The sequence below is a fragment of the Streptomyces sp. NPDC001890 genome, from assembly GCF_042891445.1.
Lineage (GTDB): Bacteria > Actinomycetota > Actinomycetes > Streptomycetales > Streptomycetaceae > Streptomyces.
In genome coordinates this window covers 57,672-114,250 of the sequence record NZ_JBIATE010000020.1, presented here as the reverse complement: position 1 = coordinate 114,250, position 56,579 = coordinate 57,672, and the positions used below count along the sequence as shown (strand labels likewise).

Sequence of the window (56,579 nt, the reverse complement as noted above, 5' to 3'; positions counted from 1 at the left end):
CCCGGCGCTGCGGCGGGCGTCGAACGCGGGGTTGCGGTCCGGCCGGTCGTCGATCGGGGTGTAGCCGTCGGAGGCGAACGGGTTGGTGTCGTCGCCGGTCGACAGGTACAGGTTGCCCTGCGCGTCGAAGTCGATGTCGCCCCCGACGTGGCAGCAGATGCCGCGCGAGGCCGGGATGTCGAGGACCTTCTTCTCGCTGGCGGTGTCGAGCGTGCCGTCCTCCTTGAGGACGAAGCGCGAGAGCCGGTTCACTCCGTCGAACTTGGCGAAGTCGGCGGCGGTGCCGTTCTCGGGGGCGTCGCCCGACGGGGTGTCCAGCGGGGGCGCGTAGTAGAGATAGATCGCCCGGTTCCTGCTGAAGTCGGGGTCGACGCCGACGCCCTGGAGGCCCTCCTCGTCGTGGGAGTAGACGGGCAGGACACCGGCGAGCGTGGTGTCGCCGCCGCTGTCGGTGAGCCAGAGCTCGCCGCCGCGCGCGGTGTGCAGGACGCTGCGGTCGGGGAGCACCGCGAGCGTCATGGGCTCGCCGGTCTCCGCTACTCCCTTGGCGAGGGTGACCTGCTGGAATTCCTCGGCCGCGGCGTCGGCGGCGGCCGGCGAGGCCGGCCCTGTCGCGGCTGCTCCGGGCGTGGCGCCCAGTGCCAGGGTGGCGGCGGCGAGCAGGCCGCCGGTGAACAGGGCGAGGGACTTGCGGACGCGGAGCCGGGCTCTGCTCCTGTTTCTGGTGGTGGTTCGGTGCACGAGTGTCCTCCGGAGTGTGCCGGTTGTACGGGCGGGGTGCTGCCGTGCCGTTCTGCGCGGGGACTGCCGCGCGGGTCGTTGGGGGTGTGCGGGACACCGGCGACCCGAGTCATGTCATGTACACGCTGTTCCGTGCACGCTGTGGACCGTAGACCTGTTCGTCCGGGACGGAAAGCCCTTGCGCGGCGATCCGGTCGAACTTTTTCCTGCGCCAGGACAAAGCGGGGTGAGGGCAGGGGTGGGCGCGGGACGGCCTCGGAGCTCTCCCCGGCCCGTCCCCGCCCAGGGGCCCTCGCCCCGACGGAAGCCGGTCAGTCGCCGCCCCCGAAGGCCGCGTCGAACGACGCCGCCGGCGGATCGAAGTCGTACCGCTTCAGCGTGGCCAGCGCTTCCGGCGCACCGGCCAGCCGGTCCATCCCGGCGTCCTCCCACTCCACGGAGACCGGCCCGTCGTAGTCGATGGACCGGAGCATCCGGAAGACGTCCTCCCAGGGCACGTCGCCGTGTCCGGCCGAGACGAAGTCCCAGCCGCGCCGGGGATCGCCCCAGGGCAGATGCGAGCCGAGCCTGCCGTTGCGGCCGTCGAGGCGCTTGCGCGCCTCCTTGCAGTCCACGTGGTAGATCCGGTCCCGGAAGTCGTACAGGAAGTTGACCGGGTCCAGGTCCTGCCAGACGAAGTGGCTGGGATCGAAGTTCAGCCCGAACGCCGCCCGGTGGCCGACGGCCTCCAGCGCGCGGTGCGTGGTCCAGTAGTCGTAAGCGATCTCACTGGGGTGCACCTCGTGGGCGAACCGCACGCCCTCCGCGTCGAAGACGTCCAGGATCGGGTTCCACCGCTCGGCGAAGTCCTCGTACCCCCGCTCGATCATGTGTGGCGGAACGGGCGGGAACATCGCGACCAGGTGCCAGATCGACGAGCCGGTGAAGCCGACGACGGTACGCACTCCGAAGGCGGCGGCCGCCCGAGCGGTGTCCTTGATCTCCTCGGCGGCCCGGCGGCGAACCCCTTCGGGCTCGCCGTCGCCCCAGATCCTCGCGGGCAGGATCCCCCGGTGCCGCTCGTCGATCGGGTCGTCGCAGACGGCCTGGCCGACCAGGTGGTTGGAGATCGCCCAGCACTTCAGTCCGTACTTGTCGAGCAGCTGCCGCCGGCCGTCCAGATAGCCGGGGTCGGTCAGCGCCTTGTCGACCTCGAAGTGGTCGCCCCAGCAGGCGAGTTCGAGGCCGTCGTAGCCGAAGTCCCGGGCGTGCCGGCAGACCTCCTCCAGCGGCAGGTCGGCCCACTGGCCGGTGAAGAGTGTGAAGGGTCGGGGCATGGGCAGGGCCTCCTAGAGAACCACGGGTGTGTGTACGGAGTTCTTCTCGGCGCTCTCCTCGACGGCTGCGAGCACCCGCTGCACCTGGAGTCCGTCCGCGAACGACGGTGCGGGGGCGGTCCCTTCGGCGATCGTGCGCACCAGGTCGCGGGCCTGGTGGACGAAGGTGTGCTCGTAGCCGAGGGCGTGGCCCGGCGGCCACCAAGCCTCCAGGTAGGGGTGTTGGGGTTCGGTGACCAGGATGCGCCGGAACCCCGCCGTGGCGGCGGGTTCGGTGTGGTCGTGGAAGGACAGCTCGTTGAGCCGTTCCAGATCGAAGGCGAGCGAGCCGCGCTCCCCGTTGAGCTCCAGCCGCAGTGCGTTCTTCCGCCCGGCCGCCATCCGGGTCGCCTCGAAGGAGGCCAGCGCCCCGGAGGCGAGCCGGCCGGTGAACAGCGCCGCGTCGTCGACGGTCACCGCCCCCAGCGCGCCGGTGTCCGCCGTCCCGGAGAGCCCGGCCGACGGTCCCGCGAGCCTGGGCCGTTGGCGTACGAAGGTCTCGCTGACCGCCGACACCCCGACCAGCGGCTCCCCCGCCAGATACTGGGCCAGGTCGACGATGTGGGCGCCCAGGTCGCCGAGCGCGCCCGAGCCGGCGCGTTCCCGCTCCAGCCGCCAGGTGAGCGGTGACGCGGGGTCGACGAGCCAGTCCTGGAGGTAGGCGGCGCGGACGTGCCGCAGGGTGCCGAGGCGTCCCTCGGCGATCAGCTGCCGGGCGTACGTGATCGCGGGCACCCGGCGGTAGTTGAAGCCCACCATCGCGACCTGGCCGCGGGCGGCGGCGCGCTCCGCGGCCGCGGTCATCGCCTCGGCCTCGGCGACCGTGTTGGCGAGCGGCTTCTCGCACAGTACGTGTTTGCCCGCCTCCAGGGCGGCGATGGCGATCTCGGCGTGGCTGTCGCCGGGGGTGCAGATGTCGACGAGTTGCACATCGTCCCGGGCGATGAGGGCGCGCCAGTCGGTCTCCGCCGCCGCCCAGCCGTGGCGGGCGGCGGCCGCGTCGACCGCGGTCCGGTCGCGTCCGCAGATCGCGGCGAGAGCCGGTCTCATCGGCAGGTCGAAGACGTGTCCCGCGGTGCGCCAGCCCTGTGAGTGGGCGGCGCCCATGAACGCGTATCCCACCATGCCGACGCCGAGCACCGGCGCACTCGTCGCCGGCCGCCGCGTCGGTGGCGCTGCGGCCTCCTGATCCGTCTCTTCCCTGCGGGCCATCGGGGCTCCTCCTCGTCGCTCGTTCGATGAATACGGCAGGAGGGCCGGTCAACGCCCTCCCGCGGGGTGGATCAGCTGAAGCCCGTCGGCAGGTACTGGTCGATGTTCTCCTTGGTGACCACGGCCGAGTAGAGGGTGAGGCTGGTCGGGATCTCCAGCTCGGCCAGGCCGCCGACGCCCTTGCCCTGGGCCAGCGCACGGGCCAGGTCGATGGCGGACGCGGCCATCGTCGGCGGGTAGAGCACCGTGGCCTTCAGGACGCTGTCTCCGGCCTTGATGGCGTCCATCGCGGACTTGGCCCCGGCGCCGCCGACCATCAGGAACTCGTCGCGGCCCGCCTGCTGGATGGCGCGCAGCGCGCCCACGCCCTGGTCGTCGTCGTGGTTCCACAGCGCGTCGAACTTCTTCTGCGCCTGGAGGAGCTGCGCCATCTTCGCCTGGCCCGACTCGACGGTGAAGTCGGCTGCCTGACGGGCCACCAGCTTGATGTTGGGGTAGTTCTTCAGCGCGTCGGCGAAGCCCTGGCTGCGCTGCTTGGTGAGCTCCAGGTTGTCGATCCCGGCCAGCTCGACGACCTTGGCGTCCGCCTTGTCCTTGAGCTGTTCGCCGATGTACGTGCCGGCGTTGAGGCCCATGCCGTAGTTGTCGCCGCCGACCCAGCAGCGGTAGGCCTGCGGGGAGGCGAAGATCCGGTCCAGGTTGACGACGGGGATGCCCGCCCGCATGGCTTCCAGGCCGACCTGGGTGAGCGCCTTGCCGTCGGCGGGGAGGATGACGAGGACGTCGACCTTCTTGTTGATGAGGGTCTTGACCTGGCCGATCTGGGCGGCGGTGTCGTTGGAGCCCTCGGTGGACTCCAAGGTCACCTCGGAGTACTTGGCCGCCCGCGACTTGGCGTTCTCGTTGATGGCGTTGAGCCAGCCGTGGTCGGCCTGCGGACCGGCGAAACCGATGGTGACGGGCTTGCCGGGCTTGTCGTCGGCAGCGGGGCCGGTGTTCTTGGCGGTGTCGGTGTCCTCGGGCTTGGGGTCGTTGCTGGTGCAGGCGGTGAGCAGGGCGCCCGCGGAGACGGCCGCGGTGCCGAGGAGCAGTCGTCTGCGGCTGGTTTCTGGCATGGCTGTCGAACCCTTCATCCGGTGCGTGGCGTGGGGCGTGGGGCGAACAGGAGGGACGGCGGGTCAGGTCTCGCCGTGCGCCGAAGTGCGGCGCTGGACCAGGACGGCGGCGACGATGATCGCGCCCTTGGCGATCTGCTGGACGTCGCTCTGCAGGTTGTTGAGCGCGAAGATGTTGGTGATGGTGGTGAAGACCAGGACACCGAGCACGGAGCCGACGATGGTGCCGCGCCCGCCGCTGAGCAGGGTGCCGCCGATGATCGCGGCCGCGATGGCGTCGAGCTCGTACAGATTGCCGTTGGTGTTCTGGCCCGAGCCGGACAGGATGATCAGCATGAAGGCGGCGATGCCGCAGCACAGCCCGGAGAGCAGGTAGAGCAGGAGCCGCTGGCGCCGTACGTCGATGCCGGCCAGCCTGGCGGCCTCCGCGTTGCCGCCGACCGCGACCGTGCGCCGTCCGAAGGTCGTACGGTTCAGTACCAGCCAGCCGACGACGGTCACCGCGGCGAACATCATCACCAGCGGCGGGATACCGAGGACGTAGGAGCCGGGCAGGCCCAGGTCGAGGACCGATTTGACGGTGACGATCTGGGTCTTCCCGTCGGTGATCTGGAGGGCGAGCCCACGGGCCGAGGCGAGCATGGCCAGCGTCGCGATGAACGGCACCATCCGCCCGTACGCGATGAGCAGCCCGTTCACCAGCCCGGCACCGAGGCCGACGACCACCGCGGTGAACAGGATCCCCGCGAAGCCGTACTCCTGGGTGGCGACCGTGGTCGCCCAGACGGAGGCGAGCGCGACCATCGCGCCGACCGACAGATCGATGCCCCCGCTGGTGATGACGAAGGTCATCCCGACGGTCACGACACCGATGACGGACGACTGGGTCAGGATCAGCTGGAGGTTCCCGGTGTCCAGGAAGGCGTCGGGCTCGGTGAACCCGCCGACGACGACCAGTGCGGCGAGGACGCCGAGGAGCGAGAGGTTGCGGACGTCCAGGCGCAGGCCACTGGAGCGTGCGGGGCCGTCCTTCTCGCGGGGTCCGGGGACCGGGGCGGCGGCCCCCTTGTCCGGCCCGCCCTGCTGCGTCGGGGAAACGGGCTGCGTCATGACGTCGGGCTCCCTTCCATCACTAGGTCGAGTACGCGGTGCTCGTCGAGCTCCCGGGCATCGGCCGTGTGCACGACGCGGCCCTCGCGGAGCACCAGCACCCGGTCGGCGAGGCCCAGCACTTCGGGCACCTCGCTGGAGACGAGCAGGACGGCGAGGCCCTCGTCGGCCAGCCGGCGGATCACGGCATACAGCTCGGCGCGGGCGCCGACGTCGACACCGCGGGTCGGTTCGTCGAGCAGCAGCACCCGGCAGCCGCGCAGCAGCCAGCGGGCCAGGACCGCCTTCTGCTGGTTGCCCCCGGAGAGCGTGCGGACGGGGGTGTCCGGGTTGTCGGGGCGCAGCGAGAGTTCGCGGGTGGCCGCGCGGGCCGCCCGGCGTTCGGCCCCGCGATCGAGCCAGCCCGCCCTGGAGAAGCGGGACATCGCGGAGACGGAGACGTTGCGGGTGACGGATTCGAGCATCAGCAGGGCCTGCGCCTTGCGTTCCTCGGGGGCGAGGCCGATTCCGGCGGCGACGGCCGCGCGGACGCTGCCGGGCCTCAGCTGCTTGCCGGCCACGGTCACCCGTCCGGCGCTCGGCCTGCGGGCGCCGTAGACGGTCTCCAGGATCTCGGAGCGCCCCGAACCGACGAGTCCGGCCAGGCCCACAATCTCGCCCGGCATCAACTCCAGGTCCACCGGGGCGAATTCCCCCTTCCTGGTCAGCCCCTCGACCTTCAGCACGGGCTCCGTCCCGGCCGTGCCCGCCCGGTCCGTGGTGCGCGGCGGGAAGACGTACTCGACATTGCGGCCGGTCATCATGGCGACGATGTCGCGTGTCGGGGTGGAATCGGCGGGCAGTCCGACGGCCACGGCCCGGCCGTCCTTGAGCACGGTCACCCGGTCGCCGATCCGGCGGATCTCCTCCAGGCGGTGCGAGATGTAGACGACCGCGACCTTGTCGGCGGTGAGCGAGGCGACGGTGCGGAAGAGGTTGTCGACCTCGTCCGGGTCGAGTGCGGCGGACGGCTCGTCCATGACGATGAGCCGTACGTCGTGCGAGAGCGCCCTGGCCATGGAGACGATCTGCTGCTGGGCGGCGGACAGTTCGCCGACCGGGCGGGCCGGGTCGATCTCCGGGTGGCCGAGCCGCTTCAGCAGCGCGGCGGCGGCCGTGCGGCCCTCGCGGGTGCGGACGACGAAGCGGGCGGTGGTGGGTTCATGGCCGAGGAAGACGTTCTCGGCCACGGACAGCCCTTCGACCAGGTCGAGTTCCTGGTAGATGGTGGCGATGCCCAGCCGCATGGCGGCGATGGGCGACTTCAGCGCGACCGGTTCGCCGCGCCAGGTGATCTCGCCGTCGTCGGGCTGGTGGGCCCCGGCGAGCACCTTGATGAGGGTGGATTTGCCGGCGCCGTTCTGCCCGAGGAGACAGTGGACTTCGCCGGCCCGGACCTCCAGGTCCACACCGTCGAGGGCGCGCACTCCGGGGAACGACTTGGTGATGCCGGACATGGTGAGCAGGGGTGGTTCTGGTGCCATGACGAATCCCCTCGGCGAATGGGGTCTCCCCTGTCCGGACGTGCCTGTCGGGACGCGGCCGGGGCTCGGGGAAGGCCGATGAGCGGGCAGGGCTGTACCAGGTGCGGTGGTGCGGGTGTTGCGGCGCTCCCGGTGTTCCCGGGGTGCGCCCGTGTGTGGCCGGCCCGGGGTCAGGCCGGTGAGAAGAGGTGGTCGCTGATGAGCCGGGCGGCGCCGATCACTCCGGCGGCCGGCCCCAACTCGCCCAGCACGATGGGGAGATTGCCGGTGGCCAGCGGCAGCGACTGCCGGTAGACCTGGGTCCGGACGCTGGCGAGGAGGGTGTGGCCGAGGCCGGTCACACCGCCGCCGATCACCACCAGGCCGGGGTTGAAGAAGCTGACGAGTCCCGCGATGACCTGGCCGACCCGGTTGCCGCCTTCGCGGATCAGGTCGAGCGAGGTGGCGTCACCGGCGGCCGCGGCGGCCGCCACATCTGCGGCGGTGAGTTTCCCGGCCGCTTCGAGACGGCCGGCGAGCTCCGCCGACCGCCCGGTGCGGGCCGCGTCCTCGGCGTCGCGGGCGAGCGCGGCACCGCTGAAGTGGGCCTCCAGGCAGCCCCGGTTGCCACAGGCGCAGGCGCGCCCCTCGGGTTCCACCTGGATGTGGCCGATGTCTCCGGCGCTGCCCGTCGTACCGCGGTGGACATCGCCGCCGACGACGATGCCGCAGCCGATGCCGGTGCCGATCTTGACGCAGAGGAAGTCACCCACGGAGCGCGCGACGCCCGCGTGCTGCTCCCCCATCGCCATCAGGTTCACATCGTTGTCGACCATGACGGGGCAGCCCAGTTCCTGGCTGAGCGCCTCGCGGACCGGGAAGCCGTCCCAGCCGGGCATGATCGGCGGTGCGACCGGTACGCCTTCGGGGAAGCGGACCGGGCCGGGTACGCCGATGCCCGCGCCGTCGAATCCCTCGGCGAGCCCCGAGGCCCGGAGCTTGGCCGCCATGGACAGCACCTGCTCGAAGATGGCGACGGGGCCCTCGCGTACGTCCATCGGATGGTTGAGGTGGCCCAGTACCTCCAACTCGGCGTTGGTGACGGCCACATCGACGGATGTGGCTCCGATGTCCACGCCGAGGAAGCGCAGTTGCGGAGCGAGCCGGATGTTGTGCGAGCGACGCCCGCCGCGGGATGCGGCGAGGCCGTCGGCCACGACGAGTCCGGTCTCCAGCAGCCGGTCGACCTCGACGGCGAGCTTGGAGCGGGAGAGATCCACCTGATCCCCCAGCTGTGCCCGGGAGTTGGGCCCGCCGTCGCGCAACAGCCGCAGCAGTCGCGCCTGATGCGCATTCGCGGGTCGTGCAGTCATACGTCTCACGCGCCCCTCCCCGCCACATCGGCCTGTCCGTCGGGCTTTCGAGGGGAACGTAGCAGCGGTTGCCGGGAGTGGGAAGAAGTTGCGCAGGAATCCACTACAACTTTCTCCACACCGAGGACAAAGACGGGCGGTGGGTCACCGCCCCACCGGCCGGCCGGCTCGGCGCAGGATTCCGGCCTGCCGGGCGGCCCGCAGCCAGGACGGGAACTCCGACCGGCCCCGGTCGCACAGCTCCTGGTCGGAGATCTGTTCGATGTCGTCGACGGCGAAGAAACCGACGTTGTCGACCCGGCGGCCCGGCATGGTGTCGAACCGTTCCAGCACACCGTACTGAGAGCTGCCGAGTCCGACGAACTGCCAGAACACCGGCTCCGCGGCCGCCGCCCGCAGCTCCTGTTCGATCTCCCCGATGCGTCGAGGACGAGGACGACGCGTCGGCACCTTTGCCCCGTATCGTCACACCGGCAAGTGTGCCTGCCGTCCGGCACGCACACCCCGAGGGGGACGGTCCTCAGCCCTGGTCGCGCTGGTGGTACGCCCCGCGCGTGTGCTCCGTGTGGGAGCGCATGATCTCCGTGGCCCGCTGTCCGTCGCGCGCGGAGATCGCCTCGATGAGCGAGCGGTGCTCGATCCAGGACCGGGTGCCGCGTCGGCGGGCCACCGGGGTGTAGTACCAGCGGACGCGGCGGTCCACCTGGCCCGCGAGCTCGGCCAGGACGACGTTGCCCGCCAGCTCCATGACCTTGGCGTGGAAGGCCGCGTTGGTGGCGACCGCCAGGTCCACGTCGTCGGCGGCGACGGCCTGTTCGCCCTTGGCGCAGAGCTCCTCCAGGGCCGCGACGCCGGCCGCGTCGGCGTTGGCCGCGGCGAGACGGGCGGCCTCGGCCTCCAGCAGGGTGCGGACCGAGAGCAGCTGGTCCGCCTCCTCCTCCGTGGGTTCGTGCACGAACGCGCCCTGGGCGGGCCGGAGATCGACCCAGCCCTCGGTGTTCAGCCGCTGCAACGCCTCGCGCACCGGCTGGCGGGACACCCCGAGATGGCCTGCCAGCTCGCTCTCGACCAGGTGCTGGCCGGGGCGGAGCGCACGCGTCGTTATGAGTTCGAGCAGCGCCTCATACACGCGTTCGCGCAAGGGACCGGGCCGTTCCAGCTTCGGCACGGCCCCCTGCGGCAGTCCTGCGGACAACATCCCGGTCCCCCTCCAGCCGACGAGCACCCATTGCTTATCGTCTACAGTCTACCGAGCACGGCGCCCCTCAGGGACAGCGGATCACCTGACCCGCGTACGAGAGATTCCCGCCGAAGCCGAAGAGCAGAACCGGCGCGCCGCTGTCGACCTCGCCGCGTTCCACCAACTTGGACAGCGCCATCGGAATCGAGGCCGCGGACGTGTTGCCGGAATCCACGACATCCCTGGCGATGACCGCGTTGACCGCGCCGATCTTCCTGGCGACCGGTTCGATGATCCTCAGGTTGGCCTGGTGCAGCACCACCGCCCCCAGTTCCTCGGGCGCCACACCGGCCTTCTCGCACACCTTGCGGGCGATCGGCGGCAGCTGCGTGGTGGCCCAGCGGTAGACGGACTGCCCTTCCTGGGCGAACCGCGGCGGCGTCCCCTCGATCCGGACCGCGTTCCCCATCTCCGGCACCGAACCCCACAGCACGGGCCCGATCCCGGGCCGGCTCTCCGCGTCCGGCTCCGCGACGACGACCGCCGCTCCGGCACCGTCGCCGAGCAGGACACAGGTGCTGCGGTCGGTCCAGTCGGCGATGTCCGCCATCTTGTCGGCGCCGATGACCAGGACGCGTTCGGCGGCCCCGGCCCGGATCGCGTGGTCGGCGGTGGCGAGGGCATGGGTGAAGCCGGAGCAGACCACGTTGATGTCCATCACCGCGGGCGAGCCCATCCCGAGCCGGGCGGCGACCCGCGCCGACATGCTCGGCGAGCGGTCGATCGCGGTCGAGGTGGCGACCAGGACCATATCGACCTCGGCCGGCTGGAGCCCCGCCGCGGCCAGCGCCTTGGCCCCCGCGTGCGCCGCCATCTCGTCCACCGGCTCGCCCGGTCCGCCGACGTGGCGGGTCTTGATGCCGACGCGGCTGGTGATCCACTCGTCGCTGGTGTCGACCATGGCCGCCAGATCGTCGTTGGTCAGCACCTTGGCGGGCTGGTAGTGGCCGAGCGCCACGACACGTGAGCCGGTCATGTACGGGGTCCCCTCGCTACGTATGGCAGGAACCATCCAGTCTTGGTCGCTACCGCCCGGTACACGTGCACGTGTTCCCACAGGAATAGCACCCGACCGTTGGAGAGTTGACAACAGCCCTGACCCCACGAAAGGAATATTGCAGACAATATGCTGCCGACTGGCAGCTTCGGGCGGTGACCACCGCACTGCGCGCATGCTGCGCCACCGCCTGCGATGTCACACTCCAGGTGCAGGCTTCCACCACGTACAGAATCGGGTTCTACCGCCATGGGACGGGTCACCGAGCGCCGCCGCACCATCCGCATCCGGGACGGGGCCGTCTCCACCCGCCCCGACACCCTCGTCGCCGAGGAGCCCCTGGAGATCCGGCTGAACGGAAGGCCGCTCGCCATCACGATGCGCACACCGGGCGACGACTTCGCACTGGCGGCGGGGTTCCTGGTGAGCGAGGGCGTCATCGGTGACGGCTCCGAGGTGCAGTCGATCGTCTACTGCGCCGGAGCGACGGCCGACGGCGTCAACACGTACAACGTGGTGGACGTGAAGCTCGCCCCCGGCGTCGCGGTCCCCGACATCACGCTCGAACGCAATGTGTACACCACCTCGTCCTGCGGGCTCTGCGGCAAGGCGAGTCTCGACGCGGTACGCACCACGACCCGGCACCCGGTGGCCGACACTCCCCCGCTCCGGGTCGGACCGGCACTGCTCTCCGCCCTCCCCGACCGGCTGCGCGCCGCCCAGCGGGTCTTCGACCGGACCGGGGGGCTGCACGCGGCGGCACTGTTCTCCGAGACGGGCGAACTGCTCGACGTCCGGGAGGACGTCGGCCGGCACAACGCGGTCGACAAACTGGTCGGCCGGGCCCTGACCGACCACCGGCTGCCGCTGTCCCGGGCGATTCTCCTGGTGTCGGGGCGGGCCTCGTTCGAGCTGGCCCAGAAGGCGGTGATGGCCGGGATCCCGATGCTCGCGGCGGTCTCGGCACCGTCGTCCCTCGCCGTCGACCTGGCGGCCGAGACCGGACTCACCCTGGTGGGCTTCCTGCGGGGTCCGTCGATGAACGTGTACACCGGCGAGCACCGCATCGCCCTGGAGGCGACCGCGGTCCAGGACTGAGGCGACCGGCCCGCCCGGCGGAGCGTCCCCGGGCGGGCCGCGCCGTCAGCTCGCGACGGCGGGCCGGGGCGAAACCGCTCCGCTCACCGGCTGCTCCTCCGGCGCGTCGCGCGAGCGGCGCTTGGCGATCACCGCGCACACCATCAGCTGCATCTGGTGGAAGAGCATCAGCGGCAGCACGGCGAGGGACGCCTGCGCCCCGAACAGCACGCTCGCCATCGGCAGCCCCGAGGCCAGGCTCTTCTTCGAACCGGCGAACTGGATGGCGATCCGGTCCTCCCGGTCGAAGCCCAGCCGCTTCGCCCCGTACCAGGTCAGCGAGAGCATCAGCGCGAGCAGCAGCATCTCGGCGCCGAGCAGCGCCCCGAGCCGGGCCGGGGTGACCTGGTGCCAGATGCCCGCGACCATGCCCTCGCTGAAGGCCGTGTAGACGACGAGCAGGATCGAACCGCGGTCGACATAGCCGAGGACCTTCTTGTGGCGGGTGATGAAGCCGCCGATCCAGCGGCGCAGCAGCTGCCCGGCGACGAACGGCAGCAGCAGCTGCACGCCGATCTTCAGCAGCGCGTCCGCCGAGAATCCGCCGCCGTCGTTGCCGAGCAGGGCCGCCGCGAACAGCGGGGTGAGGAAGATCCCGGCGATCGAGGAGAAGGAGCCCGCGCAGATCGCCGCGGGCACGTTGCCGCGGGCGATCGAGGTGAAGGCGATCGACGACTGGATGGTCGACGGGACGAGGCAGAGGAAGAGGAAGCCGCTGTAGAGCTGCGGCGTCAGGACGTACGGAACCAGCCCCCGGCCCGCCAGCCCGAGCAGCGGGAACACCACGAAGGTGCAGATCAGCACGGTGAGATGGAGTCGCCAGTGCTTCAGTCCGTCCAGCGCCTCGGCGGTGGAGAGCCGGGCGCCGTACAGGAAGAAGAGGAAGGCGACCGCCCCGGTCGAGGCGCCGCCCGCCACGTCGGCGGCGGTCCCCGACGCGGGCAGTATCGCCGCGAGCCCGACGGTGCCGATCAGCGCCAGGATGTACGGGTCGAGCGGCAGCCAGGACGGCAGCTTCAGGGTGCGGCGGCTCATGTGCTCCACATGTTCTCTGTGTTCTCTCGATTCCGGTCGTGCCCACTCCATGCTGCTCCGGATCGGTGCGATCGGGAATCCCGCACACCGCTCTCACTGTCATCACGGTGCGCGATAGCCTGGTGTCATGTACGACCCCGCACAGCTGCGTACCTTTCTCGCCGTCGCCCAGACGCTGAGCTTCACCCGGGCCGCCCGCCGACTGGGGGTACGGCAGTCCACGGTGAGCCAGCATGTGCGGCGCCTGGAGGACGCGGCGGGGCGGCAGCTGTTCACCCGGGACACCCACCGGGTCGACCTCACGGTGGACGGCGAGGCGATGCTCGGCTTCGCCCGGACGATATTGGAGGCCCATGAGCGGGCCGCGGCGTTCTTCACCGGCACCCGGCTGCGCGGGCGGCTGCGCTTCGGGGCCTCCGAGGACTTCGTGCAGACCCGGCTGCCGGAGATCCTGGAGTCGTTCCGCCGCGACCACCCGGAGGTCGAGCTGGAGCTGACGGTGGAGCTCTCCGGGACGCTGCATCAGCGGCTCGCGGCCGGCCGTCTCGATCTGGTGCTCGCCAAGCGGCGCGCCGGTGACACGCACGGCGAGCTGGTCTGGCAGGACGCGCTGACCTGGATCGGCGCACCGCAGCTGCGGATCGACCCGGACCGTCCGGTTCCGCTGGTCCTCTTCCCGCCGCCGGGCATCACGCGGGCCCGCGCCCTGGAGGTGCTGGAGGAGCACGGCCGGTCCTGGCGGGTCGCCTGCACGAGCACCAGCCTGAGCGGGCTGATCGCGGCGGCCCACGCGGGGCTGGGCGTGATGGCCCACACCCGGGGGCTGATCCCGCCGGGCCTCGCGCAGCTGCCGGCCAGGGCGGGGCTGCCGGAACTGGGCGGGGTGGACTTCGTCCTGTCGCACGGCCGCCGTCGCGACGGGGCGCACGAGGCCGCGGACGCCCTGGCGGCGGCGATCCTGGCGGGCGGCGACCGGCTGATCCGGGGCGTCGGCACGATCGGGTCGATCAACGGCCGGGAGAGCGCATGACCGCCTGCGCGCACGGGAAGCAATGGACGGCACAGGTCGACGGGCACGAGGGGGACCGGCCCACCTGATTCGGGACGGATGAGGGCAGAACACCGCGCATGCGTCCGGAACGGGAGTGGGAGCGGCGTACAGATTCGGTGGAGATTCCGGTGGCTGCCGCTCACCCTACGTGTCCGGCCACGCCCGAGCCTTGCCCATCTGGCCGGATTTCGGTCACTGACCTGTGCATATGCCAGGTTGTCCACCGATGCGGGGCCCTCCCGCCGCGCCGCCCGGTGGGGTAGCGTCACGGCGCTGTGCGGAGCGCCACGAGGAGCAGGTCATTGCGCGAGTTCACTGTCCCACCCATGGCGGCCGCGCCCCTCGTGGGCGGCCTGGCCGATGTGGTGTTCGACCATGCCGAGGACGACCCGGACCGGGTCGCGCTCGGTCGGAAAGACGCGAGCGGACAATGGCGAGATGTCACCGCTGCGGCCTTCCGTGACGAGGTGCTGGCGCTGGCCAAGGGGCTGATCGCGCACGGTGTCAGGTTCGGCGACCGGGTCGCGCTGATGTCGCGCACGCGCTACGAGTGGACGCTCTTCGACCTCGCGCTGTGGACGGTCGGCGCCCAGTCCGTACCCGTCTATCCGACGTCCTCGGCCGAGCAGGTGCGGTGGATGCTGCACGACGCCGAGGTGTCGGCCGTCCTGGTCGAGCACGAGGACCACGCCATGACGATCGCCTCGGTGATCGACCGGCTGCCCGGACTCAAGCGGCTCTGGCAGCTGGACGCCGGCGCGGTGTCCGAGCTGGTCGAGGCGGGGGTGGACGTCGAGGACGAGGTGGTGCACCGCCACCGCCGCGCGGTGACACCCGATTCGGTGGCGACCGTCATCTACACCTCGGGAACGACGGGACGCCCCAAGGGCTGCGTGCTCACGCACGCCAATTTCATGTTCGAGACGGACACCATGGTCGCCCGTTGGAGGTCGGTCTTCCGCTCCAGGCCGGGTGACGAGGCGGCGACGCTGCTCTTTCTGCCACTGGCCCATGTCTTCGGACGGATGGTCGAGGTCGCGGCGATCCGCGGCCGGGTGCGGCTGGGCCATCAGCCGGAGATGTCGGCCAGGGCGCTGATGCCGGACCTGATGTCGTTCCGGCCGACGTTCATCCTGGCTGTCCCGTACATCTTCGAGAAGGTGTTCGACGCCGCCCGGCGCAAGGCCGAGGCGGAGGGCCGGATCGGGCCGTTCGACAAGGCCGTGGACATCGCGGTGAAGTACGCGGAGGCGCTGGAGGCACGGGCGTTCGGGACCGGTCCGGGGCCGTCCGCCGGACTGCGGATGCAGCACCAGTTCTTCGACAAGGTCGTGTACAAGAAGGTGCGCGACGCGATGGGCGGCCGGATACGGCACGCGATGTCCGGCGGTTCGGGGATGGAGCGGCGGCTCGGCCTGTTCTTCGGGGGCGCCGGCGTCACGGTGTACGAGGGCTACGGGCTGACCGAGTCGACCGCCGCGGCCACGGCCAATCCGCCGGAGCGCACCAGGTACGGCACGGTCGGGCTGCCGATCCCGGGGACGACGGTGCACATCGCCGAGGACGGCGAGGTGTGGCTGCACGGCGGCAATGTGTTCGGGGGCTATCTCGGCGACCCGAAGGCCACCGACGCGGTGCTGCGCGAGGGCTGGCTGGCCACCGGGGACCTCGGCTCGCTCGACGAGGACGGCTATCTGACGATCACCGGGCGGAAGAAGGAGATCCTGGTGACGTCGGGCGGCAAGAGTGTGTCGCCGGCCGGTCTGGAGGAGCGGGTGCGGGCGCATCCGCTGATCTCGCAGTGCATCGTGGTCGGCAACGACCGGCCGTACATCGCGGCCCTGGTCACGGTCGACCAGGAGGCGGTGGACCACTGGCTCACGATGCAGGGGCGGGCGCCGCTGAAGCCGGAGGAGCTGGTGCGCGACCCGGATCTGGAGACTGAGGTCCGGCGGGCGGTGGTGGCCGCGAACACGGCGGTCTCGCAGGCCGAGTCGATCCGTACGTTCCGGATCCTGGCGCACCCCTTCAGCGAGGAGCACGGTCTGCTCACCCCGTCGCTGAAGCTGAAGCGCCGGGCGATCGAGACGGCGTACGCGGCGGAGGTCGACGCGCTGTACCGCTGAGGCCCGGCGGGCCCCGGCGGTACAGCGCGTGCGGCAGCCCTCAGGTGATCGAGACGCGGAACAGCTTGTCCGAGCCGTCGGGTTCGTTCCCCTTGTTGTCGCAGTTGGTGGTGGAGAGCCAGAGCTGGTCCTGGCCGGGCACCCCGGTGACGGTGCGCAGCCTGCCGTACGTACCGACGTAGTACGCGCTCGGTGTGCCCAGCTCCTCGGTGTCACCGGTGATCGGCACCCGCCACAGCCGTTCGCCCTTGAGCGCGGCCATGTAGATGACGTTGCGGACGATGGCGATCCCGCTGGGCGAGGCCTCGGAGATGTTCCAGGTCTTCTTCGGGTTGGTCATGCCGGTGGTGGTGCAGGTGCCCTCGCAGACGGGCCAGCCGTAGTTCTTGCCCGGCTTGATCAGGTTGAGCTCGTCCTTCTTGCTGTCGCCGAACTCCGCTTCCCACAGACGGCCGTTGCGGTCGAAGGCGAGGCCCTGCGGATTGCGGTGTCCGTAGCTGTAGACGTAGTTGCCGAACGGGTTGCCGGGGGCGGCCCTGCCGTCCGTCGTCATCCGCAGGATCTTGCCGTTCAGCGAGTTCTTGTCCTGGGCCAGGTCGGGCGTCTGCGCCTCGCCGGTCGACGCGTACAGATAGCCGTCGGGGCCGAAGGCGAGCCGTCCGCCGTTGTGGTACCTGCTCTTCTTGATCCCCTGGAGCAGGACCTTGTACCCGCTGAGCGAGCCGCCGTCGTAGGTCATCCGGGCGACACGGTTGCCCTCGGAGGCGGTGTGCATGAAGTACACGTAGTGGTTGGCGGACCACTTCGGGTCGACGGCGACGCCGAGCAGTCCGCCCTCGCCGTCGGTGGTGACCGCCTCGGGTACGGTGCCGACCTGGGTCCGGCCGCCGTCGGGAGTGGCCTTGAGGACCTTGAAGCTGTCCCGTTCGGTCACCAGCGCGGACTTGCCGTCGGGCATCCAGTGGATGCCCCAGGGGATGGACCAGCCGCTGGAGACGGTGGTGATGCCGGAGGGCACCCCGCCGTCGGTGGCGCAGTCCGGGGTGGTGAAGGCGACCGTGTTGCTCGGTGGTGAGGCGTTGCCCGCCGTGTCCTTGGCGACGACGTCCAGGCTGTACGGGCTGGCGCAGGCGAGCCCGGTGAGCGTGGTCGTGGTGGCGGGCGGTGTGCCGGTCACGGTCTTGTAGACGGTGCTGCCGCTGCGTACCTCGTAGGCGGTGACGGCCTTGTCGTCCGTCGAAGCCCCCCAGCTCAGGGCGACGCTGTTCATGGTGAGGCCCGAGGTGGACAGGGTGCCGGGTGCCGAGGGTGCGGTGGTGTCGTCGCTCTTCGGGGTGGTGCAGTCCACGACGGGGCTGACCGACGACACGTTTCCGGCCGCGTCACGTGCGAACAGGCTGAGGTTGTAGGTGGTGTCGGCGCTGAGACCGGTCAGCTTCTTCGTGGTGGCGGTGCCCGGTGCCTCGCCGAACTTGTTGCCGTGTTCGTAGATGTCGTACGCGACGACGCCCACGTCGTCCGTGGCGGCTCCCCAGTTGAGGGTGAGGCCGTTCTCGTTGATCTCCGTGCAGTTGGGCGCCGTGGGTGCGGTGGGTGCCTCGGTGTCCGACGGGGTGACCGTGACGTCCAGGTAGTCAAGGTTGGGCAGCCCGTCGGCGGTCGTGGACGTCAGCCGGATCCTGTTGCCGCCCGCCTTGAGGGGGGTGGTCAGGGTGGAGGTGGCCCAGGTGTTCCAGTCGGTGGTGGTGTCGAAGGCACGGGCCGCCGAGACGACCGTGCCGCCCACGGCGACATCGGCGGGCCGGGCGTCCGCGGTGCCGTTGGAGTAGCGGATGGCGATCTTGCCGGTGCCGGCCGAGGCCGCGGTGACGGTGAACTCCACGTAGCTGCCGACGACGTTGTCGCCGTTGACGAATCCGCTGCCCGAGTAGCCGGAGTGGTTGGACTCGGCGGCGCCCTCGACGATGGTCGCGGACTCCGCCTCGTACCGCGCGGCGGCCGCGGATGCCGGCTGCGGGACGGCCTGCACCAGGGCGGTGCAGAGCAGTACGGCCGTGAGGACGGCCGCTGTCCGTCGTGACGTGGTGAGCGTCGCGATCTGCATCCGAACCTCCTTACGGGACCCAGTAGTTGCCGGACGCGACGATCATCGACTGGAGCTGGACGCTGCCGCCGTAGTAGAGATCCGGGTCGATGGAGGTGGTGGCGAGCTTGTTCCAGAGCGCGTCGAGCCAGGTCTGGGAGCCGGAGTCGGTCAGCGCGGTCACGACGAACGGGGCGGTGAACGCCATGTCGTTGCCGCTGTCGAACACCGAACCGTTGAGGTGGTAGCCGCTGGCGATCTTGTCCGGGTTCCCGCCCGTCCTGGTCTTGATCCAGGAGTTGAACCTGCGGGCCGAGGCGAGCGAGGCGCTGTCCCCGCTGGTGACGGCGTCGGCGCCGATGCGCCACGGGTCGCGGCAGGCGTTCCAGGAGTAGTCGCCGTCGTTGGGGCCCTCCAGCACCTCGCCCGGGGCGGGCCTGGCGGTGGTGTCGGTGTCGACGACGAAGTCGGCCAGCAGCCCTGTCGCGGGGGCGTACTCGGACTGCTGGGAGGTGATCAGGTTCTGGTGTGCGGTGCGCACGGTGTCCCAGGTGCTGTCACCGGTGGCGGCCTTGAAGGCGCGGAAGTGGTCGATCATCCAGTCCGAGGAGCGGGTCATCCAGTAGTGCTCCTCCTGCGAGTCCGACCAGTCGCCGAGCAGCATCAGGTGCGTGGTCGGGTTGACCTCGCTCTTCTTGATGGCGTTGATGTGTTTGACCGCGAGGCCCTTGTAGTCGTACGTGCCGGCGGATCCCCACTGCTTGTCGGCGAGGAGCAGCCCGTAGGCGACGTCGAGGTCCCCGTCGGTCGCGGAGTCGGAGCCGTCGACGCTCTTGCAGGAGGCGTCCTGTTCGGCGGCGAGGAGGTTGGCGTTGTTCACCGAGGGGTGCGCGAGCATGTACTTGACCAGGCCGTCGAAGACGGTCCTCGCCTCCGGGTCGGCGCCCGCCATCGTCGCGGTGACGACCATCCCGTAGCCCTGGGCCTCGGCCACGTAGGGGTGGTCGGCGTCCGGCGAGACGACCTCGTACCAGCCGTTGCCGCAGTTCTTCTTCACGAACGCGGACTTCCAGGCGTTGTAGGTCTTGATCACGGCCTGATCGAGCGACGCCTGCGTGCCCGATGGCTTCAGCGTCCCTGTGGCGTAGGGGACTTGGTGGCTGCCGAAGGGCACCGCGGGGGCGTCGGCGGCGGTGGCCTGCGGGAGATGGCCCAGCAGGGGCAGGAGCAGACAGCTGAGGCCCGTGAGAGCGGCGACCAAGCGGCGTGGGGGTGCGGCAGGGTGCACGGGTGATCCCTTCCGGTTCGATGTTAGGAAAGGTTCCTAACCGACACTGCATAGGATTCCCTGCGGAGCTTTCTGTCAATGCCCCGCGTGGGCCCAAATCTCTTGCGGGGTCGTCCGGTTGGACCGGGTGCGGGCGGTCCTCGCGGCTGGAACGGGCCGGTCAGAGCAGCTGGTAGCCGCGCATGCGGGTGAGCAGGAGATGGGTGTCCTGCAAGGATCCCGAGGTGTCGCCGAGCGACCGGTAGATGCCCCATTTGGGCCGTACCCGGTCGGCGAGGAGCGTGTCGACGCCGGACTTCGACCTGTCGATGACCGTGGTCGCCCCGTCCTTGAGGATCCAGCGGACCGAGCCCGCCGCCCCGTCACCGATCGTGATCCGGAAGTCGACGTCGATCCACTTGTCCTGGAGCGGTACGAGGTCGGTGCGGCCGACGAGGATGTCGGCGATGGTCAGCTTCAGCTCGATGGTCTGCACACCGTTCACCCGGCGCAGGGACTGCACGACGATCGGCGAGGTGCCGGTGCCCGGCTGCTTCATCTGCATGATGTGGGTGAAGCTGGTGGTCGCCTTCAGCGAGCCGGGGATGTACATGCGGTACGTGACCCGCCAGGTCTCCCCGGGGAGCCACTTGAGGTACGAACTCCCGCCGGTGCGCAGCCCGGTCACCTCCTGGCGCTGACGGTCCGTCGAGGTGTCGCGGTCGACGGTGTGCATGTTGAACCGGAAGTTTTCGCCCTCGGTGAGGATGTGCGGCTGTCCGGCCTGATGGGAGTCGGCGCGGTCGTCCTCGACGGTCTCGAAGGCGCCGAGTCCGCCGCCGCTCGCCGAGGGCGACCAGCGCAGTTTCCAGCTCGCCGCGTGCGCGGTGGCGTGGAGCCCGGCGGTGGCGGCGACGGCGCCGCCGACGGCCGCGCCGAGCAGAGCTCGCCTGGAAGGGTTCGTCACTTCGACCTCGCTCGGAGTCGTTTCGTTCGGAATCTCGGAGTTGTCGCAGGATCTCGGAGGTGCGCGTTCACAAGAGTGTCCGTTGTTCAGTGACGTGCCCAAGCGTCGCGTGCCGACGGGTCCCGGTCAATGGCCCGGACGGGAAAGGGGCCGGAGCGACGGCCGGGCGCCGAAGAGGCGATGGCGCAGCCGCGGAAGTCCGGGCGGCGGGGGAATGTCCGGCGGCCGGTGATCGTTGAGCCAGGGAGTACCAACCGACAACGTAAGGATCGACCGCACGTGAGCCAGGTCCCCTCCATCACTCTCAACAACGGCGTCGAGATGCCGCAGCTCGGTTTCGGTGTCTGGCAGGTGCCGGACGACGAGGCCACGAAGGCGGTCGCCACCGCGATCGAGTCCGGGTACCGGAGCATCGACACCGCCGCGATCTACGAGAACGAGCGGGGCACCGGCCGGGCGATCGCGGCCTCCGGTGTCGCGCGCGAAGAGCTGTTCGTCACCACGAAGCTGTGGAACAGCGAGCAGGGCCACGACTCGACCCTGCGCGCCTTCGACGCCTCGCTCGACAAGCTGGGGCTGGACTACGTGGATCTGTACCTGATCCACTGGCCGGTGCCGGCCAAGGACGCGTACGTCGACACGTACAAGGCGTTCGAGAAGATCCACGCCGACGGGCGCGCGAAGGCCATCGGCGTGTCGAACTTCCTCCCCGAGCACCTGGAGCGGCTGCTCGGCGAGACCTCCGTGGTCCCGGTGATCAACCAGATCGAGCTCCACCCGCAGCTCCAGCAGGCCGAGTCGCGCGCCTTCCACGCCAAGCACGGCATCGCGACCGAGGCGTGGTCGCCGCTGGGCCAGGGCAAGGGCCTGCTGGAGGTCCCGACGGTCGTCGCGATCGCCCGCAAGCACGACCGCACGCCCGCCCAGGTGGTGCTCCGCTGGCACCTCCAGACCGGCAACGTGGTGATCCCGAAGTCGGTGACGCCGTCCCGGATCGCGGAGAACATCGATGTGTTCGGCTTCGAGCTGGACGCCGACGACCTGGCCGCGTTCGCCGCGCTGGACGAGGGCAAGCGCCTCGGCCCGAACCCCGGCGAGTTCAACGTCGCCTGAACCACCGGCGAAACGGACCGCCGCCCGGCTGCCTGGCCGGGCGGCGGTCCGCCACGTGACACCCCTGGGACCGAAGGGACCGGAACATGAGCGGGGACACCTCGCCCGCCGTCGCGGCGGGCCGCTACCTGCTGCGCAATGTGGCCAGCGGGCTGCTGCTGGAGGTGCGCGGCTCCGCCAAGGGCGGCGGCGCCCCGGTCCAGCAGGGCCAGGAGAGCGGTTCGGCAGCCCAGCAGTGGCAGCTCTCGCCCGTGCACGAGGGTGCCGCGCTCCACTATCTGGTCAATGTCCACAGCGGAAAGCGTCTGGATGTCGCCAACGCCTCCACCGAGAACGGCGCCGTGATCCAGCAGTGGCGGGCCAACAACTACGGCGCCCAGGAATGGCTGATCGAGCGGCATCTGGAGGCGCCGGGGGTGGTGACCCTGGTCAGCTTCATCAGCGGGCTCGTCCTCGAAGTGGCCGACGGCAGCAAGGCCGACGGCGCGCGTGTCCAGCAGTGGGAGGACACCGACTCCCCCGGCCAGTGGTGGCGGTTGGAGCCGGTGCGGGACACCACCGGCGCATAGGCCGGATACAGGCCCGCACCGGGACGTGTGCGGCTGCGCGGACGCGTGCGGACCGCCGCTGCGGCGGCCCTTCGGGGCCGTCCCGTCCCGGGCCGTCACTCGCCTGGGTCAAGACGACCCGCCAACCCCCTGGCGGCTGGGACATGGGCGGCGTCTGCCGCGCCGACGCCACGTTCGGCCGCCCGGTCGCCGGGCCCTGCCAAGGGCCGTTCCCGGTCGGCTGGCAGAGCCTCGCCGTCCGGCTTTAGTATGACCTGGCAGGAGTTCAAACCTGTGGTTCGTCGTTCAGGTGAGGCTATCCGACCGGGTCGCCCCGGTCGGATAGCCTGGATGGAGCCCCGGCCCGATTACGGCGGGCCGGGGTTCTGTGTCACCTGAGTGACTCGGGTTTACCAGTCCTTGCCGCCGCGGTCGTCGTCGTAGTGACGGTCGATCACCCGGAAGCTGCCCACGACTCCGTTCTTGACCCAGACACCGCCCTCGACGTGGCCGGGGTGCACCCCGTTGCTGTTGCTGTGCGGTCCGACGGTGGCGATGGGGGCGCCGTTGTCGCAGGTGACCCCACGGAAGACCTCGACGGTGTGGCGGCTGTCGTTGCGGATGTTGAGGGTCTTCGAGCCGAGGCCGCTGACCACGGTCACGCAGCCGCCGCGCTCGTCGCTGTACGTCCGCTCGTTGATGTGGATACGGCCCTCGTAGTGGTCCCGGCCTCCGCCGTAGCCGCCACCACGCTCGTTGCCGCCCTTGCCCTCGTTGCCCTTGCCGACGTCGCCGCCGCCGAGAGCCGAAACGGGAGCAGCCTGCTGGACGGCCGGGGCCGCCGCCTGAGCCGGCTCGGAGGTGGCAGCCGAAGCGTAGGTGATGCCGGTGGCGGCGAGGGCCGCGGCGGCCGCGACCGCTGCCGTAACGATGGTGGAACGCGTAATCATGTCGCTTCTCCTGTCTCAGAGAGACCGACCGATGCGGTCGATCTGCGGATGAAATTACTGACGATCCGAATACGTGTCATTTCAGACACGTCGAAGGTTGACGCCCGAGCGCCAGTCGGGTTACACGAAATACGCAATATGCGATTTTCACATCATTAGATGAGTTTCAACTGACCCTGTTCACAGGGTCAGTTGACTCGCCATTAGCCTGCACAGGGGACTTTCTGATGGCCACTCACCCTGGCGGCAGTGTGTCTTGCCTTGACACGGGCCGGGCCAGACACTGATGCCGCAAAAGCCCAGGTCAGCTGTCCAGCCAGCGTCTGAGGTCCTCGGTGTGCTCACCGACACGCGGCGGCCGCCGTTCGTAGCGCGGCGGGGTGCGGGACAGCCCGATGGGGTTGGCCACCAGGCGCATGGGGTCGTCGGGGTCCGCGTCGGCCGGTGTGACCCGCGGCGACAGGCCCAGACGCTCGGCGAGATCGAAGGCTCCCGCGAGGTCGTTGACCGGGCCGCAGGGCACCCCGAGCGGGGTCAGCAGGGCGAACCACTCGGCCGCGGTGCGCGTGGCGAGCCGCGGGGACATCTCCTCGGCCAGCGCGTCGACGTGTGCCACCCGGTCCGCGTTCGAGACGAACCGGGGGTCGGCGGCCAGCTCCTCGGCGCCCAGGCCCCGGCACAGGGACCGGAACTGCCGGTCGTTCCCGACGGCGACCACCAGCGGCCGGTCCGCCGCCCGGTAGACCTCGTACGGGGCGATGGACGGGTGACGGTTGCCGAGGATGCCCGGCACCTGACCGGCCAGGGTGTAGCCACCAGCCTGGTTCACCATGCTCGACAGCAGCGAGGACAGCAGATCGACCTCGACGTGCTGGCCCTCACCGGTCGCGTCGCGGTGGCGCAACGCCGCCATGACGCCCACGGCCGCGTGCAGTCCGGTGAGCACGTCGACGAGCGCCACACCCGTCTTGACGGGCTGTCCCGGTGCGGGCCCGGTGACGCTCATCAGCCCGCCGACCGCTTGCAGCAGCAGGTCGTAGCCGGGCAGCCCGGCGCCTTCGCCGGATCCGAATCCGGTCACCGAGCAGTAGACGATGCCGGGGTTGAGCGCCTCGGCCTGCGCGTAGGAGAGTCCGTACTTGTCCATCGTGCCGGGGCGGAAGTTCTCGAAGAGCACATCGGCGCGGCGCACCAGCGCATGGGCGTCGCGGCGCCCTTCCGGCGTGCCGAGATCGATGGCGAAGGACCGCTTGTTGCGGTTCACGGACAGGAAGTACGTCGACTCCCCATGGGCGTGGGGCGGTCCCCAGGCCCGGGTGTCGTCGCCCGCGCCGGGACGCTCCACCTTGATGACGTCGGCGCCGAGGTCCGCGAGGAGCATCGTGGCGTACGGGGCGGCCAGCACCCGCCCGAAGTCGGCGACCACGACGCCCGACAGGGGGCCGGGAACGGGCGTGCCCGCCGGGCGACCGTCCGGCAGCCGCGTCCGCGACGGGGAGTCCGGCGGGGTCGATCCGGTGTCCGGGGTGGCTGGGGTGTGCTGCATTCGACTCCCTCTCGACAAGGCCTGTCACGCGCCGGGCCGCTGCCGGCCGCGATCGCGAAGCCTCATCCTGGGCATGCCGCACACCCCGTGCCAGTGGACGAGATGTCCTGTCCGGACCCCGCGTACCACTCCAATCCGTCGATGGGCCGCGGGCGGGGGATCCGGTCGGCGTCAGGCCCGGCGGCCCAGGTGCACGGTCCGCGCCGAGAGCAGGAAGACATCGGGGCGCCGGCGCAGTCCGGCCGGGTCCTCGGGGTCGAGCAGCCGGTCGAGTACGGCGATGTCCTCGGCCGAGAGGTCGTCCTCGAACATCTCGCGGCGACGGGTGAGCTCGGCGACGACATGGTCGCGGGCCCGGTCGGGGAGGGGCGCCGGAAGGTCGAGCAGGAAGCTGCGGGTGCCCTGCGGCTCCAGCCCCACGGCGGTGAACAGGGCGCTCCAGTCCTCGGTCTCCCGCTTGGTGCCGGGCAGTGCGGCCCGCATGTTCTCGAACCGGTCCGCGTTGATCGCTTCGAGCCTGGCCTCCAGGCCGGGCCGCCCCATGCCGATGTCGCGCGGGAGGCGGCGGGGCTGCAGACCGCCCTCGGCCAGGGCGATCGTTCCGCCGGGGCGCAGCAGTGCGGCGAATCCGGCGAGGACGGCGCGCTGGTCCCCCATGTGGTGCAGGGCGTTGCCGGCCCAGATGAGGTCCGCCTCGCCGAGCCCTTCGAGGTCGTCGGGGATCTCGGCGTGCCGGGTGCCGACCCGGTCGCCGAGGCCGAGCCGTTCGGCGCGGGCGCGGGTGCGTTCCAGGAGTGCCGCGGTGCCGTCGACGGCGACGACCTCCGCCTCGGGGAACACCTCGGCGAGCAGGCAGGCGATGACGCCCGGCCCGCTGCCGATGTCGAGCACCCTGCGCACCTTCGGTGCCGTGGGAAGCCCGGCGATCCAGCGGGCGGCCTCCTCGTACTGCGGCCGGCTGATCTCGGCCTCCTGCTCCAGCATCGGCCCCATGACGTCCCAGTCGAGGTCGCCGTGGTCGTGGTCGTGGTGATGTCCCTGCGGGGCGCCATGGTGGTGGCCGTGACCGGTGGGCTGACTCACGTGATCGGTGTGCTGACTCATGGGGACAGCCTCACCCCCGGTCGAGCCTCCTGGCAAGTTTCGTTGCCGGTTCAGCAAGTCATACGCATGACGCGTCATGGCTCCCCCGCACAGCACCCCCTTCACGCGTCAAGCAGCTCGGGGCCGGGACTCCCCCGGGGCGCGACAGCCTTCCACCCGAGGAGAGATTCCCCCTGATGGGCGGGGCAGGCGAGGGCCAGGCGCCACGAGCACCACCCCCGCGCGGGCCTTAGCGCGCTAATTCATCGCCCAACAAGCCTGCACGGCAGGGGTGTTGACGCGTCAATACCGAGCCCATACGGTGCACTCGCCCGCCCCCATCGAGCCGACGCCGGAGCGTACCCATGAAGCGCCGCACCTTCCTTGCCGGAACCGCCGCCGTGTCCGCACCGGCCGTCGCCCTGTCCGGGGCGGCACCCGCCGTCGCCGCGCCCGCCCCGGGCGACGACGCCTCCGACGCCGGGGCCGTGCGCCTCGTCATCGACGGCGTATCGCACGACCTGCCGCCGACCACACTGCACAACACCACGCTCGCGGCCACCGGCACGGCCGGGCAGGCGCGCGTCACCATGGCCGGCACGTACAGCGAGTTCTCGGTGGCCTTCCCGAGCCCGTACGTACCCGGCCTCGCCCGGGTGTCGGTCTGGCTCACCGGGGTCACGCCGAAGAAGGGCAACCTCTGGCTGAAGCTCTTCGACGGGGACAGCGAGGAGTGGGGGACGCTCGCGAGCAGGGTCGACCCGGCCGGATTCGACGGGCGGACCAGGGTCACCTTCGAACCTCAGCGACTGGCCCGGATGACGTGGAGCGGAAAGGGAGACGGCCGGCTCACCCGCCCGCTGCGCCGGCTCGTGCTCGTGTTCTTCCCCGACGACAAGCAGTCGCCCGATCCGCTCGTGCTCGACGTGGACCGGGTGGAGGTGGTCGGCGACGGCGGGCCGGTGGCCGGCTGGAGCCGGGCCGGCGCACTGGAACTGACCAGCGGCGCCGACCGGGTCCTCATCGACGGTCGCGGCCGGCTGCTCGACTGGACGTCCGGCGGCCGGGCCCAGTCCCCCGGTGTGCTGCCGCTCGCCGTCTACTACGACAACGGCACCGGCGTCTTCTCCGACGAGGCCACGGCCGAGGTCGCCCGGGTCGCCGCCGACGAGGCCAGGATCGGGCTCACCGTGCCCGGGTTCTTCGCCGCCGAGGTGGCGGTACGGCTCCGTGCGGGCCGCCTGGAACTGCGCCCCACCGCCATCCGGAACCTCTGGACCCGGCCCGTCCTCCGGGTCGCCTGCCCCGAGGTCGCGTACCGGACCATCCCCGCGGAGGGCACCATGCTAGGCATCGCGCCGAAATGGGGCGGGATGGCGCACACCCGGCCGGTGCTCGCCGGCGGCTTCTACGCCAACTACGGCATGCCGACCGCGACCCACGACCTGATCCTGTTCGAGGAGGACGACTCCGCGCTCGGCGTGTACTGCGTACAGCCCGCGAGCGGGAAGCCCTACCGGCCGACGCAGTTCGGCTTCGTGGGTGCCCGCGCCCGCGAGGAGGCCCTGACCGGGCTGATGCACCGGGTGGACGCCTGGATCGCCCCCGGCGGGTCCGGGGACCTGCCGGCGACCCGGCTGGCCGCCGGAGGCACCGCGTTCGACCTGTTCGCGGCCTACCGGGCGGACAACGCGATGGACTCCTGGCGCGGGCTGCCGGACAAGCTCGGCCCGCGGCTGCGCGCGGGGCTGCCCGACGCGGTGCACCTCAAGGTGGACCTGTGGCAGCCGACCGGCGGCACCCGGGCCACGGGCCGGCCGGAAGCAGCCCTCGAATACCTGCGTGCCGTGCCCGGCGGCCCGTACAGCGTCGAGCTGGCCAGTTACTACTCCGACGGACAGCACGACCACCACTACCCGGACTTCCTCACCTTCGACTACCTCGGCGGGCCCGCGGAGTTCCAGCGCCTCATCGACACCGTCCACGACGGCGGGCACTACGCCAGCGCGTACACCAACCCCACCTGGTGGCACCCCGACAGCCGGGCGGTCGCGGAGCTCGGCGGCGTCGAGCGGATCGGGATCCGCGACGGGCGCGGCAAGCTCGTCACCAAGACGCACACCGCCAGCCTCGGGTATCTCATCGGCGGCTGGCGGAAGGCGCCCCGGGCGCTGATCCTCGACCAGCTCCGCACGTTCCGCGACACCTACGGACTGGACATGATGTTCCAGGACGAGATCGCGCGCCGGGAGTACGACTACGCGGCCGACTTCTGCGCGCCGCCGTACGCGTACTGCGAGGAGCTGGTGGAGCAGACCGCGCAGTCCGCCGCGATCCTGCCGATCGGCACCGAGGGGGTCGGCGGGGACCGGCTCTTCCAGACCCTGGCGTCCAGCCTCGGCTTCTACCTGAACACCATGCAGGCAGACCGGGCCAACACGTACGACGGCCCGAACCGCAACGGCGTCCTCGTGCAGCAGTGGCCGCTGGGGACCGCCGTCATGCACGACAAGGTCGCGTTCTACCCGCACAACCTCGACCGCGGCGTCGACACCACCGAGAACCTGAGCTGGGCGCTGGCCTTCGGCCTCAATCTGCACTACCAGGCCCAGCACATGGAGCGGGACTTCATGGCGGGGCGCGGATTCGAGATGCTCAAGGGGCTGTCGCTGGTCCAGAGGCGGGTCGCCGGCCGGTGTTTCGGGAAGGCGATGACGGCGTTCCGGTACCTCACCGAGGATCTGAAGGTGTCGCGGACGGTGTTCGACGGGGGCGTGGAGATCGTCGCCAGCCACGACATCCAGCCCCGCGCGCTGCCGCTGCCCGGCACCCCGGGCACCGTGACCGTCGCGCCGCACGGCTTCGTCGCCTCCGAACACGGGACCCCGACGTACGCGCTGATCGACGACGCGCACCACCGGCCCGGCTATCTCGCGCGCTGGAAGGACGGCCGGTTCGTTCCCGAACTCGCCTGGTACCCGGCGGATCTGGCGGGGTACCGGTCCGACACGATCCACGCCGACCTGCGGCTCACCGCCACGCCGGCCGAACTCCCCGCCGCCGGTTCCACCCGGGCGGCGCTGACCCTCGCCGCCTGGGACGGCACGCCGGTCGACCTGACCGGCGCCGACATCGACTGGGAACTGGAGGGCCGGCCGATCGCCCACCTCGTGACCGACGCCGACGGCAGTGTGTGGCTCGCGCCCGACCCCGGGGGTGCCACCGGGTGGGTCACGGTCCGCGCGGTCGTCACCCGGGACGGGATACCGGCGTACAGCGGCGTGCAGCTGGTCGAGCTCACCGCCGGGTGACCGGGCACGGACCGGGTCCGTCCTTCCCTGTTTCGGACAGACCGTCACCCAATGGAGACCGGCATATTGCCGGTGGACCCCCTGGCCCATAACTTGCGTTTATGGAGCTGGAGTTGCGCCATCTGCGAACCGTCCGTGCCATCGCCGACACCGGCAGCCTGACCAAGGCGGCCGCGAGCCTCGGGCTGGCCCAGCCCGCGCTGAGCGCTCAGTTGCGGAGGATCGAGAAGGCACTCGGCGGCCCGCTCTTCGACCGGGACCACACCGGCGCCCGGCCCACGCTCCTGGGCGAGCTGGTACTGGAACGGGCCCGGGTGGTGCTGCCCGCCGTGAGCGAACTCCAGGAGGAGGCGGTGCGGTTCGCCAATGCCTGGGGAACCATGGAGCGCTTCCGGCTGGGCGGCACGCACGGACCGCTGCTGGGCGGCCTGGTGGACCGGCTGGCCGCCGCGCACCCGGCCGCGCCCGTGTCGACGTACACCTCCTGGTCGGTCGGCGAGATCGCCTCCCAACTCATCGACGGCAGACTCGACTTCGCGCTCATCGGGGCCTGCGGGGAGAGCCCGCCGCCGGCGCACGACCGGTTGACCTGGCAGGTCATCGGCATCGACCCGGTCTTCGTGATGCTGCCGGACACCCATCGGCTGGCCGGTGAGCAGGAACTCGGCCTCTCCGCCCTGGCGGACGAGTGCTGGGCGGACGTGCCGGGCGAGGGCTGCTTCGCCGACTGTTTCGTCGGTGCCTGCGCGCGGGCCGGGTTCAGTCCGGTCTCGGTGTACGAGACGGACACCGCGTCCGTCGTCCACCTCGTGCAGGTGGGCCGGGCGGTCGGGCTGTGCCGGGCGACGTTCCCGCCGACGCCCGGGGTGGTGACACGGCCCATCTCCGGCGCGCCGCTCAGCTGGCGTCATCTGCTGGGCTGGCATCCGCGGTCGGCGGCGGCCGACGCGGCGGCGGGGGCGGTGAGCGGGCACACCCGGGCGGCGTACGCGGAGGCCGTGGAGCGCAGCGAGAGCTACACGCGCTGGCTCGCCGCGCACCCACGGTTCGGCGCGGCGATGTGACGGCGTGCCGGGGGCCGGGCGTCGGTTACCGAGCGCCGGGGCCGGGCGTCGGTTACCGAGCGCCGGGGGCCGGTGCCGGGGGCCGGTGCCGGGGGCCGCCGCGGCTACCGCACGCCGTGCCCGTCGGCGATCGCCACCACCCGCGCGGCCAGCTTCAGATCGCTCTCGGTGACCACACCTCCCGCGTCGTGCGTGTTCACGGAGAGGGAGACGGTGTTGTAGCCGAGGGTCAGATCGGAGTGGTGGTTCATTTCGTCCTGGATCGCGGCCACGTGCGCGGTCAGCCCGAGGGCGGCGAAGTGGCTGTGGAGCCGGTAGGTGCAGGTGATCCGGTCCCCTTCCAGCGACCAGCCGGGCAGTTCACCCAGTCGGTCCTCGATCTCCTGCTGCGACAGCGGTGCGGCGGGCATACGGCGACTCCTCATCGTCGGTCGGTGCCGGTCGGCGGTGCCGGTGACGTTACGGTCTCGGTATGACGACTGTGGCGATTGACACGGGGGTAGGGCCGCTGCTGCGCAGTTGGCGGGAGCAGCGCCGGATCAGCCAACTGGAGCTGGCGCTCCGTGCCGATTCCTCGGCCCGGCACATCTCCTTCATCGAGACGGGCCGCTCCCGTCCCAGCGAGGAGATGATCCTGCGGCTGGCCGAGCATCTCGACGTACCGGTCAGGGAACGCAACGCCCTTCTGCTGGTGGGCGGTTACGCACCCCGCTATGCACAGACCGCGTTCGACGACCCGGCGCTGGGCGCGCTGCGCGAGGGGGTGGACCGGCTGCTCCAGGCGTACGAACCGTATCCGGCGCTGGTCGTCGACGGTACGTACGACGTGGTGGCGGCCAATCGGGGCATGGCGATGCTGATGGACCCGGTGGCCGAGCACCTGCTCGTACCGCCGCTGAATGCCATGCGGCTCACCCTGCACCCGCAGGGTCTGGCGCCGCGCATCCGCAATCTGCGGGAATGGCGGGCCGATCTGCTGTCCCAGATGGAACGTCAGATCGCCCTGGCCCGTTCGCCACGGCTGCGTGAGCTGTACGAGGAGGTCGCGGGCTATCCCGTACCGGAGAGCACCGGCTCCGCCGGCTTCGAACCCGCTCCGTCGCTGCCGTTCGCGCTGCCGTTGCTGATCGAGCACGGCGGGCAGGTGCTCTCCTTCGTCTGCTCCATCGCGACGTTCAACACGCCCATGGATGTGACGGTGGCCGAGTTGGCGATCGAGACGTTCCTGCCCGCCGACCGGGCCACCGCCGACCACCTGCGCTCGCTCACTTCCTGACGACCGGAGCGGTCCACGGTGCCCCGGATCGCGCCGGCGCGATCGCGGCGACGGTCACGCAGACCAGGACGGCCACGGCGAGCAGCAGCGGAAGTCTCGGGTGTCCGTGCAGTACGGCCGCGGCGCCGGCGACCGCGCCGAGCATCATCGCGGCGGCCGAGAGGACCCGCCGTCCGGCCCGGCTGCCGCCTCCGCCGGCGAACCGGCTGTCGGAGAGGATGCCGGTGATGGTCAGGGTCAGCACGGTCGTGGTGAGATCGGGTACCGCCAGCGCCCTGGAGACCGCGTTCTGCACGCCGAGTCCCAGACCGAGCAGCACGACGAGCGCGAAGCGGACCCCGCCGGTGAAGGGGTGGCCGGAGATCGCGGTGACGATCAGCGCGGCCAGGACGCAGGCGGTCTCCACGAGGAGCGCGTACAGCAGCATCCGGCCGCGGTGCGTCAGGGTGTGGTGCACGATCAGGCCGCCGAGCAGGGCCCCGACCGCGAACGCGGCGAGCGCGACGAGCGACGCGGCGAGCGAGAATCCCGGTGCTCCGGCGATGGCGAAGCCGGAGAAGACCACGTTTCCGGTCATGTTCGCCACGAACACCCGGCCCAGTTCCAGATAGCTGACGGCGTCGACCAGTCCGGTGACGACGGTCAGGGCGAGCATCAGGGGCGGCAGCGGTCCATGACGGTCGTTCAGGTCCGGAACGACGGTGGACCACGCCTCACGCAGCAGGCCGGGCACGGGCACGGGCACGGGCACACTCCGATCACGGGGGCGACTGCTCGGATTCTCCGCCCCGGCCCCGTGGAACGCCACGACCGGCTCAGCTGCGCCGCCCGGGCCGGGGAGGACCGGGCGGCGCACCGGCCGCTACACGCGTGCTCCGTTGTCGAGCGGGTCGCGACGCACCGTTCTGGTGCCGGAGCGGCGGCCGGGGGCCCGCTTCCGGGCGGGCGGCGGTGCCTTGCTGCTCCGTTCCAGGACCAGGGCGGCCGGGACGGCGGTCATCACCGAGGAGTACGTGCCGACGCAGATGCCGATCAGCAGCGCGAGCGCGAAGTCGGCCAGCGAGTCACCACCCAGTACGGCGAGTGCGGTGAGGATGAAGAGGGCGCCCATTCCGGTGTTGAGCGTTCTCGGGACGGTCTGGAGGACGGCCCGGTTGGCGACCTCGGCGACGGGGGTGCGACGGGCCTTCGCCCACAGTTCCCGCACCCGGTCGAAGACCACCACCGAGTCGTTGACGGAGTATCCGATGACGGTGAGGAGCGCGGCCAGGAAGATGCCGTCGACGGGGCGCCCCAGCCAGGCGAAGGCACCGACCAGGATGATGACGTCGTGGACCAGCGCCGCGACCGAGCCCAACGCGAACGTCCAGCGGAACCTGATCGCCAGATACGCCAGCTGGACGAGGACGGCGATGCCGAGCGCGATCAGGGCGTTGCGCCGCAGTTCGTCGCCGAGGCTGGGGCCGATGAGCTCGTCACGGACCTTGGTGGTCTTGCCGCCCTCCTCCGCGAGGGCGGCGCGCAGGGCGTGTTCGCCGTCGTTGTCGAGTTTCCCGGTCCGTACGGAGATGTCGCCCGCGCCCGCCGTGGTGACCTCGGCGTCACCGAAGCCCGCACCGGCGAGCGCTGTGCGGGCCTGCTCCACGTCGACGGGCCGACTGGTCGAGTACTCGACGAGCCGGCCGCCGGTGAATTCGACGCCCAGGTCGACGCCGCGCACGAAGATACCGAGGACGGCCACGGCGACCAGTGCCGAGGAGACCAGCAGCCAGCGGCGCGGGGACCGCATCAGCTGGGGGTCGCGGCTCTTCAGCCAGGTGCGCACCCGGCCGGGGCCGGAGATGCCGTTGACGCCCGGGTAGTCGCCGACGAACCGGGAACCGGCGGCGATCTCGGTGAGTGCGCGGGCGATGACGAGCGCGGAGAACATGGAGGCCAGCACGCCGATGGCGAGGGTGACTCCGAAGCCCTTCACCGGTCCCGAGCCGAGGAAGAAGAGCAGCCCGGCCGCGATCAGCGTCGTCACGTTGGAGTCGGCGACGGCGCTCCAGGCGCCACGGAATCCGGCGGTCAGCGAGGAGCGCAGCGAGCGGCCCGGATGCTGGGTGCGTTCCTCCCTGGCCCGCTCGAAGACCAGCACATTGGCGTCGACCGCCATCCCGATGGCCAGGACGAATCCGGCGAGGCCCGGAAGGGTGAGGGTGACGCCGAGGGCCACCAGGGCCGCGTAGGAGATCAGTCCGTAGGCGCCGAGTGCGACGGCGGCCAGTGCGCCGAAGAGCCGGTACACGAGGGTGATGAAGAGCGCGGTGGCGGCGGCGCCGATGAGGGCGGCCCGTGCGCTGGCGTCGATGGCCTCGGCGCCGAGGGTCGGGCCCACCGTCCGCTGCTCGACGATCTCGACGGGGAGCGGCAGGGCACCGCCCTTGATCAGCAGGGCCAGTTCGCGGGCCTCGTCCGCGCTGAACGATCCGGTGATCTGGGTGGATCCGGAGGGCAGGCCCGCATTGCAGGCGACGGAGGGCGAGACCTGCGGCGAGGAGATGATCTGCTCGTCGAGGACGATGGCGACGCGACGCCGGTCGTCCTGGGCCGGGTGGCAGGCGGCTTCGCCGGTCAGCCGGGTCCAGTCCCGGCCCGCGTCCTTGTGGAAGTCGAGGGAGACGGTCCAGCCCGCGCCCTGCTGGGCGTCGAAAACGGCGGTGGCGTCCTTGACACCCGCGCCGGAGAGCCTGGCCGGACCGAGGTCGAGGGGGCGGCCCTGTTCGTCGGGGAGCGTCGGCCCGTCGCCGGACTTCTCGCCGTTCGGCGTGTCCGGCTTCTCGCCGTTCGGCGTGTCCGGCTTCTCGCCGTTCGGCGTGTCCGGCGCGCCGGGTTTCCCCTCGGTCGGGGTCGGCGTGCCCGGCCCCTGCACCGCGTGGAAGCTGAGCTGGGCGGTTCGGCCGATGACCTCGGCGGCCTTGCGGGGATCCTGGACGTCCGGGAGTTCGACGATGATCCGGTCCTCGCCGGAACGGGTCAGCGTGGGTTCGGCGACGCCGAGGGAGTCGATGCGCTGGCGGAGCACCTCCAGGGTGCGGTCGGTGCTGTCCCGGTCCGCCTTCGCGGTGTCCGAGTCCTTGGCCTGGAGCACCATTCTGGTGCCGCCCTGAAGATCGAGGCCGAGTCTGGGTGACATGGTCAGCGTGATGAGCACGGAGACGAGCAGTACGGCCGCAGCCAGAACCGCTCGCACCGTGGTGGCGCGAGTCATGGGTTTCCTCCGAGGGGGCGCCGGGCGCCCTCACCTCGGCGAGGACGGGACGGCGGTTCAGCGGGACGGGACCGGTGGCAGGACCGGTGGCCGGCGAACGGCCGTCCACGGAGGCCCGCGTACGCCGGGAAGCGTGACGCGGGAGCGGTCGGTGGCACGTGGGGGTGCGGCGGGGACCGGGCGGTGGGCGCGCTGCGGTGCTCGGGCGCCGGGGGCACCGGGGAGCAGGAGGTCGGGGCCGGGCGGCGGGAGGTGGTGTGCGGTGCGGGCCTGATCGCTGCCGGCCCGGGGCTGGGGCCGGGGTTCGGGCGGCGGCTGGGAGCGGTGGTGGTCGGTCGCCGTGGCGGTGCGGCTGCGCCGGGTGTCGTGGACGGTGCCGGCGGCGCCGGTGCCGGTGCGGGCGGTCCGGTCGGTGTGCTGGGTGGGCTGATGGGCGCCGGGCGTGTACGCGGCGGAGGGCGGCACCCCGGCGAAGGGCCGGGCGGGGAGTGCGGATCCGACGGCCGCGGGGGTGGTGCCGACAAAGGTGAGGACGGCGAGCAGGAGGGCGGCGAGGAGCAGCCGGGCCGCCCGCGCGGTGTCGAGGCGTGCCGGGGCGCCCGGCCGTGCCCCCGGGCCGGTCCGGCGGATCAGGGTCGGGTGCGCCCTCGGGGGCACATTCCCCGGGGGCGGCCCCGGGAGGGGGGTCACCCGGTTCGGCCGGTCAGGGCCGGTGCCTCGCCGGCCTGGCGGAGTACGGAGCTGAGGACCAGGCCCGCGCCGCGCACGACCGCGGTCGCCGGGTCGTCGGCGAGACGGACCGGTACGCCGAGGCGGACCGCGATCCGGTTGGTGATGTCGGGCCGGGCGGCACCGCCGCCGGCGAGCAACGGGCCCTTGCGCAGGGCCCCGAGGACGGCACCGTGCCGGTCCTGCTTCCACATCTCCATGACCATGTCCAGGACGGTGCGGACGACCGCGGTGGGCGGCTGTGCCGGGTCGAAGTCGTCCAGCCCGGTCTCGGCCTGGCGGGCGTCGCGGACCTGTCCGTCGACGAGCACGGTCGCCTCGGTCAGTCCGGCGCCGATGTCGACGACGAGCAGCGGCCCGCCGGTCCGTGGTCCGGCGCCCGCGGCGGCGGCCCGCGCGCTGTCGAGGGCGATGACGGTCGTCGGCCCCAGGGCGGCGATCAGTTCCGCCGCCTCGGCGCGGTGCCGGGCCCCGGCGAGGACGGGATGGCTGACCACGATCACGGAGCCGGTGCGGTCCGTGCCCAGTGCCGTGTCGGCGATACGGCCGAGCAGCCGGCCGCAGGACTCGGGGTCGACGATGCGCCCCCGCCGGACCGGGCTGCCGTGCCCGGACTCCGTACCGGCACCGTCGCAAACGTCGGTGTCGGCCAGGACGCCGTGTCCGGGCACCCAGACGCGGGTGCGGGAGCTGCCGAGATCGAGGGCGAGGCCACGGGTGACACCCCGGTGGCCCCGGCGGGCGGACGGGACGGGTCGCCGACCGTCGTGCAGAGAACGCATCGTCCCTCCTCCGCCGCCCTGGCACCACAGCCACGCAGACCATCCATGCACCCGCTGATAGCGAGGCACGGCCGAGCCCTCACTATGCAATAGGGAGGCAAAGAAAGCCACTCCCCAGCAAAATCCAAGGGCTGGCGTCGGCTGTGCGTCACACCTGCGACGGCAGGAAGACGGCGACCAGTTCGGCGAACTCGTCCGGCGCGGCGATCCGGACCCCGAGGTCCTCGGCCTTGGTGCGCTTGGATCCGGCCTTCTCCCCGGCGACCAGGAGCGAGGTGCGCTTGGAGACGCTGGAGGAGGACTTCCCGCCGGCCCGCTCGATCAGCTCGTTCATCTCGTTGCGGGAGAGCTTCTCCAGGGCGCCGGTCATGGCTCCGGTGACCACCACCGTCATCCCCGCCAGCGGCAGACCGGTGCCCTCCGCCCCGTCCGTGGCGGCGGCCGATTCCGTGCTCTCCTCCCCCGGCGCGGGCGGCGGCGTCGCGCCGGGCTCCGTCATGTTGACCCCGGCGGCCACCAGCTTCTCGATCAGCGGGGCCAGCTCCACCAGCTCCGCGACGACGCCTGCGGCCTTCTCCTTGCCGATGCCGTCGACCCGCTGGAGCTCCTCGGCGTCGGCCGCCCTGATCCGGTCCATGTCCGCGAAGTAACGGGCGATGCGCCGCGACATGGAGCGCCCGGTACCACGGACGCCCAGCGCGCAGAAGACCCGGGAGAGCGGCTGGGTACGGGCCGTCTCGATGGCGGCCAGGAGGTTGTCGGTGCTGGTCTCACCCATCCGTTCCAGGCCCAGCAGCTGTTCGCGGCCGAGGGTGAACAGATCGGCGAAGTCGGCCACCAGACCGGCGTCGACGAGCTGGACGACGCGGGTCGCACCGAGGCCCTCGATGTCGAGCTGGTCGCGGCCCGCCGCGTACGAGACGGAGGCGACGAGCCGGCAGTCGCGGCCCCGGACACAGCGCCAGCGCTGCTCGCTGGTGTCGATCTCGGAGCCGCACTGCGGGCACGACTCGGGGAACTCGATGGGCTGCTCGTCGCCGGTGCGCAGATGGGCGACGGGGGCCTCGATCCGGGGGATGATGTCGCCCGCCTTGTAGACCATCACCCGGTCGCCCAGGCGCAGATCGCGGCGGGTGATGTCGGCGGGGTTGTGCAGTGTGGCGTAGCTGACGGTCGAGCCGTCGATCTCGACCGGCTCCAGCACGGCGCGCGGAGCGATGATGCCGGTGCGGCCCACGTTCCACTCGACGGCCAGGAGCCGGGTGACCTTCTCGACGGCCGGGAGCTTGTACGCGATGGCCCAGCGCGGCGCCCGGCTCCCGGATCCGGCCTCGCGCTGGTCGGCGGCGAGATCGGCCTTGATGACGATGCCGTCGATGCCGAACGGCAACGAGGCGCGCAGGGCCGCGACTTCCTCGACCCGGCTCTGCACCTCCTCGACGGTGGTGACGGTGCGCGGCGCCACGTCCGTGTCCGCCGCGGTGTGCACGCCGAGCCGGGCGGCGTGGGCGAGGACCTCGCTGTGCGGGAGTTCGGCGAGGGTGTCGGTGAGCTCGCCGGAGTCGGGCAGCGGCAGGGCGCCGTAGGCGAAGAACGTCATCTCCACCGTGTACGCGCGGTCCTTGGCCCTGAGGGTGCCCGCCGCGCCGTTCCTCGGGTTGGCGAAGGGGGCGCCGCCGTGTTCGGTGCGCACGGCGTTGGCCTGCTCGAACTGCTCGGTCGTCATGAGGATCTCGCCGCGCATCTCGATCGTCACCGGTTCGGCGAGCTGCTCGGGCAGGCCCACCACGGTGCCGATCGCATGCGAGACGTCCTCGCCCGCGGTGCCGTCGCCCCGGGTGATCAGCTGCTCCAGGCGGCCCGCCCGGTAGCGCGCCGCGACGGCCAGTCCGTCGAGCTTCGGCTCCACGCTCCAGGCGGTGACGGGGCGGCCTATCCGGCGCTCCAGCGACGCCGTCCAGGTGACGAACTGTTCGGCCGAGAAGACGTTGTCCAGGGACAGCATCGGAACGGTGTGCGGCACGTCCCCGGTCGCGGCGCCGCCCGCCACCTTGCCGGTCGGGGAGGCGTCCAGCACCTCCTGGGGGTGCTCCTGCTCGTATGCGGCGATCCCCCGCACCAGCCGGTCGTAGGCGTCGTCGTCGAGCGTGCTCTCGCCCGTGGCGTAGTACGCGGCGGCGGCCCGCGAGGCCTCCTCGACGGCGGCGGCGTAGGCGGCGGTGTCGGCGAGCGCGACAGCTGAGTTCGTCATGACCCCCATCCTGCCGCCCACCACTGACAACGGCCGTCGGCCGGCCACCCGCCACTGCCAACTGCGCCCCCGGCCGGCCGCCCGCCACTGGCAACGACGCCCTCGCCGCGGCCGCCCACCACTGCCGACGGCCTCTCAGCCCGCCGCCTGGGCCGAGCCGTCCTCCTCGTCGGCGTCCTCCACCGCGCCCGGCGTCCGCAGCGGGATCTGCGGCCCCGAGCACTCCCGGAGCCAGCGCCGCAGCACCTCGTGCACCTGCTCGGCGCCGACCAGTTCCGTGTCCGGTGCCACCGGTGCGGACAGGTCGGCCGGCCACAGCAGGAAGGGCCTGGACTGCTCGCCGCCCAGGCCGCCGTGCGAGCCGATCTGCTCCTCGAAGGCGTGCACGCAGCCCGTGGCGCCGTCGTACATCGAATTGACCATGATGTCGGCGACGTGCGGGAAGGTGTCGGTGCGCCGCACCGCCGCGGCCGCGCCGGGGCCGAACGGAGCCAGCGGCCCTTCCCCGTCCACCAGCTCCGACACCGGGATCTGTGCCCCGCCGCGGCCCAGCACCACCGATCCGTGCCGCTCGCTGCGGACCAGCAGGAAGCCGATGCCGGGGTGGTTGGCGAGGGTGCCGAGCAGGGCGGGGTGGCTGCGGTCGAGCTGTTCGCGCGAGGCGCGTCCCACGATGTCGGGGAAGGAGATCAGGCCGAGGTTCCCGGAGGCGAGGACCACCGGGTCGGACGGCTTGGCGAGAGGTTCCGCCGCGCCCTCGCCGACCGGCCGGTGCAGGGCGATCCGTACCGCGTCCCGCGCCTCCGAGCCGCTGCGGGTGCGCTGCGCCCGCCGGGACACGGGCAGCCCGCAGCCGGCCCGCACCAGGTCCTTGAGGGTCAGCCCGTACGCCCCGGCGAAGGTCTCCCCCGGGCTCTGCCCGTGGTCGGACAGCAGCACGATCCGGTAGGTGCGCGGGGTGTGTTCGGCGACCTTGACGATCAGGGCGAGCGAGCGGTCCAGGCGCGCGAGCACCTTCTCCGCGTCGCGGCTGTTCGGTCCGGAGTGGTGCGCCACCTCGTCGTAGGCGACCAGGTCGGCGTAGACCGCGGTCCGGCCGGCGAACATGTCCCCGATGACGGCGGAGACCACCACATCGCGTTCGACGACGGTCGCGAAGGCCCGGATGAAGGGGTACAGCCCGCCGCGCTTGATCCGGGGCGCCACCTTCCGCATCCGTGCCCGGGTCGACTGGCCGATCTCGCGGCAGACCTCGGCCACGAACGACAGTGCGGTGCGCACGGCGTTGGCGGGGTCGGAGAAGTACGCGAAGTAGCCGGCCCTGGAGCGGCGGCCCTTGCCGAACCGGGCCGCCATGGACAGCACGAGCGCCAACTGGTCGGCTCCGCCGCTGAAGAGGTTGCCGCGGCTGGCGCCGTCCAGGGTGAGCAGCCCGCCGTCGTGGGTGCGCGCGATGGCCCTGCGCTGGAGTTCGAGGGCGCTCGCGGGTCTGCTGGAGACCATGACGTCGCCGGTCTCCTTCTCATACCAGCGGAAGGCGGGGACGTCGTGGTTGCTGCCGTGCAGGATGCCGAGCTGGCTGGCTCCGGTCTGGCTGGACCAGTCGGTGCGCCACGGGGTGAGCCGGTGCCCCTCCTTGTCGGCCAGCCAGTGCGCGACGGTCGGCATCAGACCTTCCTCGGCGGCGCGGGCGAGCGCGTCGTGGCCGACTCCGTCGAGCTGGATGAAGACGGTGCCCGGCGGTCCGCTGCGCCCGCTGTCCGTGCCGGTGCGGCGCCGGCGGCGGACGGCCAGCCGGGAGAGCCTGCGACGGTAGGCGTTGTCGTCGCGGACGGCGAGCGCCGTGGAGGTCGCCGAGGCGACGGCGGACATCACGGCCGCGACGACGACGGCCGTCTGCGGGTCGGCGGCGCCGCGCCCGTCCGGGATGAGCCGCAGGGCGAGCAGCAGCAGCGAGCCGTTCAGGAAGAAGACGAGCAGCCCGAGGACGAGCGCGGGCACGATGAGCAGCGCCCTGACCAGGACCGGCCAGACCAGCGCGGAGAGCAGACCGAACGCTCCGGCGCCCCAGGCGGCGGTGAACGCGGTCTTGGTTATGCTGTCGCCGTCGTCCGACTGGAGCTGGAAGTCCGGCAGAATCCCGGCGAGCGCCAGCATCGTGAGCGTCGATACCGCCCACACCACGACCACTCGCATCAGGGCGCTGCCGGCTGCTCGCCATCGCCCGTCACCCACGCCGTTTCCACCTCACGTCCGGCCCCACCGTTCCGGGCCTCGGCCCCCAGCCTTTCACAGCGGGGCCGCGGGTCACGGTGGCCGGACGGTCAGCAGCCGTCGTAGCCGGCGGTCGGCATGGAGAGCCTGCGGTGCACGCTCGCCTTCGTACGGGCGGTGTACGGCGGCTCGTCGAGTCCGGCGAGCTCCAGGCGTACGCCGCGCCGCTCGCACTCCGCCGCGAACTCCGGCACCGAGGTGAGTGCCCGCGCCAGCACGCGGTCGTTGGCGGCGACGAACAGTTCGACGTCGCCGTTCTCGACGTCGGTCCACAGGGCGTGGTGGTCGGGGCGCAGTCCGTAGAGCCGCAGCTGCCGGGTGACGACGTAGCCCTTGTCCGCGGCCCAGCGGGCGCACATGTCTTGCTGGCCGCGGGTGTCCACGAGGAACGGATCGCTGTCGAGCTCCTCCAGCGGTGTGAGGCTGGCGATGGCCGCCACCCGTACGTCCGTCACGTCCCCCATGGGCGTTCCCCCCGTGCTAGGCGTACCGGCGACCCTACCCTCCGGTCACCCGCGCAAATAGGCGCGTGCGGGGACGGAAGGAGCGCGAAGCCCGGGTCCGGGACGCCTGTGCGCCCCCAGCGCTTAGGCTCGATGCCGGGGAAAGCATTCCGGGAGCCGGGAAACTCCGGGAGGTCGGGAACGAGGAGGCGTCGCGTGCCGGTGGAAGTCACCTGGTGGGGTCATGCCACCTGCACCATCGAGGACTCCGGGGTCAGGGTGCTGACCGATCCGCTCTTCGTGCGGCGTCTGGCGCATCTGCGCCGCCGTCGCGGTGAGCTGCCCGGCCCCGAGGCCGCGGTCGCGGACGTCGTGCTCGTCTCGCATCTGCACTCCGACCATCTGCATCTGCCGTCCCTGGCCAGGCTCGCCCCCGGCAGCAGGCTGATCGTGCCGGTGGGCGGGGTGCGCTCGGTGCCGGGGCTGCGGGGCCTGGGCTCGAAGCGCGGGCTGCGGATCACCGAGGTCGCCGCGGGTGACGAGGTCCGGGTCGGTGAGGTGCGGGTGCGGGCGGTTCCGGCGCTGCACGACGGCAGGCGGCTGCCGATGGGCCCGCATCGCTCCCCCGCGCTCGGCTTCGTGGTCGAGGGCGAGGCGCGGACGTACTTCGCCGGGGACACGGGGCTCTTCGACGACATGGCCGAGGCCGTCGGGCCGGTGGACGTGGCGCTGCTGCCGGTCGGCGGCTGGGGCCCGTATCTGGGTCACGGCCATCTGGACGCGGGGCGGGCGGCGCAGGCGCTGACCCGGCTGGCACCGCGGTCGGCGGTGCCGGTGCACTACGGCACGTACTGGCCGATCGGCCTGGACGGGGTCAGGCCGCACGAGTTCCACTCGCCGGGTGACGAGTTCGTCCGCAAGGCGGCACTGCTGGCGCCGGAGGTGGCCGTGCACCGGCTGTCCCACGGCGAACATGTGCGGCCGGAGGGCGCCAGGTGATCCAGGAGGTCGTGAGAGAGCTGCCCCCGGAGTCGACGCAGCAGGCGATCGGTTATCCGTCCCTGTTTTTGCTGGTGGCTCTGGGGGCGCTGGTGCCGGTGGTGCCGACGGGTGCGCTGGTGAGTTCGGCCGCGGTGGTGGCGCTGCATCAGTCGTCGCCGTTCTCGCTGCTGATCGTCTTCGCGGTGGCCTCGGCGGCGGCGTTCCTCGGTGACATCTGTCTGTACTGGCTCGGCCAACGGGGGGTGCGGTCGAAGAACGGTTCGAAGTGGCTGCGGACGATCCGGGACCGGGCCGCTCCGGACCGGCTGGCGCAGGCGCAGCGGAAGCTGGACGAGCACGGGGCGGTGGTGCTGGTGCTGTCCAGGCTGGTGCCCGCCGGGCGGATTCCGGTGATGCTGGCCTGTCTGCTGGGCCGGATGCCGCTGCGGCGGTTCGCCCGTGGCGATGTGCCGGCGTGTCTGGCGTGGGCGGCGACGTATCAGGTGATCGGGATCCTGGGCGGTTCGCTCTTCCCCGAGCCGTGGCAGGGGGTGGTCGCGGCGGTGGGTCTGACGCTGCTGATCAGTGGGGCGCCCGCGGTGCTGCGGAGGGTGCGGACCCGGTTCAGCCACTGATCGTGCGGGGCGCGGGCTCCAGTACGCGCGAGGCGCCGATCGGCAGGTCCCAGAGCAGGTCGCGGGGGTGTCCGGCGCGTTGCCAGGCGGTACGCAGTCGGGTCAGCGGTTCGAGCACGGGTTCGGCGGAGAGCAGGAAGGTGGCCCAGTGCATCGGCGCCATCGCCCGCGCGCCGAGGTCCTCGTACGCCTGCACGGCCTCCTCCGGATCGGTGTGCACGTCGCCGAGCCACCAGCGCGGTTCGTACGCCCCGATCGGCAGGAGGGTCAGGTCGATGCCGGGGTACCGGCTGCCGATCTCGCCGAACCAGTGCCCGTAGCCGGTGTCCCCGGCGAAGTGGATCCGCCGGGCGCCGGGGCCGGGGGTGGTGATGATCCAGCCGCCCCACAGGGAGCGGCAGGTGTCGGTGAGGGTCCGTCTGGACCAGTGGTGGGCCGGCACGAAGTCGAAACGGACCCCGTCCAGCTTGGCCGATTCCCACCAGTCGAGTTCGGTGACGCAGGTGAAGCCGCGACGGCGGCACCAGCGGCCGAGTCCGGCGGGGACCAGGAGCGGAGTGTCCCTGGGCAGCCTGCGCAGCGTGGGGGCGTCGAGGTGGTCGTAGTGGTTGTGGCTGATGACGACGGCGTCCACGGGCGGCAGGTCCTCCCAGCGGACGCCGACCGGGGTGATCCTGGCCGGGGTCCCCAGGATCCGCCGGGACCAGACGGGGTCGGTGAGGACGGTCAGTCCGCCGGTGCGGATGATCCAGCTGGCGTGCCCGGCCCAGGTGACGGACGTGCTGCCCGCGGGGGTGGCCGGCAGGGGTTCGGGGGCGTACGGGAGCCGGTGGATGCCGCGCAGTCCTTCCGCGTTGGGCCGCAGGGAGTGCTCGCGGGCCAGTCGGGACATGCCCATGACACCAGGGAGGGGCGCGGTGAGCCGGTCCGCGAAGCTGCTGGGCCATTCCCGGATCTCGCCGAGCGGACGCGGTCCGACGATCCGGCCACGGGCTTCCCGGCGCGCCTGCGGCTGCGGCTGCGGCTGCGGCTGTGCGGTCCCGGTGCGGGAGCGCTCGGTCTGTTCCGTCATCGAGAGACTCCCGTCTCGCAGTTCCTCATCGGAGTTCGTCGAGGGCCGTTGCGAAAATGCTCAGGGCCTCGGCCACATGCGGCAATTCAAGGGGCGCCACAGCGGTGAGGGACTCCAGTTGCTGTTCCGGAGCCGACCCGAGCAGCACCCCGGTGCCCAGCCGCACCCGCAGCGCCCCCAGTTCGTCGCCGAACCGGTGTCCGCCCGGTGTCGGAGCACCGAGACGTTCCGTCAGGTACTCCTCCAGTTCCAGCGAGTCCGTGACACCGCGGGCGGCCAGCCGGGATCTGAGCGGGCCGAGATCGGCGTAGAGGTGCCGGCCCGCCTGCGGGGGCCTGGCCAGCGCGCCCGATGCCAGGACCGCGCGGTGGGCGGCGCCGGCGATCCGGGCCTGGAGCGCGGCTGCCCGGCGGACCCGATCCGTCACGGAGTCCGGTTCGCGCAGCGCGTGGGCGGCGGCCATGGCGACCGGCCCCGCGACGAGCGCGCCGAGCGCGGTGAGGATGTCGAGCGTACGGGCGTGGCGCACCGCCGCCCGTTCGGTGTCCGGGAACCGGGCGACCGCGACCGGCCAGGCGGACGGGGCCAGTGCTCCGGCCAGGTCGCAGACGACCGTGACGTCGTCCGGGCACATCTCGGCCGGGCTGAGCAGGACCGTGTCGCGCGGCCGGTGCAGGGTGTCGCGCCAGGTCTCGTCGCTCACGACGTGCAGCCCCTCGGCGATCGCCGCCTCGCACGCCTCGCGCACCAGCTCCGGCGGGGCGACGGTGGCGGTCGGGTCGTCGACGACGGAGATCATCAGCAGCCGGGGCCGGCCGCCCTCGGCACGCACCCTGCGCACGGTCTCCAGGAGCGCGTACGGATCGGGCACACCACCGCACTCGGCCGGGGTCGGCACATGGTAGGCGGGCCTGCCGAGCAGCCGGGCCTGCGGGATCCAGGTGGCGGGGCAGGGCCGCGGCATGAGTACGTCGCCGCCGTGCGCGGCGATCAGCGCGAGCAGCAGCGGCGAGGCACCCGGGGCCGCGGCGACACGCTCCGGGCTGCCGGGCAGCCCGCGCCGCTCCCAGTAGGCGGCCGCGGCCGTGCGCAGGGCCCGGCCGCCACCGGTCGGTTCGGGCTCGCTCCGGCCCGCCGCCGCGGCAAGCACCTCGGCCAGCTCGGGCAGCACCGGCAGACCCGGATCGGGGGCGGGCGGCCCGTACCGGACGGGGCCCCGGTCCTCACGTACGGAGCGCGGGCCGTCCCCGGCCCGTCCGGTCCGCTGCCGCGCCATCCGGGCCTCCTTCGCCGCCGCCCCGTCACCCTGTCGCGCCGTCTCGCACTCAGGGCCCTTTATACGAGGATTCGGCCGACCGCGCCCGCCGACGGACCGGTGGGGCGCCGCTGAGGCGGGGTCAGCCGGCGAAGGCCGCCTGGGGCATTCCGCGCCCCGCGCCCGGGAGCACCAGCAGCGAACCGGACAGCGGGTGCGGAGCGGTGAGCCCGGTGCGGGCGGTGGAGATGTACAGGTCGTTCAGATCCCGGCCGCCGAAGGCGCAGGCGGTCGGGCGCCTGACCGGCACCGCGACGATCCGGTCCAGTGCGCCGTCGGCCGTGTACCGGCGCACCGCCGCGCCGTCCCACAGCGCGACCCAGACGGCCCCTTCGGCGTCGACCGTCAGCCCGTCGGGGAATCCCGCGCCCTCCTCGACGGTGACGAACGGGCGCCGGTTCACGGCGTGTTCCCCGTCGAAGTCGAAGACGTCGACACGGCGCGTCGGTGTGTCGATGAAGTACATCAGCCGCCTGTCCGGGCTCCAGCCGATGCCGTTGCCGCACGCCACGACGGGCAGCACCGCGCTCGTCGCGCCGTCGGCCGCGACCCGGGAAAGGCTGCCGCCGTCCGGGGCCCCGTCGTAGCGCATGGTGCCCACCCACAGCGCCCCGTCCGGTGCGACCGCCGCGTCGTTGCCGCGCCGGCCCGGCACCGGGTCGTGGACCAGCCAGCGGAAGGCTCCGTCGGCGTCGTACAGGCCGACGCCGTCCCGCAGATTGACCACGAGTCCGCCGCCGGCGCGCGGTTTGGCGGCGCCGACGTGCTGTTCGGTCGCCAGCACCGTACGGCGGCCGCTCACCGGGTCGTAGGTGTGGACGCGAGCGGAGACGATGTCGACCCAGATCAGCCGTCCGGTGGACGGGTCCCAGGTCGGTCCCTCGCCGAGCTCGGCCTGCTCGCGCACGGCCACGTCCAGGTGCGGTGTGTTCACTTCTGCCTCTCATGACCGGAAGACCGGAATGCCGGACACACTAATCCTGTTCTTCGGCCTTCCGGCAGTCCCGGGGCGATGAGCGCCCTCCCGCATCGGCCGGGCCTCAGGCCCGCCGGCCGAGGAGTGCGAGGAGCCGGGCCTGCGGGTCGGCGTCCGGAGCGGTCTCGACGGGGGCGGCGAACAGGCCGCTCTGCGAGAGGTCCTTCGCGTACGGTCCGACCTCGCGGGCGGCGAAGTCGACCAGCCGGGCGGGCAGCCGCTCGTCGGCGCCGATCGCCCGGGACAGGTCCCAGGTGTGCACCACGGCGTCGGCCACCATCTGCGCGCAGTAGGCGTCGGCGGCGCTGTCCCCGTACGACAGGTTCACGGTCCCCTCCAGCGCGCCCGGCGCCTCGATCGCCCGGCGCGCCCCGGCCGCCGCCCGGTCCCACGCGGCCACGGGGTCGTCGCCCAGCACATCGCCGTCGAAGGCGTCGCCGACCTCGGCGACGGTGCGGCGCTCGGTGACGAGCGCCGGCACCCAGAGCTGCTCGGAGGTGAGATGGGCGACCAGGTCCCGGACGGTCCACTCGGTGCACGGCGTCGGTGCGGACCACTGGTCCTCGCGCACCGCGTGCACCCGGTCGGTGAAGAGCCGCAGGGCCTCTCCGTGGCGTTCGAGGATTTCGCTGACGGAAGCGACGGAAGCAGATGCCATGCGTCCACTCTCCCCGGGCCGGAGCCGGGGCGCGAGCGGGCGCTGACCATATGTCGAGATGGGGATCTCAAATCCCGGAACTCCGGCGTACGGTGGCCGTACCGATCACCGCTTCGCGGCGCGTGTTCCCGGCACGCCCGGGAACACTTCCGGCCGCGTTCCGAGAAAGGATCCACGGCCATGCCGAAGGAGACCGCCGTCTACACCCACGGCCACCACGAGTCGGTGCTGCGCTCGCACCGCTGGCGCACCGCCGCCAACTCCGCGGCCTATCTGATCGACGAGCTCCGCCCCGGTCTGGCGGTGCTGGACGTGGGCTGCGGACCGGGCACCATCACCGCGGATCTGGCCGCGCTGGTGGCTCCCGGCCGGGTGACCGCCGTCGACACCACCGAGGAGATCCTGTCCCAGGCGGCCGAGGTCGCGGCCGAACGCGGGCTGGACAACGTCGAGTTCGCCGTCGCCGATGTGCACGAGCTGGACTTCCCCGATGACTCCTTCGACGTCGTCCACGCCCACCAGGTGCTCCAGCACGTGGGCGACCCGGTGCAGGCGCTGCGCGAGATGCGGCGCGTCTGCCGCCCCGGCGGCATCGTCGCGGCCCGCGACAGCGACTACGCGGCGATGGCCTGGTACCCGGAGGTTCCAGGCCTGGACGACTGGCTGGACCTGTACCGCCGGGTCGCCCGCGCCAACGGCGGCGAACCGGACGCGGGCCGCCGGCTGCTCTCCTGGGCCCGCCGGGCCGGCTTCACCGACATCACACCCACCGCCGCAAACTGGTGTTTCGCCACCCCGGAGAGCAGGGCCTGGTGGAGCGGCCTGTGGGCGGACCGCACGGTCGGTTCGGTGTACGCGAAGATCGCCGTCGAGGGCGGCCGCGCGAGCACCGAGGAGCTGGCGGAGATCGCCGAGGCGTGGCGCGAGTGGGGCACGCGGGACGACGCCTGGTTCCTGGTCCCGCACGGCGAGGTGCTCTGCCGGGTCTGAGCACCCCGCCCCTCCCCCGGACGAATCGATCACACGTCGACGTGCCGCCAACTACCCTGGCGCGCATGGACATTCTGGGAACCACGCTGCGTATCTGCGTCGACGACCTGGAGGCCGCGGTGGCCTTCTACGAGGACCTCACGGGCAGCTCGGCGCTCCGTTTCGAGCGCGGCGGGGTCTCGGTCGCCGCGATCAGCTGCTTTCTCCTGATGAGCGGCCCGGAGTCGGAGCTGGAGATCCTGCGCAAGGTGACGGCGACGATCGCGGTCAAGGACGTCGACGACGCGCATGCCTCCCTCACCCGCGTCGGTGCCCGGATCCTCGCGGGTCCGGTACCGACGCCGGTGGGCCGCAATCTGATCGCGGTGCACCCGGACGGCTCGGTCTTCGAGTACGTCGACCGGAGCCTGCCGTCCGGCCGGTGAGGCCGGACGGCATCGATGATGCACCGTCAGCTAGCGGGGCGCATGCGGAAGTTGTACCTGGCGGGCAGTGGCTCGTCCGTGAGCCGGGTCCATAGCTCGTCCAGGATCCGCGCCCCCTCGCGCAGGTCCTCGACCTCGAAGCCCTCGTCGAAGACGGCTCGGGCCGCGACCCGGTCGCCCTCGGCGAGCAGCAGCTGCGCCTCCAGCAGCCGGAACCGGCCGCGCCGCCGGATCGCCGGAGGCAGGGCCGCCCAGACGGACCGGGCCGCCACGGCGCGCCCGGCCGTCAGCAGCGCCTCCACCGCCTCCCGGCCCAGCGACGCCGCGGCCGCCGTCCATTCCTCGCCGTCGTCGCGACGTTCCGCGCACAGGTCGTCGAACGCCTCGCCGTAGAGGTCCGCGGCCCGGTCCCGCTGCCGGCCCTCCCCGGCGGCGACGGCGAGGCACCGCAGCAACGGCCAGCGGGACGCGGCGAGCACCAGCCCGCGCTCCCAGCTGCGGACCGCCTGGGCACGGTCGCCGGCATGCCACTGGGCGACGCCCAGGTGGTACTCGGTGAGCGGTTCGGCAGGGGCCGTCTCCAGCATGTCGCGCCAGTGCGGGGAGACCAGGGAGGGGCCGGGCGGGACCACCCGGCGCGGCTCGGGAAACGCGCCCTGGTCCAGCAACTCCAGCCAGGGCCGCTGCTGTTCGCCGAGGGTGGAGTCGGCGAACGGGGTACCGGGAAGCTCGTACTTGCCGCGCCTGACCTCCAGCGCGCCCCAGCCCGATCCGATGGCGAGCGACTCGCCGGGTTCGGTGTCCGCGCAGGGGTACCAGGCGGCGTAGGCGGCATCGACATCGGCGCGCGGCAGCACCTCGGCGAGCCGCTGTTCGGTCTCGGAACGGGCCGCAGCCCAGTCCTCGCCGTGCACGGCGAGCGGGTCCGCGGACAGCGGGCCGTACGACTCCAGCCAGCTGAACTCGGCGCCCGGTTCGAGCGGTACGTGCTCCAGCTGGGTACGGGCGAGCCCGGCCTGGATCTCGGCGTATCCGACGGTGCCGGGCTCGGTGAGCCACTCCTGCCAGCGCCGCCCGCCCGTACCGCTTCCCCAGAGGAACAGCTTGCGGCCGCGCAGCAGATCGGTCGACGTCTGGACGAGCCCGTGGCCGTCCTCGTCGAGCGAGGCTATCCAGCGGCGGGCGCCGTCGGGCACCTCGTAGAAGTAGTCGGCGGGGAAGTCGCCGCGCAGCGGGTACGTACGGTCGACCGAGCCGGACACCGGGACCGGGACCCGGGTCAGGGACCGTTCGTACCCGAAGTGCCAGGCCTCGTCGGCGGGGGCGAGCACGCGGGTGCGTTCGCCTTCGGGCACGGCGATGTTGGACCACCAGTACACGGGCGCGACGTGCTCGTGCGGATTGCGGATCCGTACGCCGACGTGCAGGAAGTCGGAATCGTGCGGCAGCCACAGATCCACCTGGAACGGCAGGTCGCGCAGCCGCTCCCACTCCCAGAGGCGGACCATCTCGCCGCCGTCGGGCGCGGGGACCCGGGCCGCGTGGAGCGGGGCGCACGACAGCGTGGTGTGGCCCGTGGCCCCGATGTTCCATTCGATGCCGCCGGAGAACCAGGCGCCGTTGAGCGCGAAGTCGGCGGGCTGGAGCACGGGGTTGCGGTAGAGGAGTTCCCGGCCGGTCGGCTTGTGGAGGAGGGAGTGGACACGGCCGCCGAGACCGGGCAGGACGGTGGCCCGCAGCCGGTCGTTCTCGATGACGATCGCGTCGAGTGCGGTGGGGGTGCGCTCACGCCCGTAGCCGTCGAGGATGCGCACCGGCAGCACGGTGGACAGTGGCTGGAAGCCGATCTGGCGCGCCATGTCACGTGGCAGTGCGGCCCGGTCGCGTTCGTCGACCACATGCATCTCGTCGAGCGGCCGCAACGCGGGCAACGGATTCTCCGGACCCAGCGGCCCGGCGGGCAGGGTCAGTACGGCACGTCGTACGGTCGTGGCCAAGGCAACCTCGCTCCCTCACGCGGGCCGCCACAGGTCCGGGCGCCCCCGATGACCATGGAACACGTTCGGCAACGCTCCGGCCAGGGGCTTCGCTGTCAGACTTCGGCAAAGGCGCTCGGGCGGGGCGCGCGTCCTGCCCCGCCCGCCCCGCCGGTTAATTCGGGTGCGTTCTGTCCGCAGCTCCGTAACCTTGGCCCTCGACGGGGATCGGTGGCATGGGCCGGTGCGGCATGCCCGGACGGAACGCGGAGCGGAACACGATGAGCACGCAGCACACCTACCGAGTGATCGTGCGCGGCACCTGGGACGGGCTGACCGACGAGGCGCGTGCCCGGCTGCTGTCCGAGGTGGACGCACACGGCCTGACCGCGATGCAGTTCACCGAGGAGGGCTCGCTCGCGTACGACCGTGTGCTCAAGCACTTCAGCTTCCGGTACGTGGTCGTCTCCGACGCCGAGGACGGCGAGGAGCTGGCGGGCGCGATCGCCGAGGACCGTGCCGAGACCTATCTGGACGAGCACGGGTACGGCCATGGCGCACTGCGGTCCACGGTGACGGACATGGACACCATGAAGATCAACTACAAGGGGCGGCGCGGCTGAGGGCTGTCCCACCCGACGCCCGGCCGGTCAGGTGCGTTTGAAGAACTCGACCTCCCCGACCGCGATCGGCCGTCCCTCGCCCCGGCCGGCCGCGGCCCTCAGCACCAGCCGGACGGAGACGACGTCGCTGATGCCGGTCCGTACCGTCTGCTTGCCCGGTTTGTCGGTGAGTGTCACCGCCTTCTTCCGGACCTCGCCGCCCTCCGTGGTGACGATCAGGTCGGCCTTGGTGGGCCTGGCCCCCTGCCGGAATTCCTCGGCCTTCGTCGACACCCCGGTGTACACCACGACGCCGACCAGCCGGAACGGCTTGTCGAAGACGCACGTCAACGAGGAGTCGAGCGTGGGCGCTCCCCAATACCTGTTGGTCAGCCCGTCGATGGCGGCGGATGCCGGGTGGCCGGGGGCCTGGGCGCTCGCCGTGGCCCTGACCGGGCTGATCTCCGCCGTTCCGCCGAGCTTGTCCCGCACGTCCTCGAAGACGTAACGCCCGGCCGGTACGAGCAGGAAGCCCGCGAACAGCAGCCCGACGACCACCAGCGCCAGCACGGTCCGCCTGAACGCCCGGCCCGATCCGCTCCGCACCCGGCGGCGGAACGGCCACACCGTGCGCCACCACGGCAGCGGCGCCGGCTGCTCCCGGGTCTGCAACGGTGCGGCGCAACGGCGGCAGAACCGGCGTCCCGGCAGGTTCGGGGTGCCGCACGCCGGGCACGGCGGCCCCTCCGGCTCCTCGTCCGCCGTCACGGGCCGCACGACGGGCCGCCGGGCGATCGGCTCGGCCGGCCGCACCGCGACCACGGGCTCCTCCTCGGCCGCCGGTGCCGGCCGTACGGGGGCCGGCTGCGCGGGTTGTTCCGGCCGTACGGCGGCGGGCCGGACCGGCCGCGCGGGCGGCTCCGGCGCGCGGGCGGGCGGTGCGGTCTCCGGGGCTGGACCGGCCGCAGGCTCGGGTTCGGGCTCCCGCTCCGGCTCGGGTTCCGGCTCGGGCGGAATCACGGTCGCGGGCGGAGTGGCGGCCGCGGGATCGGCGGGCGGGCGGGCCGGTGCTGACGGGCCGGCAGGATCCGCCGCGGGGGCCGCGGGTTCCGCCGCAGGGGCGGCGGGCTCCCGTGCGGGGGCGGCGGGTTCCGCCGCTGCGGGAGCGGTTCGCGGTGTCGGGGAGGAAAACCCCAGGTAGGAGCCGCAGTTCCCGCAGAATTCGTCGTCCTCGCGGTTGGCGGTACCGCACGCCGGACACGAGCGCATCGCGTCAGTCTCCTGTCTCGTCCGGTGGGCCCGGCAGAATCTCCACCCGGCAGGTGAGGTGTACGGGGCACGAGGCGGCGACGACGTCCCGGACGCGGTTCGCGTCCACCGGTCCGCCGTGCGGCGCCCAGACCCGTACCAGCAGTTCCCCGGTCGGGGCCGGGGGCAGTTCGGCGCCCGGTGCGGACGACCACGTGGCGCCGCCGCCGTCCCGGATGTCGGCGTGTACACCGAAGCAGAGCCGGAGTTGTTCGACCAGGCCGCGGCGGGTGCCGCGCCACCGGTGCAGCTCGACGGCGCGGGCGATGACGGCCCGCCGCAGCTCCTCGGGCCACGCCGGATCGACCTCGGCCGCCACCCAGGACGACAGCCAGGGCAGGAAGTCGGCCGGGGCCAGCGCCGGGTCGAAGTAGGCGGGGAGGTTGTCCAGGGTGGACAGGACCGGCGCCAGGACGGTGTCCAGGCCCGCCGTGAAGCGCTGGGCCAGGTCGTCGTCCGCGTACAGCGCGGGCAGCAGTCCACCGATGGGATAGCGGCTGGCGAGACCGGGTACCGCGGCCCTGCTCATGAGCCGTCACCGGCCGTGCTCGCCGTGACCTCGACCTGGTGCTGGTGCGAGAAGACCAGGGCGCCCGGGGCGACATCGATCCGGTCGACCGCCGCCCCGCGCCGCCCGGTGATCGGGTCCGCGGGGAACAGCCGCACCTCGTCCACCAGGCCCACCCCCGGCACGCCCTGGAGCACGGCGAAGATCTCGCCGTACTGCACCGGCCTGCCGAAAGGCCACCCGGTCCCGTCCGCCCCGCCCCGCAGCGGGTCGATGTGGCCGAACAGCGCCGCGATCGCGTCCGCGCGGACCCGGTCCACGTCGCCGCCGTTCGCCACCAGTCTGGCGACCACCGTGACACCCTGGTACGCGGGCGGTTCCACCACCAGCCGGGTGCCCACCAGGCGCCGTTCGTCGAGTCGCGCCGTAACGGCCGAGAGCACGGAGTCCGACGGGATCAACTGCTCGAACCGCAGCTGGCCGCCCTCGTCGATGACCGCGTCGGGCACCACCAGGACCCGTACCGCGCCGCCCTCCCCCGCGACGGCGGGCACGCACCGGACCCTGCGCAGGGAGGGTCCGGCTTCGCGGGCGATGGCCTCGTAGTCCCCGGCCGTGACCGCCCGCTCCTGCACCCGGAGGATGTGGGGCGCCCGGACCTTCGCGTTCTCCACGGACTCGCCGTCGACCCCGCCCCGGGCCGCCTCGCGGTTGTCCACGCCCGCCACGTACGGCACCGAGCTGCGCAGTACGCAGATGGCGCCGCGGGCGACGTTGCCGGCCGCCCCGCCGCCCGTCCGGTAGCGGGGGACCCGGAGTTGGGCGCCCTTCTCGGGCACCGCACCGTAGGAGCGCATCGTGCCGTCCGGATCGCGTACCTCCGGGGGGAACGCGAACTCGCCGGAGACGGCGTCGATCCGCACGTGCCGGTCGTGCGGGGCGGAGGCGCCGAAATGCTCCACGGCGGTCCAGACCTGCCAGCCCTCCGCGGAGGAGACCTGGACGACCGGCGGCTCCCCGTCCATCAGCAACGGCGCCCGGCTCACGGTGAACCGCTGCCCGGCGACGCCCTCGGAGGTGCCGAGCGGTACGTCGAGAACGGTCTCCGCGTGTTCGACGCCCGTGGTGCCGCCGACGGTGAACACCTCGGCCTCCCGGATCGTCGGCGACTCGGAGTAGAACGGCTGGCCCGGCTCCGGCGCGGTGACCCGGCAGCGCAGCCATCCGGCCCGGACCCCGGCGGTCACCGAGGCGGTGTGTCCGGCGGGGACGAACACGATGACCTCACCGGGCCTGTTGAGCCCGCCGGTGCTGTCGGTGCCGGTCCGGCAGACGACCCAGCGGGCGCCGTCCCACGCCTCCCAGACCAGCGGCGGCTGCCTCGGGTCGACGCCGACGCCCTCCACCCGGCTGTCCAGCCGCACGGCGACGATGCACCGGGGCACGGCGGTGGGCAGCCCGAACAGCAGGGCGTCGCCGGGCTCCGGCCGGGACTGGAAGCACGGGATGTCCTTGCCCGCGCCGAGCGGTGCGGTGCGGTCGGTCTGGTCGCCCGACACCGGCGCGGTGACCAGCCGGATCAGCGAGCTCGGCACGATCGGCAGCTCCTCGGAGGTCGAGAACACCACCGCTTCCTCGGCCTCGCCGCGTGCGGTGGCGACCTCCGTGCCCGCCGGGAGCCGCACGGTCTCCGGCTGCGGCGCGGAGAGCCAGAAGTCGACCTCCGCCCGCGCCACCGTCGGCGGGAAGAGCGTGACGCCCAACAGGTCGAGGAAGGCCGAGTAGTTCTTGTCCGGGACCCGGTTCAGCCGGTACAACAGCTGGTCGACCATGTACGCGAACGTCTCGATGAGCGTGACCCCTGGGTCCGAAACGTTGTGGTCGGTCCACTCGGGCGAGCGCTGCTGCACGTACCGCTTGGCCTCGTCCACGAGCTGCTGGAAACGCCGGTCGTCCAGGTTGGGTGCGGGCAGGGCCATCAGCGCACTCCCGATTCTTCGGAGCCCTCGGAGGACGGAATCGTGTAGAAGGGGAAGACGAGGTTGCGCAGGTCGTTGGTGGCCCGCACGGTGTAGTGCACGTCGATGTACAAGGTGCCCTCCTCGATGGCGTCGAACGCGATCACCACGTCGGTCACCTCGATGCGCGGCTCCCACCGCTCCAGCGAGGTGCGGACCTCCTGGGCGATGCGCCCGGCGGTGGCGCCGTCACCGGGTGCGAAGACGTAGTCGTGGATGCCGCAGCCGAACTCCGGGCGCATCGGTCGCTCGCCCGGCGCCGTGCCGAGGACCAGCCCGATCGCCTCCTCGATCTCCCGGTCCCGCTCGACCATGCCGATGCCGCCCGTGGCGCCGACCCGCAGCGGGAAGCCCCAGCCGCGTCCGATGAATCCGCTGCCGCTCACACCGGGCCCCCGATCAGCACGTTCGGCGCACCGCTGATGATCGGCGCGCCGCAGCTGGTGTTGTCCCGCATCCGGGCGGCGGGCAGACCGCCGATCAGGACCTGACCGGTGACCGCGGCGGCCGGGTTGGGCATGATCACGTTCCCCGGTCCGAGCGCGGCGTGCGGCGGGACCACGCACACGTGCAGGCTCCCGGTGACGGCCGCGGGCCGGCCGCCGATCAGCACGGTGGCGACGGCCACCGCACCCGGGGGCGGGGTACCGATGACGCCGCCGTGGGCGGTGCTGTCGCCCGTGCGGGCTGCGGGGGGCATGGTCGGTGTTCTCCTTGCTGGGAAGGGGACTTCTGGGGGTGCCGATGGGTTGATGGAACGTCAGTTGATCCTGATGAGCTTGGCCTTGAGCACGCCGAGCAGTCCGCCGTCGATCGTGACGCCCGTCTTGCCGTTGACGTTCACCGAGCGGCCCTTGATGTTCACGTCGCCCGTACCGGCGTCGAGGGTGATGCCCGAGGAGGACAGGGTCACGGAGCTCAGCGCGCGGGTGCCGCCGCGGGCGTACACCGTCACCGCGATCTCGCTCCGCCGCTCGTCCAGGGTGACTTCGAGCCGCTTGTCGCCGGTGGCCAGCCGGACGCCGGACGGTCCGCGCGGGGCGTCCAGCAGCTCCAGCCGGTTGCCCGAACGGGACACCAGCGAACGGCGGTTGACCTTTCCACTGGTCGGGTCGACCAGCGGCACGTCGTGCGGCGAGGGCTTGTCGACCCCGTTGTAGAGGCCGCCCAGCACATAGGGGCTGTCCAGCAGCCCCTGCTCGAACCCGACGAGCACCTCGTCGTTGACCTCGGGGCTGAACACCCCGCCGCCGCCCTGGCCGCCCCACTGCACCGTGCGGACCCAGTCGGTCACATAGGTGTCGTCGAGCCAGGGGAACTTCAGCCGGACCCAGCCCCGTTCGGTCTTGCCCTCGCGGATGTCGGTGACCACGCCGATCGCGAGCCCCGGCATGCGCGGGCCGCGCGAGGGCGCGTCGGAGCCGCTGGTCAGTCCCGCCAGCGAACGGTCGGGCGCCGCGCTCACCAGCACGGTGGTGCGGTAGCCGCCGTTCGGTTCGAGCACGTGGTGCACGGCGGTCGCCGTGTAGCGCCCGGCGAACGCGGGCCCGACGTTGCCGAGGGTCACCGGCAGTCCCGCCCGCAGTTGCGGGTTGCCCTCGGCGACCGCCTCGATCTCACCGAATCCGGAGCTCACCGACGCGGCCACCGATCCGGCCACGGCCCTGGCCTCGGCCTGGGTCCGGTACGGGGTGTCGGCGACCGTCATCCGCGCGTTCGCGCCGAACGCCCCGGCGACCAGCGACGGACTCATCCCGGGGGACACGGTGTCGCTGCGGATGGACTGTTCGCGGGCCACCAGCCGGGTCTTGGTGTCGACGTTCCAGCCGCGCACCTCCACGCTGTCCGCCCCGTCCGCACCGGTCAGCACGGCCCGCAGGGCCAGCAGGTTGCGCCCGTACTCCAGGACCATCGGGTGGCGGGTGGCGGAGGTGGCGGGCGAGGGCGCGGAGGAGGCGGGCTTCGGCTTCACGAACTGCAGCAGGCCCTTGTCGTCCACCCGTACGTGCGCACCGCTCTCGCCCGCGAGGTACTGGAGGAACTCCCAGTCCGAGACGTTGGGCTGGGTCAGCTGCTTGTACGTGATGGGGGCGGCCTCGATCCTTCCGCAGGCCAGCCCGGCACCCGAGGCGACCTTGCGGACGATGTCGGCGGTCTTCATGTTGCGGAAGGCCACCACCT

At 72.1% G+C, this 56,579-nt stretch carries 48 protein-coding genes and 2 pseudogenes (2 of these 50 cut by a window edge); 13 read left to right on the top strand and 37 right to left on the bottom strand.

Annotated features, from left to right (window positions below):
* The 10 genes and pseudogenes from ACFYY1_RS33400 to ACFYY1_RS33355 form a co-directional block, all read right to left on the bottom strand.
* Nucleotides 1-741, bottom strand: the start of a protein-coding gene (locus ACFYY1_RS33400) for a ThuA domain-containing protein (protein WP_388592206.1). It extends 2,988 nt beyond the left edge of the window; the window shows 741 of its 3,729 coding nt (coding positions 1-741); its start codon is at nt 739-741; its stop codon lies off the left edge, out of view.
* Nucleotides 742-1,052: 311 nt separating this feature from the next.
* On the bottom strand, nt 1,053-2,057 hold the full coding sequence (locus ACFYY1_RS33395; protein WP_266728243.1) for a sugar phosphate isomerase/epimerase: 1,005 nt from the start codon (nt 2,055-2,057) through the stop codon (nt 1,053-1,055).
* Between the two features lie 12 nt (nt 2,058-2,069).
* A complete protein-coding gene (locus ACFYY1_RS33390) occupies nt 2,070-3,308 on the bottom strand; it encodes a Gfo/Idh/MocA family protein (protein ID WP_388592204.1) in 1,239 nt (412 codons plus the stop codon).
* Between the two features lie 71 nt (nt 3,309-3,379).
* A complete protein-coding gene (locus tag ACFYY1_RS33385; protein ID WP_388592202.1) occupies nt 3,380-4,423 on the bottom strand; it encodes a substrate-binding domain-containing protein in 1,044 nt (347 codons plus the stop codon).
* A gap of 63 nt (nt 4,424-4,486) precedes the next feature.
* Nucleotides 4,487-5,533: an ABC transporter permease gene (locus ACFYY1_RS33380; protein ID WP_388592200.1), complete on the bottom strand. Its 1,047-nt coding sequence runs from the start codon at nt 5,531-5,533 to the stop codon at nt 4,487-4,489.
* Nucleotides 5,530-7,056, bottom strand: coding sequence for a sugar ABC transporter ATP-binding protein (locus ACFYY1_RS33375; RefSeq protein ID WP_388592199.1), 1,527 nt, complete (start codon nt 7,054-7,056; stop codon nt 5,530-5,532). The genes ACFYY1_RS33380 and ACFYY1_RS33375 overlap by 4 nt, the downstream gene beginning before the upstream one ends.
* Nucleotides 7,057-7,226: 170 nt before the next feature.
* Nucleotides 7,227-8,408 (bottom strand): ROK family transcriptional regulator, encoded by a 1,182-nt coding sequence (locus ACFYY1_RS33370; RefSeq protein WP_356086781.1) that lies wholly within the window; start codon nt 8,406-8,408, stop codon nt 7,227-7,229.
* Between the two features lie 144 nt (nt 8,409-8,552).
* A pseudogene (locus ACFYY1_RS33365) lies at nt 8,553-8,831 on the bottom strand (VWA domain-containing protein); the annotation flags it as partial.
* A 97-nt stretch (nt 8,832-8,928) separates the two neighbouring features.
* The gene (locus ACFYY1_RS33360; RefSeq protein WP_388592196.1) at nt 8,929-9,606 is read right to left on the bottom strand and encodes a GntR family transcriptional regulator; all 678 of its coding nucleotides are present in this window, start codon (nt 9,604-9,606) and stop codon (nt 8,929-8,931) included.
* A gap of 67 nt (nt 9,607-9,673) precedes the next feature.
* On the bottom strand, nt 9,674-10,624 hold the full coding sequence (locus ACFYY1_RS33355) for a beta-ketoacyl-ACP synthase III (RefSeq protein ID WP_388592194.1): 951 nt from the start codon (nt 10,622-10,624) through the stop codon (nt 9,674-9,676).
* A 270-nt stretch (nt 10,625-10,894) separates the two neighbouring features.
* On the opposite strand from ACFYY1_RS33355, the gene fdhD reads away from it, so the two are divergent.
* Nucleotides 10,895-11,743 (top strand): formate dehydrogenase accessory sulfurtransferase FdhD, encoded by an 849-nt coding sequence (fdhD, locus tag ACFYY1_RS33350; RefSeq protein WP_388592193.1) that lies wholly within the window; start codon nt 10,895-10,897, stop codon nt 11,741-11,743.
* Nucleotides 11,744-11,788: 45 nt separating this feature from the next.
* Here fdhD and ACFYY1_RS33345 read toward each other — a convergent pair whose 3' ends face one another.
* On the bottom strand, nt 11,789-12,817 hold the full coding sequence (locus tag ACFYY1_RS33345) for a bile acid:sodium symporter family protein (RefSeq protein ID WP_388592191.1): 1,029 nt from the start codon (nt 12,815-12,817) through the stop codon (nt 11,789-11,791).
* A 127-nt stretch (nt 12,818-12,944) separates the two neighbouring features.
* On the opposite strand from ACFYY1_RS33345, the gene ACFYY1_RS33340 reads away from it, so the two are divergent.
* Nucleotides 12,945-13,847 carry a LysR family transcriptional regulator gene (locus tag ACFYY1_RS33340; protein ID WP_388592190.1) on the top strand — a complete coding sequence of 301 codons (903 nt, stop codon included), beginning with the start codon at nt 12,945-12,947 and terminating at the stop codon, nt 13,845-13,847.
* Between the two features lie 347 nt (nt 13,848-14,194).
* A complete protein-coding gene (locus ACFYY1_RS33335; RefSeq protein WP_388592188.1) occupies nt 14,195-15,994 on the top strand; it encodes an AMP-dependent synthetase/ligase in 1,800 nt (599 codons plus the stop codon).
* Between the two features lie 40 nt (nt 15,995-16,034).
* Here the strand turns inward: ACFYY1_RS33335 and ACFYY1_RS33330 are convergent, their stop codons facing one another.
* The 3 genes from ACFYY1_RS33330 to ACFYY1_RS33320 form a co-directional block, all read right to left on the bottom strand.
* Complete coding sequence (locus ACFYY1_RS33330; protein ID WP_388592186.1) at nt 16,035-18,098, bottom strand: PQQ-dependent sugar dehydrogenase; 2,064 nt, start codon at nt 18,096-18,098, stop codon at nt 16,035-16,037.
* Between the two features lie 10 nt (nt 18,099-18,108).
* Nucleotides 18,109-19,365: a glycosyl hydrolase family 8 gene (locus ACFYY1_RS33325; RefSeq protein ID WP_388592184.1), complete on the bottom strand. Its 1,257-nt coding sequence runs from the start codon at nt 19,363-19,365 to the stop codon at nt 18,109-18,111.
* 160 nt (nt 19,366-19,525) lie between these two features.
* The gene (locus tag ACFYY1_RS33320) at nt 19,526-20,311 is read right to left on the bottom strand and encodes a Tat pathway signal sequence domain protein (RefSeq protein WP_388592182.1); all 786 of its coding nucleotides are present in this window, start codon (nt 20,309-20,311) and stop codon (nt 19,526-19,528) included.
* A gap of 279 nt (nt 20,312-20,590) precedes the next feature.
* Here ACFYY1_RS33320 and ACFYY1_RS33315 point away from each other — a divergent pair, with 279 nt between their 5' ends.
* A complete protein-coding gene (locus ACFYY1_RS33315) occupies nt 20,591-21,424 on the top strand; it encodes an aldo/keto reductase (RefSeq protein WP_388592180.1) in 834 nt (277 codons plus the stop codon).
* Between the two features lie 86 nt (nt 21,425-21,510).
* A complete protein-coding gene (locus tag ACFYY1_RS33310) occupies nt 21,511-21,993 on the top strand; it encodes an RICIN domain-containing protein (protein ID WP_388592178.1) in 483 nt (160 codons plus the stop codon).
* Between the two features lie 389 nt (nt 21,994-22,382).
* Here the strand turns inward: ACFYY1_RS33310 and ACFYY1_RS33305 are convergent, their stop codons facing one another.
* The 3 genes from ACFYY1_RS33305 to ACFYY1_RS33295 form a co-directional block, all read right to left on the bottom strand.
* Nucleotides 22,383-22,922 (bottom strand): hypothetical protein, encoded by a 540-nt coding sequence (locus ACFYY1_RS33305; RefSeq protein WP_388592176.1) that lies wholly within the window; start codon nt 22,920-22,922, stop codon nt 22,383-22,385.
* A 304-nt stretch (nt 22,923-23,226) separates the two neighbouring features.
* Nucleotides 23,227-24,468, bottom strand: coding sequence for a CaiB/BaiF CoA transferase family protein (locus ACFYY1_RS33300; RefSeq protein WP_388592175.1), 1,242 nt, complete (start codon nt 24,466-24,468; stop codon nt 23,227-23,229).
* A 171-nt stretch (nt 24,469-24,639) separates the two neighbouring features.
* Nucleotides 24,640-25,551 carry a class I SAM-dependent methyltransferase gene (locus ACFYY1_RS33295; RefSeq protein ID WP_388592268.1) on the bottom strand — a complete coding sequence of 304 codons (912 nt, stop codon included), beginning with the start codon at nt 25,549-25,551 and terminating at the stop codon, nt 24,640-24,642.
* Nucleotides 25,552-25,916: 365 nt separating this feature from the next.
* Between ACFYY1_RS33295 and ACFYY1_RS33290 the strand changes: the two genes are divergently transcribed.
* Nucleotides 25,917-28,862 (top strand): hypothetical protein, encoded by a 2,946-nt coding sequence (locus tag ACFYY1_RS33290; protein WP_388592173.1) that lies wholly within the window; start codon nt 25,917-25,919, stop codon nt 28,860-28,862.
* A gap of 101 nt (nt 28,863-28,963) precedes the next feature.
* Complete coding sequence (locus tag ACFYY1_RS33285; RefSeq protein WP_388592172.1) at nt 28,964-29,926, top strand: LysR family transcriptional regulator; 963 nt, start codon at nt 28,964-28,966, stop codon at nt 29,924-29,926.
* Nucleotides 29,927-30,030: 104 nt separating this feature from the next.
* Here ACFYY1_RS33285 and ACFYY1_RS33280 read toward each other — a convergent pair whose 3' ends face one another.
* Entirely contained in the window at nt 30,031-30,336 is a 306-nt protein-coding gene (locus ACFYY1_RS33280; protein WP_388592170.1) for a 4a-hydroxytetrahydrobiopterin dehydratase, read from the bottom strand.
* A gap of 62 nt (nt 30,337-30,398) precedes the next feature.
* On the opposite strand from ACFYY1_RS33280, the gene ACFYY1_RS33275 reads away from it, so the two are divergent.
* A complete protein-coding gene (locus ACFYY1_RS33275; protein WP_388592168.1) occupies nt 30,399-31,202 on the top strand; it encodes a helix-turn-helix domain-containing protein in 804 nt (267 codons plus the stop codon).
* On the opposite strand, the gene ACFYY1_RS33270 is transcribed toward ACFYY1_RS33275, so the two are convergent.
* From ACFYY1_RS33270 to ACFYY1_RS33240, 7 genes are all read right to left on the bottom strand, one after another.
* Nucleotides 31,192-31,935: a DUF1275 family protein gene (locus tag ACFYY1_RS33270; protein WP_388592266.1), complete on the bottom strand. Its 744-nt coding sequence runs from the start codon at nt 31,933-31,935 to the stop codon at nt 31,192-31,194. The two genes, ACFYY1_RS33275 and ACFYY1_RS33270, sit on opposite strands and share 11 nt — an antisense overlap.
* Nucleotides 31,936-32,064: 129 nt before the next feature.
* The gene (gene secD / locus ACFYY1_RS33265; RefSeq protein ID WP_388592166.1) at nt 32,065-34,455 is read right to left on the bottom strand and encodes a protein translocase subunit SecD; all 2,391 of its coding nucleotides are present in this window, start codon (nt 34,453-34,455) and stop codon (nt 32,065-32,067) included.
* Between the two features lie 57 nt (nt 34,456-34,512).
* Entirely contained in the window at nt 34,513-35,112 is a 600-nt protein-coding gene (locus ACFYY1_RS33260) for a hypothetical protein (protein WP_388592164.1), read from the bottom strand.
* Nucleotides 35,113-35,141: 29 nt separating this feature from the next.
* Nucleotides 35,142-35,966, bottom strand: coding sequence for a rod shape-determining protein (locus tag ACFYY1_RS33255; protein ID WP_388592163.1), 825 nt, complete (start codon nt 35,964-35,966; stop codon nt 35,142-35,144).
* 148 nt (nt 35,967-36,114) lie between these two features.
* Entirely contained in the window at nt 36,115-38,217 is a 2,103-nt protein-coding gene (gene ligA / locus ACFYY1_RS33250; protein ID WP_388592161.1) for an NAD-dependent DNA ligase LigA, read from the bottom strand.
* Nucleotides 38,218-38,352: 135 nt separating this feature from the next.
* On the bottom strand, nt 38,353-40,452 hold the full coding sequence (locus ACFYY1_RS33245) for a phage holin family protein (RefSeq protein WP_388592159.1): 2,100 nt from the start codon (nt 40,450-40,452) through the stop codon (nt 38,353-38,355).
* Between the two features lie 89 nt (nt 40,453-40,541).
* Nucleotides 40,542-40,955 (bottom strand): hypothetical protein, encoded by a 414-nt coding sequence (locus tag ACFYY1_RS33240; RefSeq protein WP_388592157.1) that lies wholly within the window; start codon nt 40,953-40,955, stop codon nt 40,542-40,544.
* Nucleotides 40,956-41,150: 195 nt separating this feature from the next.
* Between ACFYY1_RS33240 and ACFYY1_RS33235 the strand changes: the two genes are divergently transcribed.
* On the top strand, nt 41,151-41,933 hold the full coding sequence (locus ACFYY1_RS33235) for an MBL fold metallo-hydrolase (protein WP_388592155.1): 783 nt from the start codon (nt 41,151-41,153) through the stop codon (nt 41,931-41,933).
* The gene (locus ACFYY1_RS33230) at nt 41,930-42,550 is read left to right on the top strand and encodes a DedA family protein (RefSeq protein WP_388592154.1); all 621 of its coding nucleotides are present in this window, start codon (nt 41,930-41,932) and stop codon (nt 42,548-42,550) included. Before ACFYY1_RS33235 ends, ACFYY1_RS33230 begins: the two co-directional genes overlap by 4 nt.
* On the opposite strand, the gene ACFYY1_RS33225 is transcribed toward ACFYY1_RS33230, so the two are convergent.
* The 4 genes from ACFYY1_RS33225 to ACFYY1_RS33210 form a co-directional block, all read right to left on the bottom strand.
* The gene (locus ACFYY1_RS33225; RefSeq protein ID WP_388592152.1) at nt 42,540-43,622 is read right to left on the bottom strand and encodes an MBL fold metallo-hydrolase; all 1,083 of its coding nucleotides are present in this window, start codon (nt 43,620-43,622) and stop codon (nt 42,540-42,542) included. The genes ACFYY1_RS33230 and ACFYY1_RS33225 overlap by 11 nt on opposite strands.
* 25 nt (nt 43,623-43,647) lie before the next feature.
* On the bottom strand, nt 43,648-44,898 hold the full coding sequence (locus ACFYY1_RS33220; protein ID WP_388592150.1) for an aminotransferase class I/II-fold pyridoxal phosphate-dependent enzyme: 1,251 nt from the start codon (nt 44,896-44,898) through the stop codon (nt 43,648-43,650).
* 121 nt (nt 44,899-45,019) lie between these two features.
* The gene (locus tag ACFYY1_RS33215; RefSeq protein WP_388592149.1) at nt 45,020-45,871 is read right to left on the bottom strand and encodes an SMP-30/gluconolactonase/LRE family protein; all 852 of its coding nucleotides are present in this window, start codon (nt 45,869-45,871) and stop codon (nt 45,020-45,022) included.
* 106 nt (nt 45,872-45,977) lie between these two features.
* Nucleotides 45,978-46,571 carry a TIGR03086 family metal-binding protein gene (locus tag ACFYY1_RS33210; RefSeq protein WP_388592148.1) on the bottom strand — a complete coding sequence of 198 codons (594 nt, stop codon included), beginning with the start codon at nt 46,569-46,571 and terminating at the stop codon, nt 45,978-45,980.
* Nucleotides 46,572-46,751: 180 nt separating this feature from the next.
* Between ACFYY1_RS33210 and ACFYY1_RS33205 the strand changes: the two genes are divergently transcribed.
* Together ACFYY1_RS33205 and ACFYY1_RS33200 are read left to right on the top strand one after the other, a co-directional pair.
* Nucleotides 46,752-47,561: a class I SAM-dependent methyltransferase gene (locus ACFYY1_RS33205; protein ID WP_388592146.1), complete on the top strand. Its 810-nt coding sequence runs from the start codon at nt 46,752-46,754 to the stop codon at nt 47,559-47,561.
* A gap of 65 nt (nt 47,562-47,626) precedes the next feature.
* Nucleotides 47,627-47,986 carry a VOC family protein gene (locus ACFYY1_RS33200; RefSeq protein WP_388592145.1) on the top strand — a complete coding sequence of 120 codons (360 nt, stop codon included), beginning with the start codon at nt 47,627-47,629 and terminating at the stop codon, nt 47,984-47,986.
* Between the two features lie 26 nt (nt 47,987-48,012).
* Here ACFYY1_RS33200 and ACFYY1_RS33195 read toward each other — a convergent pair whose 3' ends face one another.
* Nucleotides 48,013-49,983, bottom strand: a complete 1,971-nt coding sequence (locus tag ACFYY1_RS33195) for a DUF5107 domain-containing protein (RefSeq protein ID WP_388592144.1) — start codon at nt 49,981-49,983, stop codon at nt 48,013-48,015.
* Nucleotides 49,984-50,243: 260 nt separating this feature from the next.
* Here ACFYY1_RS33195 and ACFYY1_RS33190 point away from each other — a divergent pair, with 260 nt between their 5' ends.
* The gene (locus ACFYY1_RS33190) at nt 50,244-50,585 is read left to right on the top strand and encodes a DUF6204 family protein (RefSeq protein ID WP_388592142.1); all 342 of its coding nucleotides are present in this window, start codon (nt 50,244-50,246) and stop codon (nt 50,583-50,585) included.
* Between the two features lie 27 nt (nt 50,586-50,612).
* Here ACFYY1_RS33190 and ACFYY1_RS33185 read toward each other — a convergent pair whose 3' ends face one another.
* The 7 genes and pseudogenes from ACFYY1_RS33185 to ACFYY1_RS33155 all read right to left on the bottom strand — a co-directional run.
* Nucleotides 50,613-51,584, bottom strand: a complete 972-nt coding sequence (locus tag ACFYY1_RS33185; protein ID WP_388592265.1) for an NADase-type glycan-binding domain-containing protein — start codon at nt 51,582-51,584, stop codon at nt 50,613-50,615.
* 186 nt (nt 51,585-51,770) lie between these two features.
* A pseudogene (locus ACFYY1_RS33180) lies at nt 51,771-51,833 on the bottom strand (zinc ribbon domain-containing protein); the annotation flags it as partial.
* A gap of 4 nt (nt 51,834-51,837) precedes the next feature.
* Nucleotides 51,838-52,401: a phage tail protein I gene (locus ACFYY1_RS33175; RefSeq protein ID WP_388592141.1), complete on the bottom strand. Its 564-nt coding sequence runs from the start codon at nt 52,399-52,401 to the stop codon at nt 51,838-51,840.
* Complete coding sequence (locus ACFYY1_RS33170) at nt 52,398-54,359, bottom strand: putative baseplate assembly protein (RefSeq protein WP_388592139.1); 1,962 nt, start codon at nt 54,357-54,359, stop codon at nt 52,398-52,400. Before ACFYY1_RS33170 ends, ACFYY1_RS33175 begins: the two co-directional genes overlap by 4 nt.
* Entirely contained in the window at nt 54,359-54,784 is a 426-nt protein-coding gene (locus tag ACFYY1_RS33165; protein WP_351257960.1) for a GPW/gp25 family protein, read from the bottom strand. The genes ACFYY1_RS33170 and ACFYY1_RS33165 overlap by 1 nt, the downstream gene beginning before the upstream one ends.
* On the bottom strand, nt 54,781-55,098 hold the full coding sequence (locus ACFYY1_RS33160; RefSeq protein ID WP_351257963.1) for a PAAR domain-containing protein: 318 nt from the start codon (nt 55,096-55,098) through the stop codon (nt 54,781-54,783). Before ACFYY1_RS33160 ends, ACFYY1_RS33165 begins: the two co-directional genes overlap by 4 nt.
* A 60-nt stretch (nt 55,099-55,158) precedes the next feature.
* Nucleotides 55,159-56,579, bottom strand: the 3' portion of a protein-coding gene (locus tag ACFYY1_RS33155) for a VgrG-related protein (RefSeq protein ID WP_388592137.1). The gene runs 346 nt beyond the window's last position; only the last 1,421 of its 1,767 coding nucleotides appear in the window; its start codon lies beyond the right edge, outside the window — the gene reads right to left on this strand; its stop codon occupies nt 55,159-55,161.

What these genes read in the sequence shown, in the direction of transcription:
- ACFYY1_RS33395 (WP_266728243.1), bottom strand. Translation starts at nt 2,057, where the DNA reads ATGCCCCGACCCTTCACACTCTTCACCGGCCAGTGGGCCGACCTGCCG.
- ACFYY1_RS33390 (WP_388592204.1), bottom strand. Translation starts at nt 3,308, where the DNA reads ATGGCCCGCAGGGAAGAGACGGATCAGGAGGCCGCAGCGCCACCGACG.
- ACFYY1_RS33385 (WP_388592202.1), bottom strand. Translation starts at nt 4,423, where the DNA reads ATGCCAGAAACCAGCCGCAGACGACTGCTCCTCGGCACCGCGGCCGTC.
- ACFYY1_RS33380 (WP_388592200.1), bottom strand. Translation starts at nt 5,533, where the DNA reads ATGACGCAGCCCGTTTCCCCGACGCAGCAGGGCGGGCCGGACAAGGGG.
- ACFYY1_RS33375 (WP_388592199.1), bottom strand. Translation starts at nt 7,056, where the DNA reads ATGGCACCAGAACCACCCCTGCTCACCATGTCCGGCATCACCAAGTCG.
- ACFYY1_RS33370 (WP_356086781.1), bottom strand. Translation starts at nt 8,408, where the DNA reads ATGACTGCACGACCCGCGAATGCGCATCAGGCGCGACTGCTGCGGCTG.
- ACFYY1_RS33360 (WP_388592196.1), bottom strand. Translation starts at nt 9,606, where the DNA reads ATGTTGTCCGCAGGACTGCCGCAGGGGGCCGTGCCGAAGCTGGAACGG.
- ACFYY1_RS33355 (WP_388592194.1), bottom strand. Translation starts at nt 10,624, where the DNA reads ATGACCGGCTCACGTGTCGTGGCGCTCGGCCACTACCAGCCCGCCAAG.
- fdhD (WP_388592193.1), top strand. Translation starts at nt 10,895, where the DNA reads ATGGGACGGGTCACCGAGCGCCGCCGCACCATCCGCATCCGGGACGGG.
- ACFYY1_RS33345 (WP_388592191.1), bottom strand. Translation starts at nt 12,817, where the DNA reads ATGAGCCGCCGCACCCTGAAGCTGCCGTCCTGGCTGCCGCTCGACCCG.
- ACFYY1_RS33340 (WP_388592190.1), top strand. Translation starts at nt 12,945, where the DNA reads ATGTACGACCCCGCACAGCTGCGTACCTTTCTCGCCGTCGCCCAGACG.
- ACFYY1_RS33335 (WP_388592188.1), top strand. Translation starts at nt 14,195, where the DNA reads ATGGCGGCCGCGCCCCTCGTGGGCGGCCTGGCCGATGTGGTGTTCGAC.
- ACFYY1_RS33330 (WP_388592186.1), bottom strand. Translation starts at nt 18,098, where the DNA reads ATGCAGATCGCGACGCTCACCACGTCACGACGGACAGCGGCCGTCCTC.
- ACFYY1_RS33310 (WP_388592178.1), top strand. Translation starts at nt 21,511, where the DNA reads ATGAGCGGGGACACCTCGCCCGCCGTCGCGGCGGGCCGCTACCTGCTG.
- ACFYY1_RS33305 (WP_388592176.1), bottom strand. Translation starts at nt 22,922, where the DNA reads ATGATTACGCGTTCCACCATCGTTACGGCAGCGGTCGCGGCCGCCGCG.
- ACFYY1_RS33300 (WP_388592175.1), bottom strand. Translation starts at nt 24,468, where the DNA reads ATGCAGCACACCCCAGCCACCCCGGACACCGGATCGACCCCGCCGGAC.
- ACFYY1_RS33290 (WP_388592173.1), top strand. Translation starts at nt 25,917, where the DNA reads ATGAAGCGCCGCACCTTCCTTGCCGGAACCGCCGCCGTGTCCGCACCG.
- ACFYY1_RS33285 (WP_388592172.1), top strand. Translation starts at nt 28,964, where the DNA reads ATGGAGCTGGAGTTGCGCCATCTGCGAACCGTCCGTGCCATCGCCGAC.
- ACFYY1_RS33280 (WP_388592170.1), bottom strand. Translation starts at nt 30,336, where the DNA reads ATGCCCGCCGCACCGCTGTCGCAGCAGGAGATCGAGGACCGACTGGGT.
- ACFYY1_RS33275 (WP_388592168.1), top strand. Translation starts at nt 30,399, where the DNA reads ATGACGACTGTGGCGATTGACACGGGGGTAGGGCCGCTGCTGCGCAGT.
- secD (WP_388592166.1), bottom strand. Translation starts at nt 34,455, where the DNA reads ATGACTCGCGCCACCACGGTGCGAGCGGTTCTGGCTGCGGCCGTACTG.
- ACFYY1_RS33255 (WP_388592163.1), bottom strand. Translation starts at nt 35,966, where the DNA reads ATGCGTTCTCTGCACGACGGTCGGCGACCCGTCCCGTCCGCCCGCCGG.
- ligA (WP_388592161.1), bottom strand. Translation starts at nt 38,217, where the DNA reads ATGACGAACTCAGCTGTCGCGCTCGCCGACACCGCCGCCTACGCCGCC.
- ACFYY1_RS33240 (WP_388592157.1), bottom strand. Translation starts at nt 40,955, where the DNA reads ATGGGGGACGTGACGGACGTACGGGTGGCGGCCATCGCCAGCCTCACA.
- ACFYY1_RS33225 (WP_388592152.1), bottom strand. Translation starts at nt 43,622, where the DNA reads ATGACGGAACAGACCGAGCGCTCCCGCACCGGGACCGCACAGCCGCAG.
- ACFYY1_RS33220 (WP_388592150.1), bottom strand. Translation starts at nt 44,898, where the DNA reads ATGGCGCGGCAGCGGACCGGACGGGCCGGGGACGGCCCGCGCTCCGTA.
- ACFYY1_RS33210 (WP_388592148.1), bottom strand. Translation starts at nt 46,571, where the DNA reads ATGGCATCTGCTTCCGTCGCTTCCGTCAGCGAAATCCTCGAACGCCAC.
- ACFYY1_RS33205 (WP_388592146.1), top strand. Translation starts at nt 46,752, where the DNA reads ATGCCGAAGGAGACCGCCGTCTACACCCACGGCCACCACGAGTCGGTG.
- ACFYY1_RS33200 (WP_388592145.1), top strand. Translation starts at nt 47,627, where the DNA reads ATGGACATTCTGGGAACCACGCTGCGTATCTGCGTCGACGACCTGGAG.
- ACFYY1_RS33190 (WP_388592142.1), top strand. Translation starts at nt 50,244, where the DNA reads ATGAGCACGCAGCACACCTACCGAGTGATCGTGCGCGGCACCTGGGAC.
- ACFYY1_RS33175 (WP_388592141.1), bottom strand. Translation starts at nt 52,401, where the DNA reads ATGAGCAGGGCCGCGGTACCCGGTCTCGCCAGCCGCTATCCCATCGGT.
- ACFYY1_RS33170 (WP_388592139.1), bottom strand. Translation starts at nt 54,359, where the DNA reads ATGGCCCTGCCCGCACCCAACCTGGACGACCGGCGTTTCCAGCAGCTC.
- ACFYY1_RS33160 (WP_351257963.1), bottom strand. Translation starts at nt 55,098, where the DNA reads ATGCCCCCCGCAGCCCGCACGGGCGACAGCACCGCCCACGGCGGCGTC.